This window comes from Mesorhizobium sp. CNPSo 4670, from assembly GCF_057784235.1.
On the sequence record NZ_JBWJFQ010000014.1, the window covers coordinates 1 to 55517 of the forward strand.

The following is a 55517-nucleotide window of genomic DNA, read 5'->3' on the forward strand; positions in this document are numbered from 1 at the left end:
GGGGGAGATTGGCCATCATCCATGATTTCGCCAACCTTCAAAACGAGGGCGCCTGATGGGTCACGACCTCGTCCCGCCACGCCAGCGCAAGAATGCAAAATCCATGCGTCGTGTGATGACCGATGCCGAGCTGAAGCTCTGGAACGAGCTACGCGCGCACAGGCTGATGGGATTGAGCTTTCGACGGCAGGTGCCGATCGGACCCTACATCGTTGATTTTGCCTGCTCGGACAAAAAGCTGATTGTTGAGGTTGATGGCAGCCAGCATGCGGATGCTGGGCATGTCGAGCGCGATGCAGAACGCAGCACCTTTTTGAAGGGCAGCGGCTGGACCATCCTGCGCTTCTGGAACGACGACGTCATTCGCGATATCGACAATGTCTGCCAGCACATCGTGATCGAAGCCGGCCTTGCCGGTGCTGAAATGCAGGCGAGCGAACCAGCAAGGGAGTCCGTTCCATGATCGACCATCTCGGTATCACCGTTGCCGATTTCGATGCTTCGAAGGCTTTCTACGACAGGGCGATGGCGCCGCTGGGTGCCTCGCTGCTGTATATGGTGCCGCTGGAATACACCGGCGGCGCCAAGGTCGGCGGCTATGGCCGCGACCGGCCGGTGTTCTGGCTGAGTTCCGGCAAGGACAAGCCGAAAGACCACCAGCACGTCGCATTCACCGCGCGCAGCCGCGCCGAGGTCGATGCCTTCCATGCCGCGGCACTTGCCGCCGGCGGCAAGGATAATGGCGGGCCGGGCCTGCGCCCGCACTATCACCCGAACTACTATGGCGCCTTCGTCTTCGATCCCGACGGCAACAATGTCGAGGCCGTCTGCCATGCCCCGGAGTGAACCGCGATGAGCCTCGACAACCGGCCGATCTATACCGGCGGCTGCCAGTGCGGCGCGGTGCGCTTTCGCGTCGAGGGCAAGCTTGGCGACGCTTCCATCTGCCATTGCCGCATGTGCCAGAAGGCGTTCGGCTCGTTCTATGCGCCATTGGTTTCGGTGCGAGGCGCAAAGCTTGACTGGACGCGTGGCGAGCCCAAATATTTCCGCTCGTCCAGCCATGTCGATCGTGGTTTTTGCGCCAATTGCGGCACGCCGCTGACCTTCACCGCGCCGGACGGCGTTGGCCTCGCCATCGGTGCGTTCGACAATCCGGCGGAGATCGTGCCGCTGATCCAGTGGGGCACAGAGGCAAAGCTGCCCTATGTCGATGCGATCCCGCAATTGCCGGGCGAGGAGACGATGGCGGACATGTCGTCGGCCCCCTATCTGGCCGATCTCGTCTCCTACCAGCACCCGGACCATGACACCGAACAATGGCCGCCGAAGGAAAGATCATGACCGAGACATCAAGAACCGGCGGCTGCCAGTGCGGCGCGGTGCGCTTCCGCATCAAGGGGGCGCTCGGCCGGCCGTCGATTTGCCATTGCCGCATGTGCCAGAAGCAGTTCGGCTCGTTCTTCGGGGCGCTGGTAACGGTGCCCAGGGATGGCGTCGAATGGACCCATGAGGAGCCAAGCTATTTCCAGTCGTCGGTCAACATCGATCGTGGCTTCTGCGCCCGCTGCGGCACGCCGCTGACCTATCGGCAACCCGGCGGACTGGAGATCGCCATCGGTGCCTTCGACGACCGCTCCGATCTCGCCCCGCAAATCCAGGTGAACTACGCCGCGCGGCTGCCCTGGGTGGAGACGATCTTCGACCAGCCCGTCCACCAGGACCCCGATTTCTACGCCCGGCAGGAGCAGATCATCTCCTTCCAGCATCCCGACCACGAAACGGCGGACTGGCCGACCAAAGGTTTGCAGCTATGAGCAGTCGATTGCGCACCCTTTATCCCGAGATCGAGGCGTTCGAGTCCGGCATGCTCGATGTTGGCGACGGCCATCAGGTCTATTGGGAACGCTCCGGCACCAGGGGCGCCAAGCCGGCGGTGTTCCTGCATGGCGGGCCAGGCGGCACCATCTCGCCAAGACACCGGCGGCTGTTCGACCCAAAGCTTTACGACGTCATCCTGTTCGACCAGCGCGGCTGCGGAAAATCGACGCCCAACGCCTCCCTCGAAGCCAACACGACCTGGCATCTGGTCGCCGATATCGAACGCCTGCGTGAGATGGCCGGCTTCGACAAATGGCTGGTGTTCGGCGGTTCCTGGGGCTCGACCCTGGCGCTTGCCTATGCCGAGACCCATCCTGATCGCGTCAGCGAACTGGTGGTGCGCGGCATCTACACGCTGACGCGTGCGGAGCTCGAATGGTATTACCAGTTCGGCGTCTCGGAAATGTTCCCGGACAAATGGGAGCGGTTCCTGGCGCCGATCCCGGAGGCCGAGCGCGGCGACATGATGGCGGCTTACCGCAAGCGGCTGGTGGGCAGCGACCGCAAGGCGCAGATCGAGGCAGCCCGCGCCTGGAGCCTGTGGGAAGGCGAGACGATCACGCTTTTGCCCGACCCCGAAACCAGCGGGCCTTTTGGACAGGACGACTATGCCGTCGCCTTTGCCCGTATCGAAAACCATTATTTCGTCCATGCCGGCTGGCTGGAAGAGGGGCAGTTGCTGCGCGATGCCTGGAAACTGAGGGATATTCCCGGCACCATCGTCCATGGCCGCTACGACATGCCGTGCCCGGCGCGCTATGCCTGGGCGCTGCACAAGGCCTGGCCGAAGGCGGATTTTCACCTGATCGAGGGCGCCGGCCATGCCTATTCGGAGCCGGGCATCCTGGGTCAGCTGATCCGGGCGACGGACAGGTTTGCGGGCAAATGACTATGACCCGCGAGCGCCTCTATCTCTTCGACACCACCTTGCGCGACGGCCAGCAGACGCCGGGCATCGACTTTTCCGTCGAGGACAAGATCGCCATCGCAAAATTGCTCGACGCTTTCGGCCTCGACTATGTCGAGGGCGGCTATCCCGGCGCCAATCCGACAGACACCGCCTTCTTCCAGGAGAAGCGCACGACGCGCGCCAAATTCGTCGCCTTCGGCATGACCAAGCGGGCAGGGGTGTCGGCGTCGAACGATCCCGGCCTCGCAGCCCTTGTGCAATCGAAGTCGGACGCCATCTGCTTCGTCGCCAAGAGCTGGGACTACCACGTCCGCGTCGCGCTCGGCTGCACCAACGAGGAGAACCTCGACGCCATCAAGGCATCCGTCGAGGCGGCGATCGCCGCCGGCAAGGAGGCGATGGTAGATTGCGAGCATTTCTTCGATGGCTTCAAGGCCAATCCCGACTACGCCTTGGCTTGCGCCAGGACGGCCTTTGATGCTGGCGCGCAGTGGGTGGTGCTGTGCGACACCAATGGCGGCACGCAGCCGTCGGAAGTCCGCGCCATTGTCGGGCAGGTCATCGGCTCAGGCATCCCCGGCGGCAATCTCGGCATCCATGCCCATGACGACACCGGCCAGGCGGTCGCCAATTCGCTGGCCGCGGTCGAGGCTGGCGTGCGCCAGATCCAGGGCACGCTCAACGGCATCGGCGAGCGCTGCGGCAACGCCAACCTGATCTCGATAGTGCCGACCTTGGCACTGAAGCCGGCCTTCTCCACCCGCTTCGAGACAGGTATTTCGGCGGAAGCGCTCGCCGGCGTGTCCAGGCTGTCTCGCGCGTTCGACGAGCTCTTGAACCGTGCACCGGAAGCGCAGGCGCCCTATGTCGGCGCCTCGGCCTTCGCCACCAAGGCCGGCATCCATGCCTCCGCACTGGCCAAGGAGCCGGCGACCTATGAGCACGTGCCGCCGGAAGCGGTCGGCAACCGCCGCCGCGTCATGGTCTCCGACCAGGGCGGCAAGGCCAATTTTCTCGCCGAACTGAAGCGGCGCGGCATCGATGTGCCGAAGGACGACCACCGGCTCGATGCGCTGATTGCCGTGGTCAAGGAACGCGAGGCTGAAGGCTATGCCTATGAAGGGGCCGACGCCAGCTTCGAACTTCTGGCGCGCAAGATGCTGCACGGGTTGCCGGAGTTCTTCAACGTCACCTCGTTCCGCTGCATGGTAGAGCGCCGCTTCGACGCCAACGGCCAGCTGAAGACGGTGTCCGAGGCGATCGTGAAGGTGCTGGTCGACGGCGAGGAGAAGATGTCGGTGGCCGAGGGGCATGGCCCGGTCAACGCGCTCGACATCGCCCTGCGCAAGGATCTCGGCAAATTCCAGAACGAGATCGCCGACATGGAGCTTGCCGACTTCAAGGTGCGTATCCTCAATGGCGGCACGGAGGCGATCACCCGCGTGCTGATCGAATCGCATGACGGCACCGGCGCGCGCTGGTGGACGGTCGGCGTTTCCGAAAACATCATCGACGCCTCGTTCCAGGCGCTGATGGACTCCATCGTCTACAAGCTGATGAAGAACCGCGAGATGGCCGGGCTGGTGGCGGCGGAGTAGGGTTGAACCATCAGCGAAAGTCCGTTGATCCATCAGAACTTTGTGATGGTCTTGGCAAGGTGGCTGGGCCATAGCGTTGGCCCATGGCCACTGAAGCAACTGCCCTGGACACCGATTCAAAGGCCCGCCGAGGCTTTCTTTTGGCGCTGGGCGCCTATCTGCTGTGGGGAATGCTGCCCTTCTATATGAAGGCAGTTGCGCATTTGCCGCTCGCCGAAGTCATCGCCCACCGTATCGTCTGGTCGGTGCCGATCGCCGCGGCCGTTCTGGTCTGGGCCGGCCGCACGGCGGATTTCAAGGCCGCGCTTCGCTCACCCCGCACCATCGCCATGGCCGCGCTGACGGCGGCGCTGATTTCGGTCAACTGGGGTATCTATGTCTGGGCGATCGCCGTCGACCGCACCGTCGAGACCGCGCTCGGCTATTACATCAACCCACTGGTCAACGTCGTCGTCGGTGCGCTGCTGCTGGGCGAGCGTCTCGACCGGTTGCAGATCGCGGCGGTGGTGCTGGCGGCAGTCGCCGTCACGGTGCTGACCATCGAGGGCGGCAAGCTGCCCTGGGTGTCGCTGGCGCTGGCGTTTTCCTTCGCCGCCTACGGCTTCTTCCGCAAGACGCTGCCGATCGGCCCGAGCCAGGGTTTCCTGCTCGAAGTGCTCTTGCTGTCGGTGCCGGCCCTCGGTTACATCGCCTACCTGATCGCGACCGGGCAGGACCACATCGTGTCCGGCAGCGGTGCTGATACGGCATTGCTGATCGGCTGCGGTCCGGTCACATCGGTGCCGCTGCTGCTGTTCGCCTTCGGCGCCAAGCTGCTGCGCCTCTCGACCATCGGCATCATGCAATACATCGCGCCGACCATGGTGTTCCTGATCGCGGTCCTGATCTTCAACGAGCCTTTCGGCACCACCCAGGCCGTCGCCTTTGCTCTCATCTGGGCGGCATTGGCGATCTATTCCTGGTCGATGCTGACGAACGCGCGCAAGGCTTCTGTTCGGTAAGGAGTTTCGATGTACCTGCTGCATATCGCCAACAAGAACTATTCCTCATGGTCGCTGCGGCCATGGGTGCTCATGCGCGAGCTGGATATTCCGTTCGAGGAGCGGCTCACGCCATTTCCGACCGGATCGAGCTGGGATCTCTACCGGCCGTTCTCACCCAGCGGCCGGGTGCCCTGCTTGATAGACAACAGCCTGGTCGACGATGGCTGGGCGGTCTGGGATTCGCTTGCCATCGTCGAGTATCTGGCCGAGCGTCACCATGGCGTCTGGCCCGTCGAGGCCAAGGCGCGCGCCTGGGCGCGCTCGGCCGCCGCCGAAATGCATTCGAGTTTCACCGCATTGCGCGGCGCATGCCCGATGAGTTGCGGCGTGCGCGTCAAACCGTTCCCGATGTCCGATGCGCTGAAGCAGGATCTCTTCCGCCTCGGCGATCTCTGGAACGATGGTCTTGCCCGTTTCGGCGGGCCGTTTCTCGCCGGCGCGCATTTTACCGCCGTCGATGCCTTCTTTGCCGCTGTGGCGTTTCGGGCGCAGTCCTATGGGCTCACTTTCGAGGGGGCGGCTGCGGCCTATCCGGGACAGCTGCTCAATCTGCCGGCGATGCGGGAATGGTATGCGGCCGGCCTTGCCGAGACCTGGCGCGACCCGGACCACGAGGCGGAAATCCGTGCCGCCGGCACGATTGTCGAGGATCTTCGCGCTTCGGCATAAACAGTCACCCGGCTGCTGTTACAACCCGCGGCCAAGCCGCCTGACGAACAGATAGGTGGCGGCCGCGATAAACACCGAGACCGCGGTCACCACCCAGAAACCCATGGGCGTGTCGACCAACGGCAGCCCGCCGACATTCATGCCGAACAGGCCCGAGATGATGGTCATCGGCAGCAGCACCGCGGTCATGACAGAGAGTACATAGAGCAGCTGGTTCGACTGCATGGTCAGCTTGGCCATCAACTCGTCCTGCAACAGCCTTGTGCGCGCCTGCAACTGCTCGCCGTCATGATAGAGCGTATGCGCCCGCTGCGAGAGCCTGGCCGCCATGTCGTTGATCGGGTCAGGCAGCTCGTTGCGATGCGAATGGTCGAGATGCCGGAACAGATTGGTGATCGTCGCCATCTGCCGATGGATCACCACCAGCTGCCGGCGCGCCTCGACCAGCGCCTGTCGCTCATTGTGCCATGCATCGCGCACGACGCGGTCCTCGATGCCGTCGAGCGTGTCGCCCAGCTTGCCGAGCTCGACCGACATGCCGTCGAGCGACTGGCCCGTGACCGCCTCGATCAGCTCCGCCGGCGACCGGAATTTCCGCGATCCATTCTCAACCGCCTTGCGGACGGCATCGACCGATTCCAGCGGCTGCTTGCGAGCGCCAACCAGCATCGTCTCGTTGAAGGCAAAGCGGAAATGGACAAGCCCGCGCGCTTCCGAAAAGTCGTGTTTGAGATCCGGCAGATCGCCATAGAGCCAGCCATCCTCGAAGTCGATGTGACAGCCATGGCTTGGGGCAAGGAAGGCGTCGCGCACCGGCCCCGGCAAAGCTTTTTCAGCGCCGATCTCCTGGCGTGCATGCAGGTCGGTGATCTGATAGCTGCGCCAGGTCCAGCACGCCTGTGCCGGGTCCTTGGTGCGCAGGCCATCGGCGGTGAAATGATAGATGAAGAACAGCCCGTGCTCGTCGGGCAGGTAAGGCGACAGGTCGGTGCCTTTCGGGGCGAGAGCGACATCCATGGGCAGTACCAGATGCAGTTTTCGGACATGGCGCCGCGTGGCGGCAGCCTGACCGCGATTTCTAGCACGGACGAGTCCGCTTGCGTGTGACGGTTTCTTGACGGTCGATCACAGTCTGCCGATCACCGGCGTCGCTTTCGATCTTGCCCGTCATCTTCGGCGTACGAACGGGCCTCGCGCCCAACGCAATGGTGCGGTCAGCCGCCAACTGCGTGACGCAAGGATCGCGTCGCGTTCTGCGCGGAGAGCGTCTCGGTCGCGGACGAGCATGTCGCGTTGGAGGCTGAGGTCGTGGTTGGTGCGAACAAGTGCGTCATGGTCGAGTGTGAGGTCACGCGTCGTGACCGTCGGCTGCGGGTGTTCCTGCAGCGGCAGCCGGGCCAGGAGCCATTCGGAAATTGCTGCCGGAAGGGCCAGCGTTCCGTCCAATATCGGATTTGCCTCTGCCGATCCGGCGCTGAACAGGTGATGATAGTGGATGTGGACCAATCGCGCCCCGTCGGGTGCCGGCAGCCCAGCCAGGTTGTTGAGGGGAAAATTGTGCGTATCCGGCAAGATTCGCACGGAGTGGTTTCCCGCGACTGCCGCCAGCGAGAAGGCGGCCTGGCTTGTACCCCAGTAGGCGGTGGCCTCTCCGTGCAGAACCCCGGTCCCGGTGTTGTAGGTTGGCCCGTCAGCCCACGACTTCATATCCGCGGCCACCAATTGTCTGAAAATGTCTTCGGTGCGCTGGAAAAGCCCGCACGCCCTTTTTGCTACAAAAAGCCCGCCATTGTAGCTCGCCCGCACCGCCTGGCCACCGACCGTTGTGTGCACGATGGGCAGATGTTCATAGTCGACGCCAACAAGGGCGCACAACTTTCTCCAGTAGCTGTCGAAGGGGTCGCCAGGACCCGTCGTGCACATTCCCTTGACGTCTACAGGGCGCGCGGCGGCCGAACTTGCGCCCAATGAAAAATCGGGCTCGGCGACAAATATCGTATCGCTGTCGAGCTGCACAATGATTGCCGGCCCCGGCCGACGTTCGACGTGAGCAAGCGCGTGAATGCGATACGACGTGCCATATTGCGGGTAGTAACTCTCGATCTCGATCGGCAGATATTCGACATCCATCTGCTCGAGTTTGCGCAGCGTCGACACGGATGGGCGACGGCTGCTCCTTGGCGACACGACCGCTATCGGGCACCGCGAATAGGCACCGGCGAAACATCGTATGCTCTCGCACAGCAACAGGGCTTGCGCTTCGAGAATGCCCGCCTCGGCAATCAGGACAAATTCGACACTCTTTTCGGCGATGTCGCGCGCCTGGCCAGTCTCCCGCGGCAGGGCCGGCACACCCGGCGAGGGCGCCGGTGAAGACTCTATTTTCGCGGCTTCGCCGAGCCATTTCCCGGTCGCGCGCAACCGGGCCTTCAGGCCAGCCGCCAGCCGCTTCATCGCCGCTCTGGTCGCGGCACGCCGGTCGAGCGGCCAACACAGGGAACAGACCCTCAGCATCTCGTGTATCCGCAACGGCGGACTGGCCAGCATGCGGGCAACGAGGTCATGCGCCAGCTGCCTGGCGGCATCCGCATCCTCAGCCCGCTCGAACGGCCGGGCGGCGGCGAGGAAGACGCGAAGCACGGCAAGCAGCTTGCAGTAGGCGGCGGCGCGCCGCTCGACGGCGATCTCATGCCCACGGATGAATTCGGTCATATCGCGCGCGAAGGCGTCGTCATAAAGATCGTAGGTCAGGCCGAGCTTGGCCCAAAGCGCCTCGCGGATCGGATGCGTCCGGTTGCGCGCGTTCTTCGAGTGCCTCGTGCTCAGCCCTTGCGTGTTCAGCCGGTAGCGCGTCAGCGGCTCGGCAAGGTTTCGCGCCCGGCACAGAGGCAGCAGGGCAAAACACAGATAGTGATCATGCGATATCCACTGATCGGCCTTGTAACCCCCGACGGCCTCGAAGCCGCTACGGCGATATGCCATGGATGAATGATAGAATGGATTGTGGAACAGGATGGTCCACCGGATCGCAAGATCCGTTTCGGGCATCAACTGCCCGCCGACGACGCGGTCGGCTTCGTCGATCAACGTTACGGCGTTTCCGACGAGGCCAAGCTCGGGGTCCTCGTCCAGCGCGGCGACCAGCCGCCCGACATGCGTCGGCTCGGCAATGTCATCGCAATCCAGACGCAGAATGATGTCGCCGCGGGCCGCCTCGATGCCGCGGTTGGCGGCGGCGGCCGGGCCAAGATTGGTGGGATTGGTCACGATTTGTATGCGCGGATCGCGGCGTGCCAGTGCCTCGAAGACCGCGTCGTCGCCCGTCGCGTCATCGACGATCACAAGCTCAAGATCGCGGAACTCCTGGGCTAGGATGCTGTCGACCGCCGCGTCGAGGAAACGCTGGTCGGTGTAGACGGTCATGACGACGGAGGCGCGTGGAGCGAGATCTGTTCGCGTCTCGGATCTGTTCTCCAAAGTTTGTCCCCCTGCCGATGTTCCCCGATAGCCAACTCGCCCGCGAGCCGCAAACGGAAATCGCTACAGGCCGAGCTTGCTCACCGGATCCGGCGAACGTCTTGGAGGGAGAGCGGGCGGCAAGCTTGGCCGACCGCCGTGGCTCCTGCGTCCGTCAGCGCTTAGGGCCGAAGCCTGGATAAGGGTTGAGCGTGACGATGGCGGCAATGTCCATCATGCCGGCCTTGACCAGCGGCAAGGTGGCGAGGTGGTGGCGCACATCTGCGTCGCTGCCGGCCTCGAACATCATGCCGCTGCCCGGGATGTCGCCTCGGTTCCACACCTGTCGCACCGCGCCTTCGGCATAGAGCGTGCGCCGCTGCTCGGCCTCGCCGGGCAGCAGCGGCGCGAAATCGGCATCGCTGAACTTTTCGGTGTTGCGGGTGAGAAGGGCAAAGAACTGCATGGCGGTCTCCTTTGGTTGGGAACGACCCAACTATCACCGCGGCTAGCCAGACTGTCCAAGACTGAATAGGATAAAGTTGAGACCTTGAAGGACTTACTGCCTCGGAGAAAATGTTCGACCTGCGCCAGCTCCGCTATTTCGTCACCGTCGCCGAAACCGGCAATGTCGGCCGCGCCGCCGAGATGCTGCATATTTCGCAATCGCCGCTCAGCCGGCAGATCATGCAGCTCGAGGAGCAGCTTGGCGTTCCCCTGTTTGAAAGAGCCAAGCAACGGGTCCATCTCAACGCCGAGGGCCGCGCCTTCCTCACCGAGGCGCGCTCGCTGCTGTCCAACGCGCGACGATTGGAGGAGTTTGGCCGCAACCTGGCCAGCGGCGCCGTCGGCCGTCTCGCCATCGGCTATGTCGAAGGCGCCGTGCATGCCGGGCTTGTCGCCGGGATGCTGCGTCAGTTCCGCCGCGAACGGCCGGATTTTCACCTTCAGCTACGAAGCCTGCGGTCGGCGGCGCAACTGGAGGGGCTTAGGCAGCGCTCGCTCGACCTTGGTTTCGTCTATTCGCCACCGGCTGACAATGACCCTGACATCGCCGCCATCTCGCTGCGCTGTGAGCCGCTGGTGCTGGCGATTCCCGAAGATGATTCGCTTGTGGGGTTGTCGGACATCAGGCCGCACCACCTCGACGGCCGCACCTGGATCACCGTCGTGCGCCAACCTGACGACACCAACCGTGGCCAGTTCCTGGCTGCTTGCGCCAAGGCCGGCTTTCTGCCCGACATCGCTTATGAGACGGCAGATCCGTTGACCTCGCTCGGCCTGGTCAGCGCCGGTCTTGGCCTGGCCACGGTGCAGGCCAGCCTGCGTGCCGCCGCACCATCGCGGATCGTGTTTCGCGACCTGCCATGGTTCGAGCGAACGGTTTCCATCCATCTTGCCTGGCGGCGTCACGACCGCCGCGCGGTGATAGCCGGCTTGCGGGAGGCAGCCGGGGAAGAGGGTAGGGCAGTAGGGCAGTAGGGCAGTAGGGCATCGCTCTAGGCTTTCACATACTGCCTTACTGCCCTACTCCCTTATTCCCCTACATCTTGTCGATCACCGACTGCATGCCCTCTGTCGGGGCGTCGACCGAGGAGCCTGCCACCATGATGGCGGCGACGATTGCCTCGGGGTCGTTGACGACCAGCGGCTTGACCCGTTGCGCGGTGTGGATGAAGCCCTCGGCGGCCATGTGGTCGAGCAGCGCCAGCATCGGATCCCAGAATCCGCCGATATTGGCGAACACGATCGGCTTGCGGTGATGGCCGAGCTGGCCCCAGGTCATGACCTCGACGATCTCCTCGACCGTGCCGATGCCGCCCGGCAGCGCCACAAAGGCGTCGGATTTTTCGAACATCCTGTGTTTGCGCTCGTGCATGTTGTCGGTGATTACGAGTTCGTCGAGCCGGTCAAGCGCGGTTTCGGTCGCCTCCTTGTTGATCAGGAAGCGCGGAATGATGCCCGTCACCTTGCCGCCGGCACGCAAGGCGCCCTCGGCGACGGCGCCCATGATGCCTTTGGTGCCGCCGCCGTAAATCAGCCTGAGGCCGGAGCGCGCAATCGAGCGCCCAAGCAGGTGACCGGCCTTGGCATAGGTTTCATCGCGGCCCGGAGACGAGCCGCAATAGACGCAGACGGATCGAATCGTGTTCATACCGATGATTGGTGATTGGGTCTGAAAGCGGGGTCAAGCCCGGGGCGGGCTTTTTCTTGTCGGCTTTGGCAAAACAGGCTAGACCGGCATTAGGTGGCTAAGGGGTAGGGAAATATGGCAATTAATCCACTGAAGGCGTTCTTGTTCGCAGCGGGTGGGACCGTTGCGGCCGCAGGAACCGCCTATGTATCGGGCGCACTCGACCCATATCTCAATCGCACGCCGCCGGCGGAAGTGGCAGCACTGACCCCACCCGCGGCGCCGAAACCAGCCGATCCCGGCACGGAATCGCGGCTGCCGCCAGCGGCGGTGCCGGCCGCTCCCGGCGCGGCGCCTCAGGCAACGGCCCCGGCCGCACCGGCAACGGATGCGGCGGCTCCAGCCGCGCCCGCAACGGATGCGGCGGCGCCCGCTGCGGCCGGTCCGATCGTGCCGACCTTCGATGTGGTGCGCGTCGAGAGCAATGGCTCGATCGTCATTGCCGGCAATGCGGCGCCCAATTCCAAGGTTGAGATCCTCAACGGCGCCACCGTGCTCGGCTCGACTGCCGCCGGCCCCGATGGCGCCTTTGTCATCGTGCTCGACGATCCGCTGAAACCCGGCGACTACACAATCGCATTGCGCGCCACCACCGGCGATGTCGTGACCGCCTCGGCGCAAACCGCCGTCGTCTCGGTTCCCAAGGATGCGGCGGGCCAGGTGCTAGCCATGGTCGAAGAGCCCGGCAAGCCGGCCGAACTGCTGACCGTTCCGGCGCCCGAGACAAAGCCGGCCGCACCGGCTGCCGGCGACCAGGCTGCCGCCCCGGCGGCTCCTGCGCCAGCCGTGGTTGCGGCAGCACCCGCTCCGGCGGCACCGGCTACGCCGCCCGCCGGATCAGTGGCCGAACCGAAGATCGTCGTCGAAGCGGTCGAAATCGACGGCAAAAAGATCTTTGTCGCCGGTCTCGCCGATGCCGGCCGCAAGGTGCGCGCCTATGCCAATGACATCCTGCTTGGCGACGCGCAGACGTCGCCGGACGGTCATTTCCTGGTCGAGGCGAAGCGCGACATTCCGGTCGGCAGCTACACTATCCATGTCGACGGTCTCGATGCCGACGGGGTGACAGTTGTGGCCCGCGCCGCCGTACCGTTCGAGCGCGAGCCGGGTGATTCGGTCGCCGCCGTGGCGCCCGCCGAAGCAAAGCCGGCCGCGCCTGCCGTCGCAGGCGCCGCTCCGGCGGAATCCGCATCGGCTCCTGCTGCACCGGCCACGACGCCCGCTCCCGCCACCGACGCTGGGGGAGTTGTGGCTGCGGCAACGCCGCCAGGCGATGTGCCCGAGACGGTGGCGCCCAAGCTCGAGCATGCCAGCAGTGCCGTCATCATTCGCCGCAACGATACGCTTTGGCGGATTTCGCGGCGCGTCTACGGCCATGGCGTGCGCTACTCGACCATCTACCTCGCCAACCAGGATCAGATCAGCGATCCCGACCGCATCTGGCCCGGGCAGGTGTTCAAGGTTCCGGAAAAGTCGAAGGAAGGCGAAGCCGCCGACCTCAAGGCGATGGGCGAGCAGGCGACGACGGCTCCGCCCAAGACCAAGTGATTGCATTGAGCGCGCTCGCCTCCACCGCGAGGCGAGCTGAGTCCCTGCACAAGAAAGGACTTCTGGTTCGGTGTTGAACCGCCGGCGGTGTCGCGCGGGCTGGCGACCCAATCCTGTTTCGTCATCAATCCCGGGCGCTTCGGCCGTGATCGGTTCGGCGTCCAACAAATAGCCGAGGACGAACATGCCGATTGGGCGCTATAAACGGCGCGTTGTCAGAAACAGGACTTATAAATGAGAAAAGGCGACTTCAGCGAGTTGGCCATGTTTATCGCGGTCGCCGAAGAGGGAAGCTTTACACGTGCCGCTGCGAAGCTTGGCCTGTCCCAGTCGGCACTCAGCTATGCCGTCCGCATGCTCGAGGAGCGGCTCAAAGTCAGATTGATCTCGCGAACGACACGCAGCCTGTCGTTGACCGACGCAGGAGAAAGGCTGCTTCACAGCCTGCGTCCGGCATTCGACCATATCGACAATGAAATCGCTCAGCTCACCGCCCTTCGTGACAAGCCTGCGGGCACGATCCGCATCACGACCTTCCGCCATGCGGCAAGAACGGTGCTATGGCCCGTCCTGCTGAAGCTCCTGCCGGAATATCCAGACATCGCTGTCGAGATCAATGTCGATGAAGGGCTGACCGACATCGTTGCCGGTCGATTTGACGCGGGCATCCGCGTCGGCGAGCAGGTCGAGAAGGATATGGTTGCGGTCCGGGTGAGCGCCGACATCCGCATGGCGGTGGTCGGTTCCCCACCGTATTTTGCCACTCGCGAGATTCCCCAAACGCCGCGCGATTTGAGCAACCACAATTGCGTCAGCTACCGGCAGGGCGCAGGGGGTGGGCTCTATGCCTGGGAGTTCGAGCGCGACGGCGTCGAGCTTGAGGTCCGGGTCAGCGGGTCGCTCGTCATCAACGACAACGAGATGCTGGCAAACGCAGCCCTCGGCGGACTGGGGCTGGTCTATACTTTCGAAACGCAAATCGCCCAGCATGTTGCAGATGGACGCCTGGTCCGTGTGCTGGAGGATTGGTGCCCGCCATTCTCCGGCTACCACCTCTATTATCCAAGCAGACGACAACAAACCCCGGCCTTCGCCGTCCTGGTCGAAGCGCTCCGCTACAAAGGGTAGTGGTTTTCGACTAGCGTCATCGCGATGACGCATTTATCGATCCCATTTCTAAGTTCATGCAGATAATAGCGTCTAATCAGGATAAGCTGCGCGGTCTATCTCCCGTCTATCGAAGACAAGGAGTTGGATATGAGCAAGGTCTGGTTCATCACGGGTGCCGGCAGCGGCATCGGCGCCGCCACCGCCAGGGCGGCACTGAAGGCAGGCGATCGGGTGATCGCGACTGCCCGCAATCTCGATAAGGTCCGCAATGCGCTGAGCGATGTCGCAGGCGACAGGCTCGTGTGCGTCCAGTTGGACGTCGCCAACGAGGCGCAGGCGAGGGCTGCGGTCGATGAGGCGATGAAGGTCTTTGGACGCATCGACGTCCTGGTCAACAATGCCGGCTACAGCCTGCTCGGCAATTTCGAGGAGTTGAGCACCGCCCAGATCGAGGGACTGATCTCGACCAATCTGTACGGCGTCATCCACGTCATGCGCGCGGTTCTTCCGATCATGCGCAAACAACGCTCGGGCCGGATCATCAACATCAGTTCGCTTGCCGGCATAATGGGCTTCAAGCATTGCGGCGCCTACAGCGCTGCCAAATTCGCGGTCGAAGGCCTTTCCCTCTCGGTGGCGCAGGAGGTCGAACAGTTCGGCATCAAGATCGTGGTGGTCGCGCCGGGCTTCTTCCGTACGGACCTCCTCGATGCGCAGAACGCCAAATACAGCGCCAGCACGATCGAGGACTACGCGGCTGAAGGGACTGCCCAAGACATGTGGTCTGGCTATGACGGCAAACAGCAAGGTGATCCCGCCAAGCTCGGCGCCGTCTTCGTCAAACTTGCCGGGATGGAGAATCCGCCGAGGCAGTTCCTGGCCGGCAGCGACGCCTTTGCGGCGTTCAAGCCGGTCCTCGAAGGGCGTCTTGAGGAACTGAGTGTTTACGAGGATCTGTCCAGGTCGACAGACGGCTCATTCTAGCCCCCAAAGCCAAAGGAATTATACAATGAAGAAACTCGCCATCGGCGCGGCTGCGGCCACGGCCGTCACCATCGCTCTCGCGGCAACAGGCTACGCGCAGAACACACAGCCGCCCGGCTACATGATCGCCAACTACACGGTCAAGGATCAGGCGGGCTACCGGAGATACATGGAAGAGGCGGGCCCGCTTGCTCCGAAATACGGCGGCAAGATCATCGTCTTCAACCTCAACGCGACCGCTGTGGAGGGCCAGCCGAAAAAGGTCATGGCCATAGCCGAGTTTCCAAGCCTGGCCGACGCCCAGCGCTTCTACAATTCTCCCGAATATACGGCCGCGAGGAAGTTCCGCGTCGCCGCGACCGAAGGCACGGTTGTCATCACGGAAGGGTTTGTCCCTCCGCAGCCATAACGAGCGAATAGAGCGGGCAATACCGAGCATGTCCTCGCCTCAAATCCCAGCGGACATCGACCTCTCAACAACCATCAAGGAGGCCCACATGGGCAACCAGCGCGACAATTCTGTTCAGCAGGAAGGCGGCGCTCTCTCGAATGACCGCCGACAGCTTCTGAAAGCCGGGGTGGCGCTTGCCGCTCTCCCTGTCATCGCAGCCTCGTCCGCAGTTGCGACGGCTGCGAACAATCAAACGCAAACGGGTGCAACCATGACCGATGCCAAATCCAAAGAGTTCATCAATGGCCTTGCCGATTTGATGGCACACTCAACCCGCACGCCGATCCTGAGGTGGCCGAATGAATACGGCATGGAATACGAGGAGATCTTCTTTCCGGCGATGGATGGCGTGACGATCGAGGGTTGGTTCATCCCTGCCCAGTCGGACAGGTTGCTCATCTTCAATCACCCCATGCCCTGCAATCGCTACGGCTATCCGGGGCAACTGGAGCCGTGGAAAAATTTCGGCGGCTTCGAAGTGAATTTCCTGCCGGAATACAAGCTCCTGCATGATGCGGGCTACAACATCATCACCTACGACATGCGCAACCACGGCCGCAGCGGAATGGGCAGCGGCGGCATCAATGGCCACGGCGTGCTGGAGTATCGCGACGTCATCGGATCGCTGCGTTACGCGAAATCCCGGCCCGATACCAAGGACATGAAGACGGCCCTTTACAGCCGTTGCCTTGGAGCCAATGCCACCATCGTGGGCATGAAGAAGCATCCGGAGGAATTCAGACACATCAAGGCGATGATCGCCTTGCAGCCTGTCACGCCTGCTGTATTCGTCGAAACTGCTGTCGAGAACCAGAAAATCGCCAATGGCCTTGATCTGTTCGACGTTGCTTTCCACAAGCGGACCGGCTTCCATCTCGCCGACGTCTGGCCGATGGACTATGCCAGGGCAGTGACTGTTCCGACGCTCGTCGCGCAGGTTCGCAATGATTTCCTGACCAAGACCTCCAATGTGCAGGAAATTTACGACACCATCTCCTCCGAGGACAAGAAACTCTTCTGGATCGAAGGGACAGACCAGCGTTTCGAAGGATATAACTACTTCGGAAAAAACCCCCAGCTGGTGCTCGATTGGTTCAGCTCTCACATTCCAACGGCCTAGCAGCCAAATCTGCCCAAAAGGGCAGCTTGCCGCAGAACCGGTCATCGTTTATCGCCGATGGACGATGACCGAATCCCCCTCCGAAACAGACGGATGCCGCTCCGCGCCGGCCAACTGCGCGCCGGACAGCCGCGCCGTTGCCGCGCGGCTTGCCGCGTTATCCCACCCGGCACGCATCGAAATCATAAAGCACCTGTCAGCCAGCAACTCCTGTTGCTGCCGTGAAGTCGTCGATCGTTTCGATCTGGCGCAGTCCACCGTGTCACAACACCTGAAGATACTGGTCGAGGCCGGGCTGGTCCGCTTCGAGCCCGATCGCCAGCGCTCGCGCTATGCGGTCGACCACGCCGCGCTTGCCGATGTTTCCGCGTCGGTCGCCGCGCTCGTCAATTCCTGCTGCTCCGGCCGCTGAAAGTAAGAAGAAGGCACCAGAAATGGCCGAAAAAACCGTCTCCGACTCCTCGACCTTCAAGACGCTGCTCAATCTGTGGCCTTACATGTGGCCGGCGGATCGCGCCGATCTCCGGGCACGGGTCACCTGGGCAACGCTTCTCTTGGTTGTCGCCAAGCTGACGCTGGTCGCCGGTCCCTATTTCTTCAAATGGGCGACCGACGCGCTGGCCGGCGACGCCAAGTCCGTGCCGCCGCTGCCGACTTTTCTGCTGGCGCCCGTCATGCTGGTCGTCGCCTACAACGTCGTGCGACTGGTGCAGCTTGGTTTCAACCAGCTGCGCGACGCACTGTTTGCCCGCGTCGGCCAGTACGCGGTGCGCCAGCTCGCCTTCCGCACCTTCGTCCATATGCATGAACTGTCGCTGCGCTTTCACTTGGAGCGGCGCACCGGCGGCCTGTCGCGCATCATCGAGCGCGGCACCAAGGGCATCGAGACGATTGTCCGTTTCATCATGCTCAACACGGCGCCGACCATCCTCGAATTCGCGCTGACCACCGGCATCTTCGCCTACACCTATGGCTGGAAATACGTCGTCGTCGTCGCGGTCACCGTCTGGGTCTATGTCTGGTTCACGGTGCGGGCGAGCGACTGGCGCATCGGCATCCGTCGCGACATGAACGACAGCGACACTGACGCCAACACCAAGGCGATCGACTCGCTGCTCAACTACGAGACGGTCAAATATTTCAACAATGAAGGCATGGAGGCGGAGCGCTTTGACCGCTCCATGGCGCGCTACGAGATCGCCGCGACGCGTATCTGGACTTCACTCGGCTGGCTGAACTTCGGCCAGGGCATCATCTTCGGTCTCGGTACCGTGATCGTCATGTGCATGTCGGCGCTCGAAGTGCAGGCGGGCACGCAGACGGTCGGCGATTTCGTCTTCATCAACGCGATGCTGATGCAGCTGTCGGTGCCGCTCAATTTCATCGGCTTCATCTACCGCGAAATCCGCCAGGGGCTGACCGATATCGAGCAGATGTTCGACCTTTTGGATGTACCGCAGGAGATCGTCGACAAGCCGGATGCCAGGCCACTCGCCGTCAGCGCAGGCAAGGTCGAGTTCCGCGACGTGCATTTCTCCTATGACCCGAACCGCAAGATCCTGAAGGGCATCAGCTTCGCGGTGCCGGCCGGCAAGACGGTCGCCATCGTCGGGCCATCGGGCGCCGGCAAGTCGACCATCTCCAGGCTGCTGTTCCGCTTCTACGACGTCCAGGGCGGCCAGGTGCTGATCGATGGTCAGGATATCAGGGACGTGACGCAGGAGAGCCTGCGCGGGGCGATCGGCATGGTGCCGCAGGACACGGTGCTGTTCAACGACACCATCGCCTACAACATCCGCTATGGCCGCATCGGCGCCAGCGAGGAGGACATGCGCAAGGCGGCCGAACTCGCCCAGATCGGCCCGTTCATCGAGCGGCTGCCCGATGGCTACAAGTCGATGGTTGGCGAGCGCGGGTTAAAACTCTCCGGCGGCGAGAAGCAGCGCGTGGCGATCGCCCGCACCATTTTGAAAGCACCACCGATCCTGATGCTGGATGAAGCGACATCGGCGCTCGACAGCCACACCGAGCAGGAGATCCAGGCTGCGCTCGACCTGGTCAGCCGTGGCCGCACCACCATCGTCATCGCCCACCGGCTGTCGACGGTGATTTCCGCCGACGAAATCATCGTGCTGCAGGATGGCCGGATCGCCGAGCGCGGCACCCATGCCGAGCTGATGCGCAAGCACGGCCTCTACGCCTCGATGTGGGACCGCCAGCGCGAAGCGACCGAAGCCGAGGAGCGGCTGCGCATCGCCCGCGAGGGCGACGAGCTTGGCGTTATCGTCCGCCGCCGCACGTCGGAGGTGTCATAGCGTTTTTCCTTCTCCCCCAGGGGAGAAGGAAGACGTGTCGAAAAAATCCGCTTGACCTCAACTTTGATTGAGATTGTAGGCCGTTCTTGGAGCCCGCAAACACCAACATCCAAGAACGGAATGATCGAAAATGAGCAAGATAAATCAGAGTGCTGATGGCGGCAGCGTGTTCAGGGTGGACAAGTTCGTCGTCCCGGCCGCCGCCCGCGAAGAGATACTCGCCAAGGTCAAGGCAACGCATGAGGTGCTGCGCCGGCAGGATGGCTTCGTGCAGGATTTCCTGCTCGAGCAATTCTCTGGCCCGGGCGAATTCAACCTGGTCACGATCGTCGAATGGGAGAGCCAGTCGGTCGTCGACCGCGTCGTGCCGATCGTCACGGCCGAGCATGCGCGTGCCGGTTTCAATCCGCAGGAGACGATCGCCCGGCTCGGCGTGCGAGCCGACATCGCCAACTATCAGCGGATCCCCGGGTTGTAAGGCCTCTACGGCCAGCCGACACCAGGTGCCGGCGCTTCAACGCTGAGCACCTGGCCGGTGCGGGCATCGCTGATCATGTGCTCGAAGCCGCGCCATTCGGCGGCGGCGATGAACAGCGTTTTCAGGTCCGCACCGCCCAGCATGCAGGCAAAGCAGCCGCGATCGACATTGACGGTCTGCAGCACCTCACCGCCTTCGAGCACCCGCACGCAGTGCTTGTTGGGAACGTCCGCGTACCAGGCCGCCCCTTCGGCATCGAGGCAGATGCCGTCGGGAAAACCATTGAGGTCGGCCCAGACGCGGCGGTTGGCGAGGCTGCCGTCCGCGGCGATGTCGAAGGCGGTCAGCCGGTTGGCGTGCGATTCGGCGACGATCAGCGTCTTGTTGTCCGGCGTCACCGCCATGCCGTTGGCGAAAGCAATATTTTCCGCCACTTGCCGGACCGCGCCGTCTGGCGTGACCAGCACGACGGTACCTGGGCCGAAATACTGGCCGGGAGCCGGCGCCGGGCCGCCGCCATTGACATAGATGTTGCCGCGCCCGTCGACGACGATCTCGTTCCACGGGCTTTTCGACAGGCCTCGCAAATCCGCGTGGGTAACCAGTGAACCGTCCGATTCCCTGCGCAAGAGCAACCCCTCGCGACCTGAGACGACGAGCAGGCGACCGTCCGGCAGCCAGTCTATGGAGTAGGGCAACACAGCCGGCACGGTGAGCACGATCTCGCGGCTGCCGTCGGCATCGACGGCGATGATCTCGCCGGTCCCCCAGTTGCAGAGCCACAGGCGTCCGTCATGCCAGCGCGGCGATTCCCCGAAGGCGAGGCCTTCCGTCACGACACGAGCTTTGTTGCCAGATGATGCCTGCATGATCGGGAGCCTCCGTTGCACGCGTCATCGGCCCTTGCGGGCGGAATGAAGCGCTGTCTCACCAAGGACGGGCGAGCGGACGGATCCCCGACAGCAGCCCTACTGTTTTTCGCTCAGGAAGAACGTTCCATCGGCATGGCCGTTGGCGCCGCATGTTGGCGGTTCCGAAATGCCGTCCTGCCGCTCTCCTCGACGACGAGCGCATCGCCATCGCGGCGGAAGGTGAAAACAAAGCCGGCCGGCCTGTCGTTATCGTCGGTATCGACCAACCGCAATTCCTTATGTGCCTTGACCGTGCCGCCGATTTCGCACGAACCACTGCCGGAGATAGGATTGGCGACCTCTTCCGACACGTCGAGCTTGCCAGCGCCAGCCGCCTTGATCTCGACCGTGCCGCGAACGCTGCTCCATGTGCCGATGAAACCGGTATCCTTGGGCTTGCGGATACCGGCGAGGAAGGCCACGCGGTCGCACAGGAATTCGCCGAGATCGAAATTCTGCCGATCCTTGGGTGTGTTCTCGTTGAAGCCGGCGATCTGGTCGCGATACGCAATGAAATCGCTTTGGTCGTCCCGCAAGGCCTTGCCGGCGTGAGGATCGAGCGTCTTCAGCACCGCCGCGTAGGTTTTCGCCACGTCTGCATCGGCCTGCGCCAGGGCAGGGTCGGCGCAGATGGCCTTTTCCGTCGCGCTGGCGGCCTTGGCGCAGTCGAAGGATGGCCTGGCTCGCGCCATGGCGCTCCCGCTCGACGCCAGCAGGGCGACCAGAACCACACCGATTTCAGCCCATCGCCTGGAATCAAGGCTGGCCCCGTTCAGGTGTTGGATCATGGGCAGTCGGTCTTTCTCTGGGCTGCGAAACGGCGATGGCCTGAATTCTGGTGGCAACGATGCCGACAGGCAAGCGCATGACGGCTCCTGCCAGTTGGGGCCAATGCGGCCTTGCCGATTGTTGCGTTGCGGTGAATTGGGCTTTCGGCTATTGAGGCCGGACTTGAAACGGAGCCTGCCCCAGCCCGATGAGCCTTGTCGATACGGTCAAGAACGCGTTCGTACCGATCCATCGCGAAGGCTATCCCTTCATCGCGGCCTTTGGCGCGGCGACGCTTTTCCTTGGCTATTTCTCATCGATCCTGTTTTGGGTCGGCCTTATCCTGACCGCCTGGTGCGTCTATTTCTTCCGTGATCCCGAGCGCGTCACGCCGGTCGACGACCGCCTGGTGGTTAGCCCCGCCGACGGTATCATCTCGGCGGTCGGACCAGCCGTGCCGCCGCGCGAACTTGGCCTCGGCAATGTCGAGATGACCCGCATCTCGGTGTTTATGAACGTCTTTTCCTGCCATGTGAACCGCGCCCCGGTGCGCGGCCGCATAGCCAAGATCGAGCACCGGCCGGGCAAATTCCTTAATGCGGAACTCGACAAGGCTAGCACCGAGAACGAGCGCAACGGCCTGGTCATCGACAGCCCCAACGGCACGGTCGCGGCCGTCCAGATCGCCGGCCTGGTGGCGCGCCGCATCGTCTGCTGGGCCGAGGCCGGCGGCTCGATCGCCATCGGCGAGCGTTTCGGCCTGATCCGCTTCGGCTCCCGCGTCGACGTGTTCCTGCCGCTCACCGCCACGCCGCGCGTTGCCGTCGGCCAGACGGCCGTCGGCGGCGAAACCGTGCTGGCCGAATTCGGCGGTGTCGCCGGCACTCCCCTCGTGCGGATTTCCTGACCGGTGGGCACGCAATACAAAAAGTTCGAAGCCCATGCCAGCGGTGGCCCGCGCATCCGCGAAATCCCGATGCGCATGGTGCTGCCCAACCTCGTCACCGTGCTGGCCATCTGTGCCGGCCTGTCCGGCATCCGTTTCGGTTTTGAGGGCCGTTTTGAGCCGGCAGTGGTGATGGTGCTGCTCGCGGCCTTCCTCGACGGCATTGACGGCCGGCTGGCGCGGATGCTGAAGGCGACCTCCAAGTTTGGCGCGCAGATGGATTCGCTGGCCGACATCGTAAACTTCGGTGTTGCGCCCGCCCTGGTGCTCTATGCCTTCCTGCTCGACCGCGCCGGATCGCCGGGCTGGATCGCAGCACTTCTGTTCGCCATCGCCTGCGGGCTCAGGCTTGCCCGCTTCAACGTGCTCGACGACGAGAAGGCCGAGCGCCCCGTGTGGCAGTCCGAATATTTCGTCGGCGTGCCGGCGCCGGCGGGCGCCGTGCTGGTGATGCTGCCGCTCTATCTCTATTTCCTGCGCACAGGGCTGGAGCCCAGTCGCCCGGCTGCCTTCGTCGCCACCGGTTTCACCATCTTGGTTGCCTTCCTGCTGGTCAGCCGGCTGCCGGTCTATTCCGGCAAGAGCTTGAGAGTGCCAGGCGACAAGGTGCTGCCGATCATCCTTGGCGTCGTGCTCTACGTGCTGCTGCTGATGACCTATCCCTGGTACACGCTGACCGCCTCGGTCGCCGGTTATCTGCTCTTCCTGCCGTTCAGCGTGCGCGCCTATTCGAAGCGCGCCAAGCAGGAGGGCGAGAAAGTGCCGCCTTCGGACATCGGGTAGGGTTGCTCGAAGCCCGCTCCGCATTCGTCATCCTGGGTCCCTGCGCTCCGCTTTGCATCTGCTTCAGGCCGCCACACCGAGCCCCAGCTTGTCGATCGCCAGCTTTCTCGTCGACACATAGTCGGTTTTGCCGGAACCCAGCACCGGGATTTCCTCGACCTTGATGATGTCGTTCGGCACCATCAATTCGGCGGCGCCTGCCTGCTTGCCGAATTTGCGCAACTCGTCGGGATTGGCATCGTCGGCGGTGGTGACCAGCACGATGCGCTCGCCGCGCCTCTTGTCCGGCACCGCCACCGCCGCATGGCGTTCTTCCGGCCACAGCGACTGCACCAGCATCTCGACAGCACCCAGCGACACCATCTCGCCGGCGATCTTGGCGAAGCGCTTGGCGCGGCCGCGAATGGTGATGAAGCCTTCGCGGTCGACGGCGACGATGTCGCCGGTGTCGTGCCAGCCGGTCAGCGGCTGCAGCTCACCGGGGCGATCGGCAGTCATGTAGCCCATCATCAGGTTCGGTCCGTCGAGCCACAACTGGCCGGCGTCGGAGATGCCTTCGACCGGCTCCAGCTTCATGCGCATCGCCGGCAGCAGCCGGCCGACCGTGCCGTCGCGGCCATGGATCGCGGTGTTAACGGCAACCACGGGTGCGGCTTCCGTCAGCCCAAAACCTTCGATGATCTCGGCTTGGAAGCGTTCGCGATAGACGCGGCGGGTTTCCGGCTTCACAGCCTCGGCGCCGGCGACGACGAAACGCAGGCTGGAAAAATCGCCGTCCTTGGCGGTGCGCGCATAGTTGGCGAGGAACGTGTCGGTGCCGAACATGATGGTCGGTTTCACCTTGCGCGCGACCTCGGGGATGATCTTGTAGTGCAGCGGCGAGGGGTAGAGGAACAGTTTTACCCCGGTGACCAGCGGCAGGATGGTGCCGCCCGTCAGGCCGAAGGAATGGAACACCGGCAGCACGTTGAGCAGGATGTCGGCGGGCGAGATGGTGATGCGCGCCTCGGCCTGCATGGCGTTGGCAAGCAGGTTCTTGTGCGACAGCACCACTGCCTTCGGTGTGCCTTCCGACCCCGAGGTAAACAGGATCACCGCAGGCTTGGCTGCATCCTGCCGCTGCAGCGGACAGCGCCACAGCAAGGCCGCGGCAAGCTTGTCGAGCGCGGTGACGTCTTCCCGCACATCCTCCAGCCAAAGCAGCTTGGCGCCGCCGTTCTCGACCGCCGCGACGATATCGGCGAGGTCGGCCTTCTCGACGAAGGCACGGGAGGAGACGACCGTGCGGATCACCGCCGTGCGCACAGCTGCGATGACGCTGGCCGGGCCGGCGGTGTAGTTGATCATTGCCGCCACCCGGCCGCCAGAGAGCAGGCCGACAAACGACAGCACCACGCCATTGGCGTTGGGCAGCAGCAGGCCGACCGCTTCGCCCGGTGCCGTCACCGCCTCGAACCGGCGGCCAAGGACGCGAGCGCCGATGAACATCTTGCGGTAGCTCAGCGTGCCGGAGATGACGTCCTCGATGATCGGGTGCGAGGCGCCGACACAGGCAGCGGCGTCGCGCATCGCCAGGAACACGCCACGATCGAGGTCGGCGCCGAAAAGCCGGGCCTCGGCGACACGGTCGAACAGCGCGTTGGTGTTCGAGGCCTGGTCCGGGTTGCGCGCGGCCAGTTCGGCGATCGTCATCGGTTCCAGCACGCTGATCGACAGCCGCGGAAACCAGTGCCGCGGCGCCTTGTCCGCCGGCGTCAGCGACACCGGCAGACTGCGCGCGCCGGCGACGAAGATCGGCACGATCTTGGCGTCGGCCTGCATGGCGATGCGGGTGACGGCGCGAAACAGCCGAAACGTCTTGATGTCGGGCTCGACAGCGTCCGGCAGATAGACGGCGAGCCGTCCCTTGCCTTTCAGAACGCGCACCAGCCGGCGGCTGACGAAGAGGTGTTCGGCGTTGAAGGCGATGGTGCGGCCAAGCTCGCGCCATGGTTCGAGCCATGGCGACCGCGCCGAGACCTCGTCGAGTATGTGCAGCGTGTCGTCCGGCAGCAGCGACAGCATCAACGCCGGTTCGAAACGCGATTGATGCGAGATGACGTAGATGACGGGGGCCTGCGCCTTGCGGGCGATCCTGATGCGATCGTCGCTGACACGGTAGGCGAGCTTGAACGGCACATAGAGCAGTGCCTGGGTGAAACGCAGGCCGAGGCGGAATTTCTCCACCACGCCGATCAGCAGCCAGGCAAGAACAAGACCCGCAACCAACGCCAGTGTCAGGATCATGCCGCGTCTCTCCCAACGATCTTAGCATCGCGGCTCTTTGCGACCGCTTCGGGGCAGAGCGTAGCGGAATGGAGGGCAAGGTCAATGTCGAGGCGCAGCGCACTCTTCCTTCCCCCTAGATGGGGAGATGCCCGGCAGGGCAGAGGGGGCGCTGTCCCTTCCCCTGTCGATATTCCTTACGCCGCCTTCAACCGCCCGCTGATGAAGCGGAACTCCTGCGTCTTGCCGCCATAGCCATAGGCGGCGGCCGGCACTTCATGCACGAACGCATAGCTTTCCTCGTGCACGCCGCCCAGCAGGCGGCCGAAGGCGTCGAAAATCGCCTTCAGATAGGCCTCCAGCTCGAGCTTGGTGTTGGTGCCGTCGACCACCTTGATATCGAGCCAGAACGTGTTGGTGCCATGCTTGGCCAGTGACTTGCCGCCGGCGAACCAGTGCTGCGGATCGATGTAGGAAACGGAAACCGCGGTGATCGTCGGATCCTTGCGCAGCTGCGTGGCGGTGATCTCGGTGATTTCGCCGGCGATCCTGGCGGACAGCGCGGCATCAGGCTTGCCGGTGACGCTGACGTTGATGATGGGCATTTTTCTTCTCCTGGTTTGAGCGGCGTCCGATCGCCGATGGAAGGACCATGCCACCATCATCGAATCAAAAAAATAGAATTGTTTTTAATGGAAGGTTCGATATTATCGAAGTATGGAAACGCTCGATCCCGATCTGCTCAGGACTTTTCTCGCTTTCGTCGACAGCGGCTCGCTGGCGCAGGCGGCATCGAGCGTCGGCCGTTCGCCCTCGGCGGTCACAGCGCAGATGCAGCGGCTCGAGGAAATCGTCGGCGAGGCGCTCCTGGCGCCGCAGGGCCGGGGCCGAGGCCTGACGCCGGCCGGCGAGGATCTCGTCGGCCATGCAAGGCGCATCCTTGCCGCTCACCGCGAGGCATGGTTGGCCTTGAAGGGCGCGCGTGCTGCCGGGCGCGTTGCTATCGGGACGACGCAGGATTTTGCCGACAGCGGTTTACCAGAGCTGCTGCGAGCCTTCGCCGTCAGCCATCCGCGCGTCAGGATCGAATTGCGTGTCGGCCGCTCCGCCGAACTGGTGCAAGCGATGCAATCCGGCGGGCTCGATCTGGCAATCGTCATGCGCCAGGTGGCAACGCCGGACGAAGTCGGCGTGCTGCGCGAGCCGATGATATGGCTGTGTTCGCAAAAAGGGCTGGCCTCGCGCCAGGAAGAATTGCCGCTGGCATTGCTCGATCCGTATTGCGGCTTTCGCGAAGCCGCACTTGCCGCACTCGATGCGGCCGGCCGCCGCTATCGCATCGCCGCAGGCAGCGCCAGCCTGGCCGGTCTACGCACGGCGGTGAATGCGGGTGTTGCGCTGACGCTGCGCACGGCGCGCTTTGCCCATTCCGGCATTGTCGAGGCGCCGCGCGAAATTGGTCTGCCGCAGGTTCCAATGGCGGAGTTTGCGATACGGCTGCGCGCCGGTACCGATGGTCCGGCAGCCGATCTGGCGGCACTGTTCAGTGGCAATTTGGCTCTACCCGGGCTCCTTGGCTGAATCGATAAGATCCGATCTCGCTGCGGAAACGCCCAAGAAAAAGCCGACCTTACGGTCGGCTTGGGAGTAGGACGGGCCGAGGGGTTTGGGGGGACTTGGGGGTGGCCCGTCACACCAACAATGCATGAGCCGGATGATGGTTCCGTGACTTTGTAACTTTTTTACGAAATATTTGACGCCAGGCGTTGCGAGCGGGCCATCAGCCAGTCCCGGCCCGCATGGGCGAACACCGCGCACAACACGATGGCGCCGCCGATCATGCTGGAGGCTGGTGCGATCTCGCCCAGGAACAGGAACGCAAACAGGATCGCGAACGGCACTTCGGCCGAGCCGAGCAGACCGGATTCGGCCGCCGGAATGAGCCGCGCACCTTCCGTCCACAGGATCGAGGACAGCGCAAAACATGAGCCGAAGGTGGCAAGCAGCACCGCGTCGCGTGGCGTGACCGCCAGCGGATCGGTGACGAACCAGCCAAGCACGAACAAGAGGAAGGCCGAAACCGCGCCGGCCCACACCACCGGCGTGTCTCGGAAGGCACGCACCATGATCATGTAGAGCGCGCTGCCGATGGTCATAAGCAGCGCCAACCCGTCCCCGAACAGATGACCGGTGCCGAACCCGGACCAGACCATGATCGCCACTCCGCACAGCGAGACGCCGGCGGCGACCATCGTCTGCAGGCGAAACGGCTCGCGCGTCAGAACCCAGGCCAGCAGCGCTGTGACGAAAGGCGCGGTCGCATAGATGATCGCGACATTGGCGACGAAGGTGAACTTGAAGGCCGAGATGAAGGCGATGCTGGCAAGTGCACCTTCCACCGCCAGCAGCCAGCCGCGCCAGCCGAGGCGCAACGTTTTGCGGTTGCCGGAGCGATGGCGGCGCCACAGCACATAGAGGCTGATCAGGATCGAGCCGACAAAGCCGCGCCAGCAGGTGATGGTCAGCGGATCGGCATGGATCGACTTGGTCAGCACCCCGGTCAGGCCGAACACCGCCGCCGATGACGACACCAGCAGGATACCCAGCGTGCGCTCAGTGGTGCTGTCCCTCGGGGCTGCAATGTCACTCATGCCGCCAGCCTACGCCGTTGCGTCCTGACATCGTAGCGTCAGCAGTGACGGCGAACCACATCATAGCCGCTTGCGGAAATGCTCGGTGCCGACAATCAGCAGCCCGGCGGCGATGATAAGGGCGGCGCCGAAGAACACTTCACGGCGCGGCACGTCGCCCCAGATCGCAAAGCCGAGCGCGAACGCCCACAACAGCGAGGTGTATTCGAGGGGTGCGAGAATCGAAGCCGGCGTTCGCTTCATGCCTTCGAACAGAAGATATTGCGCAAACCCACCGAGCGCGCCGACGCTGGCAAGGAGCAGCAACTGGGCCCAGTCCGGCGTTTGCCACCAGAGCAGCGCCGGTCCCGCCGAAAAGAGCAGGAAGTAGAAGTTGTTGAGGAGAAGCTGGATCATCGAACGCTCGGCAAGCGCGGTCTTGCGCAGGAGCACGATGGCTATGCCCCACAAAAAGGCCGCCGCCAGCACCAGCAGCACCGGCACGGACAGGCCGAGATGGGTCGGGTCGCAAGCGACGAAGACGCCTGCGTAAGCCGATCAGCACCGCAAACCAGCGCAGCATCGGCACCTTTTCGCCCAGCATCACCACCGAAAGCACGGTGACGATGATCGGTGCCGCGTAGTAGACGGTGGTCAGTTCTGCAAGCTGAAGGCTGCGCGCGGCATTGTAGTAACAAAGCCAGGCGGCGAGTGTGAAGGCGCTGCGCACCAGCATCGGCCGCACGATTGGCGAGCGCACCGTGTCCGCAAACAGCCGTTGGCCGCCGATCGCCGCGTAGGCGCCAAGAATAGTGATGCTGCGGAAGAACATGATCTGCCAGACCGTCATACCGGTGACCAGCAGCTTGATCGAGGCATCCTGCGTCGAAAACAGGAAATAGGCCGCACCTGTCAGCAGGATTCCGGCGAGAACCCTTTCGCGTGTTTCGAGAATGGCGACGTCGGCCATAAGGCGCGGGACCAGTGTTGCAGGGGGCGACAAAAATGCTGTGTGGAGCGACGCGAGGGGAAGTCTCCCGTAGCAAAAGCTATACGGGCGAAAGTCGGCGCAGCGCTACGCCAGCCCTAAGCTTGCGTTGGGGCAGGGGATGGCGACCTTGCTTCCAGAAGGCAATCGGCACTTATATCTGACAAAGCCACGCCGCTGGCCGGCCACGAGAGCGAAGGAACGGAAATGGATGCGACCGAACTGAAGGCGAAGCAGGCGCCACTGAAGCAGGCCTATCGCGACGACGCTGCGCAGGCGCTGATCACGCTTCGCGCCAAAGGGTCGATCGACGACCAGTCGGTTGCCTGCAAGGTGGAGACGGGCAGGGCGATCGCGATCGCCGGATTGCATCCGGCAACCGGTGGCTCGGGGCTCGAACTCTGCTCGGGTGACATGCTGCTGGAGGCGCTGGTGGCCTGTGCCGGGGTGACGCTGAAGGCGGTGGCGACGGCGCTGGAGTTCAAGCTGGGCGCTGCCACGGTGGAAGCCGAAGGCGACCTCGATTTTCGCGGCACGCTCGGTGTCGCCAAGGATGCGCCGGTCGGCTTTCGCGCCATCCGGCTCAATTTCGATCTCGATACCGATGAGCCAAAGGAGCGGATAGATTCGCTGCTGAAGCTGACCGAGCGCTATTGTGTGGTGTTCCAGACCATCAACCAAAAGCCGGAGCTTACGGTGAGCGCACGGCGCTGAAACGCCGTGCGCCGGATGCTTACTGCGCCGCCGGCTGCTCGGCGTCGCCCTCGTCGGTGAAAGGCGAGGCGCTCGGCACGCATTGCACTGACCAGCCGGTCGGTGTCGGCTGCTTCTGATATTCGGTGATGGCGGCGGTGCATTGTTCGCGCTTGTCGAAGGTGCTGGGCAGCACGACCATGCCGCCCTGCGGGCCGGCGATTACCAGATACCAGACCAACGCTACAGTCGAAGCCATGGGGAATTTCCTTGTTCTGCCCAATTGGGGCGCTTGTTGCGGGAGTCGCTGCGATCCTATCAACTCCGCCGAAATGACGAAAGCATGACCGCCGCGCAGCCTTACCCCATGACATCACAGCCGCGTGATGTCATGGCGGATTCAAGCCCCCAATTTTGAACCCAAGCGGGCTTAGTTGGTGGCAAAACAATAGAACAGGCCGTCACCGCCGGTGCCCTTCAGCGCCTCCTGGCTACAGCCGCCACGCGAGGCATGCGAGGAGTTCCAGGATTTGGCAGCCGCCGAATCGTCGAGGCCAGTGCGGTCGTGATGGCCCATCATCGCGGCACCTTCTGCCCCGCTCATCGTCCAGTCGCCGCAGGTCTGGTCGGCGATCTTCGTGCCATCGGGTTTGGAGCCGGTCAGCATGTCGTGGCGGTTTGGCTTGTCGCCACGACCGTTGACCACTTCGCCCTTCTCGTTCAGAGCCGTCTGCTTGGTGATGCCATTAGCGTCGCCGTGCAATGAGGCGACATCGTCGGCGATCTTCACACCCTTGGCGTTCACCCACGGCCCCTTGCCGATGCGGTCGCGCGCGTCGGTATCGCTGGTCGACAGATAGGCGGCCCAGCTCTTGCCGGTGACGCCGGCGGCTTCCGCCAGCGAGGCGCAATGCGCGTCTGCACCCTTGAGGCCGCCGAGGTCGGCACCCTTGCCGGAGCCAACGCTGGTGACGAAGAAGCTCATCTTTGCGTCTTGCGAATAGGCGGCGCCCGCGGCCGCGATCAGGGTGGCCGCGGTGGCGAGAAGCAGTCTGCGCATGGTGGTCCTCCGTTCAGGTTTCGAATGTTTGACATTCGAAGAACGTCGGCGGTGCCGAGAATCTTCCGACAAAAAGCAGCTATTCCGGCTGGCGATAGGCGACAAAGCGGTTGTACTTGGCCTGGAAGATCAGTCCGGTCTCCTTCAGGTCCGGGCTCGCCAGCGGCACGATAAGTTTGGCGACCTCCGAAGGGTGAGGCAGTGTTGCCGGATCCTCGCCGGGCACAGCCTGGGCGCGCATCGCAGTGCGGGTAGGGCCTGGGTCGGCCGCGTTGACCCTGAGCGGCAGGCTTTGCGTCTCGTGCGCCCAGGAGCGCATCATCGTCTCGACCGCCGCTTTGGACGCCGCGTAGGGCGCCCAGAAGGCGCGCGCCGAGTGGGCCGAATTCGCGGACAGCAAAATGGCGCGGCCGGCGTCGGAGAGTCGCAGCAGCGGATCGACCGAGCGGATCAGCCGCCATGTCGAGGTGACGTTGATGGTCATCACCTTCTCGAACGTTTTCGCCTCGACATGGCCGATCGGCGAGATGACGCCGAGCACGCCGGCATTGGCGACGAGAATGTCGAGCTTGCCCCAGCGTTCGTGGATGGCGCCGCCCAGCCGGTCGATGCCGGCCATGTCGGCGAGGTCGAGCGGCACCAGCGTCGCCTGTCCGCCGGCCGCCTTGATCTGGTCGTCGAGCTCTTCCAGCCCGCCGACGGTACGCGCTACCGCGATCACATGCGCGCCGGCTGCAGCCAGTTCCTTGGCGATGAAATAGCCGATGCCGCGCGAGGCGCCGGTGACGACCGCAACGCGGCCGGTAAGGTCGAGGGTCATGCTATGGATTCCGGGAATTTGACTAACGCGGATAACGGGTGCGGCAATCCTACGACCCGCTCGTCGCCAGCAGCGACAGCGTGCGCACATTGTCGTGGCCTTCGAAGTCGAGCAGGCGGGTCGGATACTGGCCGGTGAAACAGGCATCGCAGAACTGCGGCTGGTCGTTGTCGCGGCTGGCCTCGCCGACGGCGCGATAGAGGCCATCGATGGTGAGGAAGCCGAGCGAATCGACCCGGATGAACTCGGCCATTTCTTCCACCGACATCCGCGATGCCAGAAGCTTCGATTTTTCCGGCGTGTCGACACCGTAGAAGCAGGAAGCGCGCGTCGGCGGCGAGGCGATGCGCATATGCACTTCCCTGGCGCCGGCATCGCGCACCATCTGCACGATCTTCTGGCTGGTGGTGCCGCGCACGATGCTGTCGTCGACCAGCACGACGCGCTTGCCCTCGATCATGCGGCGGTTGGCGTTGTGCTTTAGCTTGACGCCCATGTGGCGGATCGAATCGCCGGGCTGGATGAAGGTCCGGCCGACATAGTGGTTGCGGATGATGCCGAGTTCGAAGGGAATACCGGCGGCTTGCGAAAAGCCGATCGCCGCCGGCGTGCCGGAATCGGGAACCGGCACGACGATGTCGGCCTCGACCGGGCTTTCCTGCGCCAGTTCGGCGCCGATGCGCTTGCGCACCTCATAGACGTTGCGGCCCTCGACCGAGGAATCCGGTCGGGCAAAGTAGACATATTCGAAGATGCAGAAGCGGGTCTTCTGCGGCTCGAACGGGAACAGGCTTTCAATGCCCTTCGACGTGACGACGACCATCTCGCCGGGCTTGAGATCGCGCACGAAACGCGCGCCGATGATGTCGAGCGCGCAGGTTTCCGACGCCAGGATCCAGGCGCCGTCGAGATCGCCGAGCACCAGCGGCCGAATGCCGAGCGGATCGCGGCAGCCGATCATCTTCTTGGATGTCATCGCAACCAGCGAGAAGGCGCCCTCGACCTGGCGCACCGCGTCGATGAAACGCGAGTTCAAATCGCGCTCCTTGCTCGTGGCGACGAGGTGCAACAGCGTCTCGGTATCGGAGGTGGAGGAGAAGATCGCGCCCTGCTTCTGCAGCGCCCGCTGCACGGTCATGGCATTGGTCAAATTGCCGTTATGGGCGACGGCAAAGCCGCCATCGGCCAGTTCCGCGAAGAAGGGTTGGATGTTGCGCATGCCGGCGCCGCCTGTCGTGGCGTAGCGCGTATGGCCGATGGCGCGGTTGCCTTGCAGGCTGTCGATGACGCGCTGCTTGGTGAAGGTATCGCCGATCAGGCCGACATGGCGTTCGACATGGAACTGGGTGCCGTCATAGGAAACGATCCCGGCCGCTTCCTGGCCGCGATGCTGCAGCGCATGTAGGCCAAGTGTGACGATGGCTGCCGCATCCTGCCGGCCGAAAATGCCGAACACGCCGCATTCGTCGTGGAAATGGTCGTCGGCCTCGGCGGAAAGCACGTCGTCTGCGTCTGCCATCTTAAGCTCCGCTAAAATCGCCATATAGTGCGGGTTCGCGTCGAAAGCAACGCGCACCGTGCAGCCGTTCACACCATCGTCAGTTTCCGGCGCCCGTTTCGGGCGTCAGTTTGCCGGTGCAGCCGGCGCTGGATTGGCCGGAGCGTTCTCCGCGGGCGGTGTTGCGGCGTCATCGTCGGGAGCGGGCGTGTTGGCATCCTCGCCACCTGCCGGGGCATCCGCCGCCGGTGCGTCCGGAGCAGCGGGCGTCTCAGCAGCCGGCTGATTCGGATTGAGCTTCTTGAGGATGGCGTTTTCCGGATCCTCGGGCAGCAGGCTTTCGAGCTTGGCGCCGATCTGCTCCAGCAAGGGCCGCGACTTGGCATCCGTGACCCAAGCCGGTGCCTTGGCGCCAGCCAGCCAGTTGAAGAACAGGAGCGCGACGGCAACGACCAGAATGCCGCGCGCCGCGCCGTAGAGAAAGCCGAGCGTGCGGTCGAGAGCGCCGATCCTGGAATCGATGATCCAGTCGGCGAGCTTCATTGTGATGACCGAGACGACGATCAGCGCGATGACGAAGACGATGCCGGCGGCGGCCGCCATGGCGATCTTTTCGTTGTCGATGTAAGGCTTGAGGTAAGGCAGCACCGGCTTGTAGAAGAAGAACGCCGCCGCTGCCGCCGCTGCCCAGGAGACGACGGACAGGATTTCGCGTGAGAAGCCGCGAACCATGGCGAGCATCGCCGAGACCAGGGTGAAGCCGACGAGAATTCCGTCAAGCAGCGTAATCGGCATGTCTTTCACCCCACTCCATGAGCCGCATTATAGCGCGGAGCATCGGATTTTCCCAAAACCGGTTCCCAGTTTTGGGTCCGATGCTCTAGTCTTGCTCGTCCACGCGGCTTCGGCGTGTGCCGGCTATGCGTGCCACGAGGTCGGCAAGCTCGGTCGGCTGGAAAGCGCCGGCCCCGATCCCCCCGGCAAGTTCCTCGCTGCCCAAGGGCAGAACCGCGCTTCCAAAACCCAGCTTTTCGGCTTCCTTGAGGCGCTGTTGCGCATGCGCAACCGGCCTCACGGCGCCCGAAAGGCTGATTTCGCCGAAATAGACGCAATCGGCGGGAAGGGCAAGACCGGTGAGCGAGGAAACCAGGGCCGCCGCCACCGCCAGATCGGCCGCGGGCTCCGAAATGCGATAGCCGCCGGCGACGTTGAGATAGACATCGTGGCTGCCGAAGCGCACGCCGCAATGGGCTTCCAGGACCGCAAGGATCATCGACAGCCGGGCGCCGTCCCAGCCGACGACCGCGCGGCGCGGTGTGCCGAGCGAGGAGGGGGCGACCAGCGCCTGGATCTCCACCAGCACAGGCCTTGTGCCCTCCATGCCGGCGAAAACCGCTGCACCCGGTGATTTCGCGTGGCGCTCGCCGAGAAAAAGTTCGGACGGGTTGGCGACCTCGCGCAGGCCCTTGTCCGACATTTCGAAGACGCCGATCTCGTCGGTCGGCCCAAAACGGTTCTTCACCGTACGCAGGATGCGGAAATGGTGACCGCCTTCGCCCTCGAAATAGAGCACGGCGTCGACCATATGCTCGACGACGCGCGGCCCGGCGATCTGGCCTTCCTTGGTGACATGGCCGACCAGGACGATCGCCGCACCGGTGGATTTCGCATAGCGGATCATCGCCTGGGCGGCAGCGCGCACCTGGGTGACGGTGCCAGGCGCTGAATCGGCAAGGTCTGTCCACAGCGTCTGGATCGAATCGAGGATCACCAGGTCCGGCCGCTTGCCGTCGGCGATGGTGGCGAGGATGTCCTCGACATTGGTCTCGGCGGCAAGCTCCACCGGGGCTGCGGCAACACCGAGCCGCTGCGCCCGCAACCTGATCTGCGCGACGGCCTCTTCGCCCGAGACATAGACGATGCGGTGGCCTTTAGACGCGAGTGCTGCGGCGGCCTGGGTGAGCAGCGTCGATTTGCCGATGCCGGGATCGCCGCCGACCAGCAGCGCCGAGCCGCGCACAAAACCGCCGCCGGTGGCGCGATCGAGTTCGCCGATGCCCGAGATGATGCGCGGCGCGTCCTCGATGTCGCCCGACAGCGTTGTCAGCACCACCGCGCGGCCCTTGCGAGCGTTGCGCGTATTGGCCGGTCCGGAGCCGATGCCGCCGGACGTGCCTTCCTCGACCAGCGTGTTCCACTCGCCGCAGGCATCGCATTTGCCGGCCCAGCGCTGGTGCACCGAACCGCAATTCTGGCAGATGAACTGAACGCGCGATTTGGCCATCAGATGGATGCTGCTTGGAAGTAGTCGGGAGTTGGCGATCCTGCCCACCCCCCTCTGTCCTGCCGGACATCTCCCCCGCAAGGGGGGAGATTGGATGTCATCACCGTCTTCGCCAATCGCCCAGGTTGAAGAGAGGGCGCCGCAAATGAAACTGCAGATCTCCCCCCTTGCGGGGGAGATGTCCGGCAGGACAGAGGGGGGTGTGACGGAATGCGAGGGTAGATCAAAAACTCACTCGAATCTTTCCGGCAAATGATGCTCTTCGGCGAGGTCGGAGAAGCGGGTGAATTCGCCCTGGAAGGCAAGGCTGACGGTGCCGGTCGGTCCATGGCGCTGCTTGGCGATGATCACTTCGGCCTTTCCCTGGACCTCGACCATCTTTGTTTCCCAGGCGAGGTGCTCGGGCGTGCCTTTCTCGGGCTCCTTGTTTTTGATGTAGTATTCCTCGCGGTACACAAACAGCACCACGTCGGCGTCCTGCTCGATCGAACCCGATTCGCGCAAGTCGGACAGCTGAGGATGCTTGTCGTCGCGGCTTTCGACCTGACGCGAGAGCTGTGAGAGCGCGATGATCGGCACGCCAAGCTCCTTGCCAAGCGCCTTCAGTCCGGTGGTGATCTCGGTGATTTCCTGGACGCGGTTCTGCGACGCCTTGGCGGACGAACCTTGCATGAGTTGGATATAGTCGATGACCATCAGATCCAGCCCGCGCTGGCGCTTGAGGCGGCGGGCGCGAGCCGCAAGCTGGGCAATCGAGATACCGCCCGTCTGGTCGATGTAGAGCGGGCGCTTGTGGTTCTCCTGCGTGTAGGCGACAAGCTTGCCGAAATCGGCTTCCGTGAGGTCGCCGCGCCTGATTTTCGACGATGGGATTTCGGTCTGCTCGGAAATGATGCGGGTGGCCAATTGCTCCGACGACATTTCGAGCGAGAAGAAGCCGACGACGCCGCCATTGGCCGCCTTGACGGAGCCGTCGGCCTGCTGGGCAGGCTCATAGGCGGCAGCGATGTTGTAGGCGATGTTGGTGGCCAGCGACGTCTTGCCCATGCCCGGGCGACCGGCGATGATGATCAAATCCGACGGCTGCAGGCCGCCCATGCGGTGGTCGAGATCGCGCAGGCCGGTGGCGATGCCGGACAGGTGACCGTCGCGCATATAGGCGGCACTGGCCATGTCGACGGCGTTCTTCAACGCATCGGAAAAACTCTCGAAGCCACCATCGTAGCGGCCGTTTTCGGCCAGTTCGAACAGCCGCCGCTCGGCATCCTCGATTTGTTCGGTGGGCGCCATGTCGACCGGCGCGTCATAGGCGATGTTGACCATGTCCTCGCCGACGGTGATCAGCGCGCGACGCGTCGCGAGGTCATAGATGGCGCGGCCATAGTCGGTGGCGTTGACGACGGTGACGGCTTCCACCGCCAGCCGCACGACATATTGCGCCATCGTCATGTCGCCGACCTTCTCGTCGGCCGGCAGGAAGGTTTTCAGCGTGATCGGCGTCGCCACCTTCCCCATGCGGATGAACTCTGACGCCACCTCATAGATCTTGCGGTGGAGCGGCTCGTAGAAATGGCCAGCCTTCAGGAAGTCCGAGACGCGGTAGAAGGCGTCGTTGTTGACCAGGATGGCGCCGAGCAGCGCCTGCTCGGCCTCGATGTTGTTTGGCGCTTCACGATAAAGCGGTGTTTCCGCGACGCCGAATTTTCGCGCTGCCTCTGCCATGATATCCCCGATTTCGATCCCGGCTCTTCGATACCAGAATGACAAAAGTCAGTGCTGACTTATCTGCAACAGTGCCGATGCCAACCAACATCAATGTTCGCTTGTTCACAGGAACAACAAATCGTCCACAGGACAGAATTCCCGTCCCCCGATTTCAGTTGACTCGGCAGAAGAACAATCTACAAGAAAAACAAGAACGAAGCAAGAACAATTGTGCCGGTCAAATCTCCAGAACGTCGCCCCAGTCCGACCGCCGCGCAACCTTGAACGTCTCGCCGTCGCGCTTGGTGAACAGCCTTTCGCCGGCACTGCCGTTGCTCTCGCAAAGTTTCAGCAACACCTTGCCGGATCCTGATTTTGGCGGCGCGATGACCCGTGCCTGAGGGGAAGGAGCAGGCTGTCGCGAAGCGGCGACATAGATGAACTTCTCGTCCTCCCACGGCACGTCGCCATCCTTGGCAAGCCGGTGCAGGCGCGAGCGGGCGACGCGGCGGGAAAAATGACACCAGTCGGGTGGGGCGAGCGGGCAGGGCGCCTGATGCGGGCAGGGCGCTAGCACATGTGCGCCCGCCTCGATCAGTTGCCGGCGCACAGCAAGGATGCGCTGCCATCCGGCCGGCGTGCCCGGCTCGACGACCAGCAGCGTATCGCTGGTGAGTTGCCACAGCCGACCGATGAGCTTTGGCCGAGACGCGGGGACAATTTCGTCGAGCACATAGGCGCAAGTGACCAGATCGGCCGGCTCGAGGTCGGCAAGGTCGATGGTGGCGTCGCCGGCCAGCCATCTGGTTCGGGCGGCAATCGCCCCGGCGGCAAGCGTTTCGCCGACCTTGCGCGCCGCGGCGCTGGCTTCGAACAGCACCGCCTGTTCGAGATCGGGCCACAAGTCGCTCGTGGCCCAAAGCACCGTACCAGGGCCGGCGCCGACATCGAGCAGGCTCTTGGGTTGAAGGCCGGGCCTGGCGTCGCCGAGCGCATCGAGGCTGGCGCGGACGGCGGCGTAGGTCGCCGGCAGCCGCGTCGCCAGGTAGGCTTGCACGGCCAGGTTTTCAGCCATATGCAGCCGACCATCGCGCAGTTCGGCGCGGTACCGGTCGGACAGCGTTTTTGCCGCCTGCTTGAGTGTCGCCAGCGGAACGTTCTCGAGCAGACGCTCGACACCCTGGCGAAGTGGGGCCGGTAACTCCATGCTCAGGCTCCGCGTGGCGCGACGAGGATCACCGAGGCGCCGACAATGCAGAGCGCTGCGCCTGCGAGGTCCCAGCGGTCGGGGCGCACGCCCTCCGCTAGCCACAGCCAGCCAAGCGACGCCGCGATGTAGATGCCGCCATAGGCGGCGTAGGCGCGGCCGGCGGCATTGGCATCGACCAGCGCCAGCAGGAAGCCGAACAGAGCGAGCGAGGCGAGACCGGGGAGCAGCCACAGTGGCGACTTCTCCAGCCGCCACCACGCCCAGAACGAAAAGCAGCCGGCGATCTCGGCCAAGGCGGCAGCGACATAGAGAACATAGGTCATGAAAAAGGTCCGGTGGCGATCACTGGACCTTTTTCAGTGCAGGCGCCGGCAATGGCAAGCCGCAATACTATTTCCAAGGCATGTCGCTCAAAAGCGGGTCCGGCTTTGGGAGGACGACTTGCAAAAACAAAGACCTAAAGCGCCTCGCATGCGTCCGTTCAAACGCGAAGCGCTTTAGTCAGCAACCTTGCGGCGGCGAGCTGGCTTGGCAGCCGGGCTCTTCTTGATGGGATCCGTTTCACGGTGACCCATATCGCGCATCTCAAGCGCCTTCTCGCATTTGGTCATGTAGTCGCGCGTCGTCGGCAAGGTGTCGTTCTTCTTGGCGATCTGGATCTGGAAGATCACCAGATCCTGCCAGCGGAAAGCGGCTTCCGAAGCGGCCAGGTAGAACTCCCACATGCGGCAGAAGCGCTCGTCGTAGATCGCCTTGGCCTTGTCGCGGTTGGCGGCGAAGCGCTCGCCCCAGTGCTTCAGCGTGTCGGCATAGTGCAGCCGCAGGATTTCGATGTCGGTGACGACCAGCCCCGACTTCTCGATCGCCGGCATGACTTCGGAGAGCGAAGGGACATAGCCGCCCGGGAAGATGTATTTGCGGACGAAGGCGGTGGTCGCCCACGGAACGCCGGAGCGGCCGATCGTGTGCAACAGCATTACGCCATCCGGCTTGAGCAACGTCGCGCTCTTGTCGAAGAAGGTGCGGTAGTGGTTGACGCCGACATGCTCGAACATGCCGACCGAAACGATGCGGTCGAAACGCTCGTTGAGCTCGCGGTAGTCCTTGAGCTCGAAATGCACGCGGCTTTCCAACCCTTGCGCGTGCGCGCGGTCGGTGGCGACGCCATGCTGTTCGGTCGACAGCGTCACGCCTTGCACGTCGACGTCGAACGCCTTGGCGAGATAGAGGCCGAGCCCACCCCAGCCGGACCCGATGTCGAGCACCGTCTGGCCGGCCTTCAGCCTGAGCTTGGCGGCGATGTGGCGTTTCTTGGCGGCCTGCGCTTCGTCGAGCGTCATGTCCGGCTGCTCGAAATAGGCGCAGGAATACTGCATGTCCTCGTCGAGGAAGAGCCGGTAGAGATCGCCCGACAGGTCGTAGTGGCGCTGCACGTTGCGGCGCGAGCGCGAGGCGGTGTTGATCTGCTGCAGGCGGCGGAAAGCATGGCGCAGGCCTTCTATGGCTTTCGACCATGTGGCGTCGATGCCGCCGCTGCCCATGTTCTGGAAGGCGATGCGCATCACACCCAGCACGCCGCCTTCGAGAATGTCGAGTTCGCCGTCCATATAGGCTTCCGGCACCGCCAGCATCGGATCGAAGGTGATGGCGCGCTCGGCGTGCGCGGTCTTGATGTGCATGTGCACCGGCTCGCCGCTGCCGTCGCCGAAAACCACCGCGGCGCCCTTGGGGCCGGTTACCTTGAGATTGCCGGTGCGCACCAGGCGATCGAGAACGCGCTTGAGCAGAATATTCATGACCAAATGTCCCCTCAGACAGGCTGTCTCGGCGCATGACCCCGAAAATCGAAATCGATCTCGGGAAAGGGATCGTGCGCCAAACCAAAGTTTCACAGCGTCCTTTGCGCGGCCAAAGGACGCGCGACGCTGTAGTCTGCATCAATATATAGGGGTTCGAAAAGTTCCATTTGGCACAAAAATGCCCGGGCGAGAAACCCGGGCATTGGTCCAGTATGGCTGAGGCCAACTGGGATCGAAGCTGAGTGCGGCACGCCCGGCAGGGCGCACCGGCAATTCAGACCGTCAGGCGTTGTCTTCGCCGCCTTCGAACTCGGTGTTCGGATCGAAGAAGTTTTCCGGCCGGGCATTGTCGTTGATGTCGTCGCCATAGATGGCTTCGGCGGTGGTCAGCGTCTCGCCCTTGGCCTGGCGTTCGGCTTCGTCGGCCGTGCGGGCGATGTTGAGCGTGATCGTGACCTCGACTTCCGGATGCAGCGCGATCGCCACATTGGTGAGGCCGATGGTCTTGATCGGCTGGTTGAGCAGGATCTGGTTGCGGTTGACCGTGAAACCTTCCGCCGTCAACAGATCCGCGATGTCGCGGGTCGACACCGAGCCGTAGAGCTGGCCGGTTTCGCCAGCCGAACGCACGGCGATGAAGCTCTTGCCGTCGAGCTTTTCGGCGACCTGGCTGGCTTCCGACTTGCGCTCGAGGTTGCGGGCTTCGAGCTGGGCGCGCTGGCCTTCGAACTTCTTCTTGTTGGCTTCGTTGGCGCGCAGCGCCTTGCCCTGCGGCAGCAGGAAGTTACGGGCAAAGCCGTCCTTGACCTTGACGGTATCGCCCATCTGGCCGAGGCGGGAAACGCGTTCGAGAAGAATGACTTCCATGGTTTTGTTCCTTCGGTTGGGCGCCAATCGTTGGGATCGACGCCGAATGTCTTGGGAACAGGTCAGGAAGCTTGGGGCGCGCCTTGGCGCCGGTGTCGCTGTCCTGCCTGTTCAGGCAGTTAGAGGTTTGACCTCAACTCGGGATTTGAATGCGATCCCCGCGGCGCCCGTCGCCGAGGTGAAAAGAGCGGGCGGCAAGCCGCCCGCTCGAAAGTCTTAGCGAACCACGTAGGGCAGCAGGCCGAGGAAGCGGGCGCGCTTGATCGCCTTGGCGAGTTCGCGCTGCTTCTTCTGGCTGACGGCAGTGATGCGCGACGGGACGATCTTGCCGCGCTCGGAAATGTAGCGCTGCAGCAGACGTACGTCCTTGTAGTCGATCTTGGGCGCGTTGGCGCCGGAGAACGGGCAGGTCTTGCGGCGGCGATGGAACGGGCGCCGGGTCGGGATCTGGTTGATGTCGACCATTATTCTGCACCCCCTTCAAAGCCTTCGCGCGGACGGCGCGGACCACGATCGGCACCGGCATCGCCGAACGAGCGCGGCGGACGATCGCCACGGTCGCCGCGATCACGGTCGCCGAACGAGCGCGGACCACGATCGCCACGGTCACGGTCGCCGAAGCCGCCGCGTTCCGAGCGCTCTTCGCGCTTCTGCATCATGGCCGACGGGCCTTCCTCATGCGCCTCGACCTTGATGGTCAGGAAACGCAGCACGTCTTCGGACAGGCCCATCTGGCGCTCCATCTCGTTGAGCGCGGCCGGCGGGCAGTTCAGGTCCATCAGCGTGTAGTAAGCCTTCCGGTTCTTGTTAACCCGGTAGGTGAGGGACTTCAGTCCCCAGTTCTCGACCCGGCCGACGGACCCGCCATTTGCGGAGATGACGCCCTTGTACTGTTCGACAAGCGCATCGACCTGCTGCTGCGAGAGGTCCTGCCGGGCAAGAAACACATGTTCGTAAAGAGCCATAGTGTATCAGTGCCTTTCTTCGTTTCTCTCCCGGTTCCCGGCGGCAAAAGCCTCTGCAACTTCTCTGACCCGCCGTTCCCGGTAAAAGGGGGCGGGGAAGAAAGGAGCATGACGAGACGGTCGAGAGCGGAGACACGGGAGGCGGAAGCACTTCTGTCTTCACACGAAAGTTTTCGAAAAAACCTCCGGCCCTCCGTTCAGCCCCCAGCTGGGACCGGCAGATTGGGGGCGTCTATACAGCAATCCGCCCACAACGCAAGCGCAAGCGGGCATTCCCTTGTGTCGCAGGGGCGGAAAAATCAAGCAGCAACAATGGCAAGGCTTCGTGGTTTCCGGCAACCGGGCCTTAGCCACAATGTCAGGTTGTGTGGAGTTGAAATCCTGCCGTCAACGGTCGATTCATCAAGGGAGGCGCAGAAGCGTGACGCAACGGCGCAGGGCCTGATCCCGCGGGATCGTTTGGCTCAACTCGTATGGGCGACGACCTTGTCGACCGTTTCGGGGAAGAAATCCGGCGCCGCGAGGCGTTTGCCGAACATCATGTCGTACTGCAGCAGGCGGAAATCGCGGATCGTCGGGTCGATCTCCTTCTGCCGTGCCCAATCGGGCGTGGCTTCGCCCGTCGGCGTCAGCAACAAATTGCGGTCGACGACGCGGTAGCGTTCGCGCATCTCACCCAGGAAGCCGGTGTAGTATGGGTGGGTGATGCCGGCGGTGGTGAGGATATGATAGGGCAGGAACGCCGGGCTCACCGCGCCCAGGTTCTCGACCGGACCGGAGTGGTTCGACCAGATGATCAGCGGCGTCTGGTGATGTTCAAGTGCGGCTTGCGGCGTCGGTTCCTTGCGCGGCGCGACATTGTCTTTCAGGAAGCCGGTTTCGACATAGACCGGCCCCAGCGGCGGCAGATGGTCGCCGAAGAAGGCGATCACGGTGGGACGGGAGCGTTTCTTCGCCCATTCGACAAGGCGTTCAAGGCCACGATCGGCGTCGGCTGACCCCTCGGCGTAGCTGAGCAGCGATTCACGTGCCCATTGGCTGATAGGTGCCTGCACCGTGTGTGTAGGATTGTAATAGCGGTTCGGCTCGTAGGGACCGTGGTTTTGCAGACTGACAGCAAAAAAGAACACCGGCTCATCGCTGGCGTCGGCCTCGCTGATGATCTCGTCGGTCATCGCCGCATCGGACGCCAGCGGCCCGCGCTTCTGCAAGGGCGGCAGCGTCTCTTCTGATTTGAAATCGTTGAAGCCGAAATCTGCGTAGACCGCGCCACGGTTCCAGAACCAGTTGGTGCCGGGATGGATGGCGCGCGCCCGGTAACCCTGGCTCTTGAGGAACGTCGCGAGCGAAGGCGTCGGCGTGCGCACATATTGCTGATAGGGGATGCTGCCAGCCGGCAGGAAGGCGTTGGAAAAGCCGGTCAGCGCCTCAAACTCGATGTTGGCGGTCATGCCGCCGAATTCGGGCGAGAACATCGAGCCCGAACGCAGCGCCCGCACGTTGGGGATCGGGTCGGGCGTGATGGTGACGCCGGGCAGCTTGGTCGGATCCCAGAAGGATTCGCTCATGACGATGATGATGTCGGGTTTTTCGGCCGGCATCGAGGCGGTCACATCGGTCCTGTCGATCGCCGCGATTGCCTTGTCGGAATAGCCCGGCGGCGCCGAGACATGCGCCATCGGCACGTTGAGAGCGAAGGCCAGGGCAAAGCCGTTGGAGGCATAGTTTTCCTTCTGGTCCCACATGATCGGGATGATCTGCAGCCGGTCCCTGGTCCAGGAGAAGGTGGCATAGTCCATGATCGAAACGAAGAAGGCGAGCAGCGGCACCGCCAGCGTCAGCCGGGCAAGGCGGCCCTTGCGGCTGAGCGCCGGAACCCTGCGGCGCCATAGCCGCCAGCCATAGACGAGCAGCGACAGGCCGGCGACGATGCCCGCGACCATGGCCAGCGCGGTCATCGGCCGGTCGCGCACCAGGAGCGGCAGCAGCGCGAAGATCTGGCGGGCGTAGAGGAAATCGGTGGGATAGAGCGGATCGCCGAGATAATGCGACTTCTGGTGGCCGACGAAGGCAAGGGACAGGGTCAGCGGCGCGACGATCATCAGGCTCTGGTGGCTGCGGCCAAGCACGGCATCGAGGCCGATCAGGATCAGCGCGAACACGACGATGGTGGTCCAGCCCGGCTTGAGCGGCTGCAGGAAGAAGGCGACCGTGCCGGCAAAGTCGCCGCGCACGATCAATTCGATGGCAAACACCATGACGGCCGCGATCGCCAGGCTGACCAGCCCATAGCGCACGACCGGCCATGTCCTGCCCGGCAGATAGCCGGTAGACGGGTCGTCTTCCAGGAACTGTGGCGCGGCTTTGCCGACGCGTTTAGAACTCTTTGCCACTTTAACTTCCCCACCCAGCGACAAACTCGTCACTCGATTGTCATATAATTGTCACGCAAAGCTAGCGCCTGTGGCGGAAATAAGAAGAGCCAGCAAACGATTCGTGAGCGGTTTTCATCAGGAGTGATCGCCAAAAAGCCTTTCGGAACAGGCACTCGGCCGGCGATGGTGCCGCCGGCCAGGGTCGAACTGGGCTTGACTTGGCGGCCTGCCTTGCGTCACAGGCAAGAAAAACCCGACTATCAGGCAAGCAAAACCAGCCCTTGGGAGCCCTCGCATGGCCGTTGCATTCACCTTTCCTGGACAAGGCAGCCAGGCTGTCGGCATGGGCAAGGATCTCGCCGATGCCTTTCCCGAGGCGCGCAGGATCTTCCAGGAGGTCGACGACGCACTTGGCGAAAACCTGTCGAAGCTGATCTGGGAAGGGCCAGAGGAGACGTTGACGCTCACCGCCAATGCGCAGCCGGCGCTGATGGCGGTGTCGCTGGCCGCGATCAGGGCGCTGGAATCGCGCGGCTTCTCGCTGAAGGACAAGGTCGCCTATGTCGCCGGCCATTCGCTGGGCGAATATTCGGCGCTCGCGGCCGCCGGCTTCGTTTCGGTTGCCGATGCCGCCAGGCTGCTGCGCATCCGGGGCAATGCCATGCAGGCAGCGGTGCCGGCCGGCGAGGGCGCCATGGCGGCAATCATCGGGCTGGAACAGGCGGATGTAGAAGCTGCCTGCGCCGAGGCTGCCCAAGGGGCAGGCTCTGTCTGCCAGGTGGCGAACGACAATGGCGGCGGCCAACTGGTCATTTCAGGCACAAAGGGCGCAGTGGAGCTGGCGGCGAAACTTTGCACGGAAAAGGGCGCCAAGCGGGCGCTGATGCTGCAGGTTTCGGCGCCTTTCCACTCCGCGCTGATGACGCCGGCGGCCGAGATCATGCGCGAGGCTCTGGCCAGCGTGGCGAAGGCCGCCCCGGTGGTTCCCATCGTCTCCAACGTCACCGTCACCCCGACCAACGATCCGGACGAGATCGCGCGGCGTCTGGTCGAGCAGGTGATTGCCCGCGTGCGCTGGCGCGAGACTGTGGAATGGTTCGGCGCAAACGGCATCGCCACGCTTTACGAGATCGGCGCCGGAAAGGTGCTTTCAGGCCTGGCGCGGCGTATCAACCGCGACATCGCCACCGCGTCGGTCGGCTCTGCGGCTGATGTCGAGGCGGTGCTGGCGACGCTTGCTTAATCTAGTGCCATTTGACCCTGCCCGTGCAAAGGGTGTTCTCTTCTCAATCAGGAGACAAAAATGTTCGAATTGACTGGCCGCAAGGCACTCGTCACCGGCGCATCGGGAGGCATTGGCGAGGCGATCGCCAGGGTCCTGCATGCGCAAGGCGCGATCGTTGGCCTGCATGGCACGCGGGTCGAGAAACTGGAGACGCTGGCCGCCGAGCTTGGCGATCGGGTCAAGCTGTTCCCGGCCAACCTGTCGAACCGTGATGAGGTCAAGGCGCTCGGCCAGAAGGCGGAGGCCGACCTCGAAGGTGTCGACATCCTGGTCAACAATGCCGGCATCACCAAGGACGGGCTGTTCGTGCGCATGTCGGACGCCGACTGGGACACCGTGCTCGAGGTCAACCTGACCGCTGTCTTCAGGCTGACCCGCGAACTCACCCATCCAATGATGCGCCGCCGTCACGGCCGTATCATCAACATCACCTCGGTTGTCGGCGTCACCGGCAATCCCGGCCAGGCCAACTATTGCGCCTCCAAGGCCGGCATGATCGGCTTTTCCAAATCGCTGGCGCAGGAGATCGCCACCCGCAACATCACAGTCAACTGCGTCGCCCCGGGCTTCATCGAATCGGCGATGACCGACAAGCTCAACGACAAGCAGAAGGAGGCGATCATGGCGGCGATCCCGACGCGCCGCATGGGCACCGGCGCCGAAGTCGCATCCGCCGTTGCCTATCTCGCCTCCAACGAAGCCGCCTACGTCACCGGCCAGACCATCCATGTGAATGGCGGCATGGCGATGATCTGAACGAGGTCCGGCGGAGTTGTTGCCGGCTTGTGAAAAGAGACCATTTCGGCTTGGACCTCAGCTATTTTTCGTGTAATGCGGCCCGCAACCCGGCGGTTCGGGCAAAAACCGGTCCGTGGCCGTTGCGTTTCCGGCAGGACCATCTTTCAGCTTGATTAGCGGCATTCTGCCCGCTAACGAAGACAGACAAACAAAAGACGAGGATGCCCCAAATGAGTGACACCGCAGAGCGCGTCAAAAAGATCGTCATCGAGCACCTTGGTGTCGATGCCGACAAAGTGACGGAGCAGGCGAGCTTCATCGATGATCTGGGCGCCGACAGCCTCGACACGGTCGAACTCGTCATGGCGTTCGAAGAAGAATTCGGCGTCGAGATTCCCGACGATGCGGCCGAGACCATCCTGACCGTCGGCGACGCGGTGAAGTATATCGACAAGGCATCCGCCTGACGCTTTCCGCAGTCATCACCGGGGAGGACCTGCGATGAGGCGTGTCGTCGTCACGGGCCTTGGGTTGTTGTCGCCATTCGGCATGGGCTTCGAGCACAGCTGGAAGGAACTTCTGACCGGCCGCAGCGCAGCCAAACGCATCACCGAGTTTGAGGTGGAGGATCTTGCCTGCAAGATCGCCCACGTCATTCCGCGTGGCGATGGCAGCAATGCCACCTTCAATCCCGAAGCCGTGCTCGAGCCGAAGGAATTGCGCAAGATCGGCGACTTCATCCTGTACGGGATTGCCGCCGCCGACGAGGCGCTGAAGGATTCCGGCTGGGAGCCAAAAACCCATGCCGAGCAGTGTGCCACCGGCGTGCTGATCGGCTCCGGCATAGGCGGCATCGAAGGCATCGCCGAGAACGCGATGATCCTCAAGGAACGCGGTCCGCGCCGCATCAGCCCGTTCTTCATCCCGGGCCAGATCATCAATCTCGTTTCCGGGCAGGTCTCGATCAGGCACGGGCTGAAAGGCCCGAACCACGCCGTCGTCACCGCCTGTTCGACCGGTGCGCACGCCATTGGCGACGCTGCCCGGCTGATCATGTGGGGCGATGCCGACGTGATGGTCGCCGGTGGCGCCGAAGCGCCGGTGACGCGGCTGTCGATCGCCGGCTTCGCCGCGTGCCGGGCGCTGTCGACCGATCGCAACGATGCGCCGCAAACGGCGTCGCGCCCCTATGACCGCGACCGCGACGGCTTCGTCATGGGCGAGGGCGCCGGCGTCGTCGTGCTTGAAGAGCTCGAACATGCCAAGGCGCGCGGCGCCAAGATTTACGCCGAGGTGACCGGCTACGGCCTCACCGGTGATGCCCATCACATCACCGCGCCTGCCGAAGACGGCGACGGCGCCTTCCGCTGCATGACGGCGGCGTTGAACCGGGCCAAGCTGACGCCTGCCGATGTCGACTACATCAACGCGCACGGCACCTCGACCATGGCCGATACGATCGAACTCGGCGCCGTCGAGCGGCTTGTCGGCAATGCCGCGTCTAAGATTTCGATGTCGTCCACCAAGTCGTCGATCGGCCATCTGCTGGGGGCGGCGGGTGCTGCCGAAGCGATCTTTTCGATCCTCGCCATTCGCGACAATGTCGCGCCGGCGACCATCAACCTCGACAACCCGGAGCGCGAGACCGCGATCGACCTAGTGCCCAACAAGCCGCGCGCCCGCCAGATCGACGTTGCGCTGTCCAATTCCTTCGGCTTTGGCGGCACCAACGCTTCGCTCGTCTTCCAGCGCTATAATGGCTGACCGTTCAACTGCCCGGCGATGCTTCGGCATGCCGTCAATTTTGCCATATTCGCCCCTACTCTGCCGCAGGGGATTCGTTGAGCGATCAAACGGTAGGGCAAAATGAACACAAATCCGGCGGGCAACGGAGAATTCGGACAGCGTCCGGCATCTGGTCCGATCGTGCCGAAGACGGCGAGCGAGGCCTTGCGGCCGGAGGCCGGCACACCGCCGCCGAAGCGCTCGCGCGCTTCGCGCAGCCAGGTCGTCGTGTTCATGAACTTCGTCATCTCCGCGGTGATGCTGATGGTTCTGGCGGCCGGCGCCGCGGTCTATTTCGGCAAGCAGGAATTCACTGAAGCTGGCCCCTCGGCCAATGGCGACACGTTCCTGGTCAAGCCGAACACCGGCGTCCAGGATATTGCCGACCAGCTCGAACGCCGCGGACTGATCAGCGACGCCCGGATCTTCCGCCTTGGCGTGCGCGCCTACGGCAATGATTCGGCGCTGAAGGCCGGCGAGTACGAGATCAAGCCCAAGGCTTCCATGCGCGAGATCATGGAGCTTTTGAAGAGCGGTAAGTCCGTGATGTATTCGCTGACCGTTCCAGAAGGGTTGACTGTCGATCAGGCGCTGCAGCGCATCGCCGATGAGCCTGCCTTGAGCGGCGATATGCCGGCGACCACTCCTCCCGAAGGCAGCCTCGCCACCGATACGCTGCGCTTCACGCGCGGCGCGACGCGCCAGCAGATGATCGACAAGCTGCTGGCGGATCAGAAGAAGCTGGTCGACGATGTCTGGCAGCGGCGCGCGCCGGACTTGCCGCTGGCCAATGTCGAAGAGTTCGTCACGCTGGCCTCGATCGTCGAGAAGGAAACGGGCAAGGGTGACGAGCGTTCACGAGTTGCCGCCGTCTTCCTGAACCGACTGGCCAAGGGCATGCGCCTGCAATCCGACCCAACCATCATCTACGGTCTGTTCGGCGGCAAGGGCAAGCCGGCGGACCGGCCAATCTACCAGTCGGACATCGAGAAGCAGACGCCTTACAACACCTATGTGATCAACGGCCTGCCACCGACGCCGATCGCCAATCCGGGTCGGGCGGCGCTGGAGGCGGTGGCCAATCCGTCGAAGACCGACGATCTTTACTTCGTCGCCGATGGTACCGGCGGGCATGTCTTTGCCGCGACACTCGAAGAGCACAATGAGAACGTCGCCCGCTATCGCGCCTTGCAGAAGAAGCAGGCCGACGACGCCGCCAAAGGCGCCACCACCACCGGCGCCGGCGACAGCAATGCCGACAAGCCGGCTGACAGCAATGCTGACAAGCCGGTTGACGGAGGCGACGACAGCGGCGGCGGCGATGCGGGCGCTGCCCAGTAGGACGAAGAAGGGCGTTGCCACAAGGCGGCATCCCTGACATTTGGAGCAGCGCCGCGCGTCCGATTTCGACGTGCCTGCGGCCAGTCATTCTTAAGCCGCACGTGCTCCCCTCCGGAAAACCGGTTTCGGAGCGATGTGCCAGGGACTTGTGGGCGATATGAATTTGCAGAGCATGACCGGTTTTGCACGTGCCGTCGCCGAGCATGAAGGCACCGCGATCGCCTGGGAGGTCAAGTCCGTCAACGGCAAGAGCGTCGAGGTGCGGCTGCGATTGCCGCAAGGCTTCGAGCGGCTGGAACCGGCTGTCAGGCAGACGCTTCAGAAGCGCTTTGCGCGGGGTAATTTCCAGGCAACGCTGACCATTGGCCGTGCCGCCGGCGCGCAGGCGCAGCCCGTCGTCAACGAAGTCTTCCTGAAGGACCTTGCGGGGCTCGCCAAGCGGTTGCAGGAGCAGTTCGGTGTCGCCCCCGCGACATCGGACGGATTGCTTTCGCTGCGCGGCGTGCTCGATATTCCCGAGACTGTCGAAACCGAAGAGGTGCGCGCCGCGCTCGACATCGCGATCACGGCTGCGCTCGAGGTGGCCCTCAAAGGGCTGGAACAGGCGCGACAGGGTGAAGGTGCCGCACTGGCACTGCTGCTGGCGGGCCACATCGACGCAATCGAGGCGCTGACGTTGCGGGCAGAGGCGGATCCGTCGCGCGAGACGGCGGCGATCCGCGAACGCCTCGCCGAGCAGGTCAGGCTGCTGATGGACGCGTCCGCCAATCTGGACGCCAGCCGGTTGCACATGGAGGCGGCTTTCCTGGCCACCAAAGCCGATATTCGCGAAGAGATCGACCGCCTGAAAACGCATGTCGCATCTGGTCGGGCACTGCTCGAGGGTGGCGGCGCGGTCGGCCGCAAGCTCGATTTTCTGGCACAGGAATTTAACCGCGAATCGAATACGCTGTGCTCGAAGTCGAACGCCGCTACGGTCACCGCGATCGGGCTGGAACTGAAGGCCGTGGTCGACCAGTTTCGTGAACAGATCCAGAATCTGGAGTAGCCGATGGTTGCCAAGGATTTAGGGTCCCGCATTCGCCGCCGGGGCCTGATGCTCGTCCTGTCGTCGCCATCCGGCGCCGGCAAGTCGACGATCGCGCGCAACCTTCTGGAAAGCGATTCCAGCCTCGAACTGTCGGTCTCGGTCACCACCAGACCGCGCCGCGGCAGCGAGATCGAAGGTGTTCACTACCATTTCCGGACAATGCGCGATTTCGAGCGGCTGCGCGATTCCGACGCCCTGCTGGAATGGGCCGAAGTCCACGGCAATTGCTATGCGACACCGCGCGAGCCGGCCGAACTGGCGCTGGCTGAAGGGCGCGACATGCTGTTCGACATCGACTGGCAAGGCGCACAGCAGCTCAAGGAGAAGATGCGCGCCGACATCGTCTCGATCTTCATCCTGCCGCCGTCGATGAAGGAATTGAAAGCGCGGCTGAAGCGTCGCGCCGAAGACCAGGAGGCGGTGATCGAGACGCGGCTGAAAAACGCCCGCAACGAGATCGAGCACTGGAAGGAATATGATTTCGTCATCGTCAATGACGACCTCGACCGCGCCTTCGCCGAAGTGCGCGGCATCGTCGTCGCCGAGCGGCTAAGGCGCGATCGCCGGCCCGGCCTATTCGATTTCGTCTCGGGACTGTTGGACGAGAAGACGGGCTGATGCTTCTTCCTTCCCTGTGAACGGGGAGAAGAAAGCTACACCGTGTTGGTCAGACGTACGAATTCCTCGACGCTGAGTGTTTCGGCGCGGCGTGTCGGATCGATGCCGGCGCGTTCGAGCAAGGCTTCACCGCCGAGGCTTTTCACGCTCTGCCGCAGCATCTTGCGGCGTTGGCCGAAGGCGGCTTCGGTGACGCGGCCGAGTTTTTTCACATCGGCGGGCAGGGGCGTCGCGCGCGGCTCCAGATGCACCACAGAAGAGGTGACCTTGGGCGGCGGCGTGAATGCCTGGGGCGGCACGTCGAAGGCGATCCTGGCCTGCGTGCGCCAGCCGGCCAGCACGCCAAGCCTGCCATAGGCATCGCTGCCGGGTGTGGCGACGATGCGCTGGGCCACCTCGCGCTGGAACATCAGGGTCATAGATGCATAGAAGGGCGGCCATTCGCCGACCGTCAACCAGCGCACCAGCAGCTCCGTGCCGATATTGTACGGCAGGTTGGCGATGATCTTGACTGGGCCGCCGGCTCCCCTATCGGCAAGGGCTGCGAAGTCCGTCTTCAGCGCATCGCCGGATACAATCTCCAGCCGGCCGGGATAATGATCCGATATTTCGGCGAGCGCCGCCAGGCAACGTTCGTCGCGCTCGATGGCAATGACGTGACGCGCCCCGTTGGCGAGCAATGCGCGGGTCAGCCCGCCGGGGCCGGGACCGACCTCGATCACGGTTGCATTGGACAAGTCGCCGGCGGTGCGGGCGATCTTGCCGGTGAGGTTGAGGTCGAACAGGAAATTCTGGCCGAGCGCCTTCTTTGCCTGCAGCCCATGACGCTCGATCACCTCGCGCAGCGGCGGGAGCCCATCGATGCTCATGCGCGTAGGCTCAGGCAGGAAGCGCTCATGCTGCGGCGGCCCTCGTGCCGCTGTCGGCCAATCGCCTGGCGAGCTTCAGCGCCGCCATCAGGCTATCAGGCCGTGCCACGCCCTTGCCGGCGATGTCGAAGGCGGTACCGTGGTCGGGCGAGGTGCGAATAAAGGGCAGGCCGAGCGTGACATTGACCGCCTCGTCGAAGGCCAGTGCCTTGGCCGGAATCAGCGCCTGGTCGTGATACATGCACAGGGCCGCGTCGTAGCCGGCCCGGGCCCGGGCGTGGAACAATGTGTCGGCGGGCAGGGGGCCGAAAGCGTCGATGCCTTCGGCTCGCAGGATGTCGACCGCCGGGCGCACGATGCGCTCGTCCTCGAGGCCCATGGCACCGCCTTCGCCCGCATGCGGATTGAGCCCGGCAACGGCCAGCCGCGGCCTGGCGATGCCGAAGCGGCCGATGAGGTCGGCAGCGGTGATGCGCGCGGTCGCGACGATCAATTCGGTGGTCAGCGCCTTGGGCACCTCCGCCAGCGCGATGTGGATGGTGACGGGGACGGTGCGCAGCTCGGGGCCGACGAGCATCATCACCGGCATCGCCTCGACGCCGGTGTGTCGGGCCGACAGATGCGCCAGATATTCGGTGTGGCCGGGAAAGCCAAAGCCGGCATCGTAGAGCGGCTTCTTGGCGATCGGGCAGGTGACGACGGCGGCGGCGTCGCCGGCAAGGCAATCGGCGACGGCGCGGTCGATGGCTTCGATGGTGGCGGCCGCATTGGCTGGGTCCGGCCGGCCGGGGCTGTCGATGCAGCCAGCAGCCAGCGGCACGATCGGCAGGGCGCGGCCAAACACTTGCGCCGCTTGCGCGGGTGTCGTTTCAACGACCGGCAACGAAATGCCGAGGAGGCGGGCCCGGGAGGCGATCAGCGCCGGATCGGCGAGCAGATAGAAGGGAGGCAAGGCGGCAGCCTCGCGCGCCATGAACGCGGCAATCGCGATCTCCGGCCCGATGCCGGACGGATCGCCGGCGCTCAAGGCGAGCGCAATCACTGTGCTGCCCACGTCAGCGCTTGACGATGCGGGCTTTCGCCTTCAACTCGTCGATATATTTCTTGCTGAGCTCATCGGCGTTCTTGTCACCGCCTGAGCCTTCGCTCTGGAACACCATCTGGGCAACCTTGTCGTCCGAGACTTCGCGCGACGAGCAGATGCCGATGAATTCGACGCCGCGTTCGGTCTCGCGCGTGACGGTTGCGCCACCGACCTTGGTTGCCTTGATCTGCTCGGCCCAGTCCGACGGCAGTTGCGGCGCCAGCACCCGGCCCAAGTCACGAACGGTGACGTCGATCAGGCCCTTGGCGAACTCATGCGTCGTGCCGCAGCCGTTGAAGCGGGCGCGCATGGCGTCGGCCTCACGCTTGCGCTTGGCCAGCGTCGCGCTGCGCTCGGCGGCTGGTACCACGAAGATGACCTGCTGCAGCATGTACTCGGTAGCGCTCGGCTTGGAGCCGCCTTTTTCGAGCATCTTCCTGACAAGGTCTTGCTCGCTGACGGCGCCGGTGCCATCGCCGGAACGATAACGCGCGCTCAAGGCCTGGTTCCAGGCCATCTGGGCGCGGATGAATTCCTTGAAGTGGCCCTTGGTGACGCCTGATTTCTCCATGACGCCGTCGAGTTGGCTTAGCTGCATCTTGTTGTTCGAGGCAAAGCGCTGGTAGGCAGCCTCGACCTGCGCATCGCTGATGCGGATACCAAGCCGCTTGGCCTCGGCCAGTCGCAGCGTCTGGTCGATCATTTCCTGGGCGGCATCGCCCTTCTTGCGCTGCAGCTTCAAGAAGGCGGCGCGATGCGCGATGTCACCGGAGGTGACTGGAACGTCGTTGACGACGTATTTGATCTCGCTGGCGAAAGCCGGCGGCGTCATCACGGTGACCGACACGGACGTCGCCGCCAAAAGCAGCGCGAACCCCGCTGAAAACAGATATTTCCTCATCGTTGGCATCCCAATTCTATCCCGGCTCCGCCCAATTCGTGCGTTCCGGGTGCACGAAATCCGTGCCAGCCCTATGCGGCGAAACGATGTCGCCGACTGTTACTGGATCGAGTCGATGGCGCTGCTCGACGAGCCGAAATCGCCGAGGGTACGGAACGACAGGTTGAAGCCGATGGTCTGCGACACCTCCCTGGTGTTCAGGTCGCGCGACTGCGAGTACGTCATCAGATAGGTGAAGCAGGAGTCGTTGTAGGCGAAGCCGACGCCGTCCCTGACCAGCAGGCTTTCCTGCAAATCGTAGGTTCCGGTCCCGAAGACGCGCCAGTTCTCGGCGAGATGCGTCGATGCACCGAGCGTGACTTCGTGGCGGTCGGTCGTGAAACCGTAAAGCGGCTGTGCCTGGATGAAGGCGTATTTGGCGGTCAGCGATACCGGCAGGCCGGTATAGGCGGCCTTTAGCTCGCCGCGGCGCATTTCAAAAGTCTGTTCGTCGAACCGGCCGCTAACCGAGGCAGCAAAGCCATTGGGGCTGTTGACGCCAAACAGGCCGACATAGTCCGACTTGGTGTTGTCGAGGCCCGAAAAGGCGCCGACATTGACCAGATCCGGCGCGGCGAAGGAATTCTCGCCGCCTATCTGATAGGACTGGCCGAAAATGGCATTGGTGCCCCAGCCATTGTTGTAGGAGCCGGAATAGCGCAGGCCGACATTGGCGCGCGAACCACCTTCGACACGGTCGTAGCCGGAAAACTTGTCGCGTTCGAACAACGTGGTCGCGTCGAAGACCATGCTTTGGGCGTCTTCATTGGGAACCGCGAGCCCGCCGACATATTGCTCGTTCGGGCGCATGAAGACCTGTGCCATCGGCTCGACCACATGGCTCGAACTGGCAGCCGAAAACAGCACCGGCCAACGCATTTCGAGCCCGGCGGTTGCCATGAAACGAGCAAACGAAGAGCGCATGTCGTCCTGCTGGCCCAAATTCGTTGCCATCTGGTTGACGGCGGCAAGCGAAGCCGATGACGCGTTGACGTAGTCGACATCGCCCTGCAGCGCGAGCAATGGCGTCAGCACCAGCCCATTATCGGTGACGAAGGACCGCTTCCACTCGGCCTCGGTGGTGAGACGTCCGGATTCGCCTTCGATGCCGCGGACACGCTGGACACCCGACGCCGGTGTGTAGGGGGTGAAGTAGGTCTGATCGAGATCGTCGCGGCGGATGACGCGCGCGTTGGCATTGAGTGACAACTGACCGCCGGCCACCGACATGTCGGGAATATAGGCGTAGTCGAGCGTCGGCAGCACCCAGGGCTGCTGATTGCTGCGTGCGGAGATATTGCTATTGGGCGTATCTTCCTGCACCTCGAAGTGCATGGCGCGCAGGTCGAAATAGTTGCGGCCGTTGAGACCCGTCAGGTAGACCGACGACTGATGGACGCTGCTGCCGTACTTGTCGATGCCGTAGGTGTTCGAGAAGTTCTTG

General features: G+C 63.5%; 55 protein-coding genes and 1 pseudogene (1 of these 56 running past the window's edge). 28 read left to right on the top strand and 28 right to left on the bottom strand.

The window, feature by feature from the left end:
- Window positions 1-55 precede the first annotated feature (55 nt).
- From AC0ZT5_RS21855 to AC0ZT5_RS21890, 8 genes are all read left to right on the top strand, one after another.
- Window positions 56-463 carry an endonuclease domain-containing protein gene (locus tag AC0ZT5_RS21855; RefSeq protein WP_488498128.1) on the top strand — a complete coding sequence of 136 codons (408 nt, stop codon included), beginning with the start codon at window positions 56-58 and terminating at the stop codon, window positions 461-463.
- Window positions 460-846: a VOC family protein gene (locus tag AC0ZT5_RS21860; RefSeq protein ID WP_488498129.1), complete on the top strand. Its 387-nt coding sequence runs from the start codon at window positions 460-462 to the stop codon at window positions 844-846. Before AC0ZT5_RS21855 ends, AC0ZT5_RS21860 begins: the two co-directional genes overlap by 4 nt.
- Before the next feature lie 6 nt (window positions 847-852).
- Window positions 853-1344, top strand: a complete 492-nt coding sequence (locus AC0ZT5_RS21865; RefSeq protein ID WP_488498130.1) for a GFA family protein — start codon at window positions 853-855, stop codon at window positions 1342-1344.
- Window positions 1341-1817, top strand: a complete 477-nt coding sequence (locus AC0ZT5_RS21870; RefSeq protein WP_488498131.1) for a GFA family protein — start codon at window positions 1341-1343, stop codon at window positions 1815-1817. Before AC0ZT5_RS21865 ends, AC0ZT5_RS21870 begins: the two co-directional genes overlap by 4 nt.
- Entirely contained in the window at window positions 1814-2770 is a 957-nt protein-coding gene (gene pip, locus AC0ZT5_RS21875) for a prolyl aminopeptidase (RefSeq protein WP_477287342.1), read from the top strand. Before AC0ZT5_RS21870 ends, pip begins: the two co-directional genes overlap by 4 nt.
- Entirely contained in the window at window positions 2767-4389 is a 1623-nt protein-coding gene (gene cimA / locus AC0ZT5_RS21880; protein ID WP_488498132.1) for a citramalate synthase, read from the top strand. The genes pip and cimA overlap by 4 nt, the downstream gene beginning before the upstream one ends.
- Window positions 4390-4472: 83 nt before the next feature.
- Complete coding sequence (gene rarD, locus AC0ZT5_RS21885; RefSeq protein WP_488498133.1) at window positions 4473-5390, top strand: EamA family transporter RarD; 918 nt, start codon at window positions 4473-4475, stop codon at window positions 5388-5390.
- Between the two features lie 9 nt (window positions 5391-5399).
- Window positions 5400-6101 carry a glutathione S-transferase gene (locus tag AC0ZT5_RS21890; protein WP_488498134.1) on the top strand — a complete coding sequence of 234 codons (702 nt, stop codon included), beginning with the start codon at window positions 5400-5402 and terminating at the stop codon, window positions 6099-6101.
- A gap of 18 nt (window positions 6102-6119) precedes the next feature.
- Here the strand turns inward: AC0ZT5_RS21890 and AC0ZT5_RS21895 are convergent, their stop codons facing one another.
- The 3 genes from AC0ZT5_RS21895 to AC0ZT5_RS21905 form a co-directional block, all read right to left on the bottom strand.
- On the bottom strand, window positions 6120-7118 hold the full coding sequence (locus AC0ZT5_RS21895) for a transporter (RefSeq protein ID WP_488498135.1): 999 nt from the start codon (window positions 7116-7118) through the stop codon (window positions 6120-6122).
- A 150-nt stretch (window positions 7119-7268) separates the two neighbouring features.
- On the bottom strand, window positions 7269-9578 hold the full coding sequence (locus tag AC0ZT5_RS21900; protein ID WP_488498136.1) for a glycosyltransferase family 2 protein: 2310 nt from the start codon (window positions 9576-9578) through the stop codon (window positions 7269-7271).
- Window positions 9579-9732: 154 nt separating this feature from the next.
- The gene (locus AC0ZT5_RS21905; RefSeq protein WP_488498137.1) at window positions 9733-10023 is read right to left on the bottom strand and encodes a hypothetical protein; all 291 of its coding nucleotides are present in this window, start codon (window positions 10021-10023) and stop codon (window positions 9733-9735) included.
- 110 nt (window positions 10024-10133) lie between these two features.
- Between AC0ZT5_RS21905 and AC0ZT5_RS21910 the strand changes: the two genes are divergently transcribed.
- Window positions 10134-11039: a LysR substrate-binding domain-containing protein gene (locus AC0ZT5_RS21910; RefSeq protein ID WP_488498138.1), complete on the top strand. Its 906-nt coding sequence runs from the start codon at window positions 10134-10136 to the stop codon at window positions 11037-11039.
- A gap of 61 nt (window positions 11040-11100) precedes the next feature.
- On the opposite strand, the gene AC0ZT5_RS21915 is transcribed toward AC0ZT5_RS21910, so the two are convergent.
- Complete coding sequence (locus tag AC0ZT5_RS21915) at window positions 11101-11712, bottom strand: LOG family protein (RefSeq protein WP_488498139.1); 612 nt, start codon at window positions 11710-11712, stop codon at window positions 11101-11103.
- Between the two features lie 114 nt (window positions 11713-11826).
- Here AC0ZT5_RS21915 and AC0ZT5_RS21920 point away from each other — a divergent pair, with 114 nt between their 5' ends.
- From AC0ZT5_RS21920 to AC0ZT5_RS21955, 8 genes are all read left to right on the top strand, one after another.
- Window positions 11827-13299, top strand: coding sequence for a LysM peptidoglycan-binding domain-containing protein (locus AC0ZT5_RS21920; protein ID WP_488498140.1), 1473 nt, complete (start codon window positions 11827-11829; stop codon window positions 13297-13299).
- Window positions 13300-13533: 234 nt separating this feature from the next.
- Window positions 13534-14427, top strand: coding sequence for a LysR family transcriptional regulator (locus AC0ZT5_RS21925; protein WP_488498141.1), 894 nt, complete (start codon window positions 13534-13536; stop codon window positions 14425-14427).
- Between the two features lie 129 nt (window positions 14428-14556).
- A complete protein-coding gene (locus AC0ZT5_RS21930; protein WP_488498142.1) occupies window positions 14557-15393 on the top strand; it encodes an SDR family oxidoreductase in 837 nt (278 codons plus the stop codon).
- A 25-nt stretch (window positions 15394-15418) separates the two neighbouring features.
- On the top strand, window positions 15419-15802 hold the full coding sequence (locus AC0ZT5_RS21935) for a DUF1330 domain-containing protein (RefSeq protein WP_488498143.1): 384 nt from the start codon (window positions 15419-15421) through the stop codon (window positions 15800-15802).
- A gap of 88 nt (window positions 15803-15890) precedes the next feature.
- Window positions 15891-16964, top strand: a complete 1074-nt coding sequence (locus AC0ZT5_RS21940; RefSeq protein ID WP_488498144.1) for an alpha/beta hydrolase family protein — start codon at window positions 15891-15893, stop codon at window positions 16962-16964.
- Between the two features lie 64 nt (window positions 16965-17028).
- A complete protein-coding gene (locus tag AC0ZT5_RS21945) occupies window positions 17029-17376 on the top strand; it encodes an ArsR/SmtB family transcription factor (protein WP_488498145.1) in 348 nt (115 codons plus the stop codon).
- Between the two features lie 22 nt (window positions 17377-17398).
- Window positions 17399-19279 (top strand): ABCB family ABC transporter ATP-binding protein/permease, encoded by a 1881-nt coding sequence (locus AC0ZT5_RS21950; RefSeq protein WP_488498146.1) that lies wholly within the window; start codon window positions 17399-17401, stop codon window positions 19277-19279.
- 130 nt (window positions 19280-19409) lie between these two features.
- Entirely contained in the window at window positions 19410-19757 is a 348-nt protein-coding gene (locus AC0ZT5_RS21955) for an antibiotic biosynthesis monooxygenase family protein (RefSeq protein ID WP_477287310.1), read from the top strand.
- A gap of 5 nt (window positions 19758-19762) precedes the next feature.
- Here AC0ZT5_RS21955 and AC0ZT5_RS21960 read toward each other — a convergent pair whose 3' ends face one another.
- Window positions 19763-20626: an SMP-30/gluconolactonase/LRE family protein gene (locus AC0ZT5_RS21960; RefSeq protein ID WP_488498147.1), complete on the bottom strand. Its 864-nt coding sequence runs from the start codon at window positions 20624-20626 to the stop codon at window positions 19763-19765.
- Window positions 20627-20739: 113 nt separating this feature from the next.
- A complete protein-coding gene (locus AC0ZT5_RS21965; RefSeq protein WP_488498148.1) occupies window positions 20740-21456 on the bottom strand; it encodes a lysozyme inhibitor LprI family protein in 717 nt (238 codons plus the stop codon).
- 188 nt (window positions 21457-21644) lie between these two features.
- Between AC0ZT5_RS21965 and AC0ZT5_RS21970 the strand changes: the two genes are divergently transcribed.
- Window positions 21645-22343 (top strand): phosphatidylserine decarboxylase, encoded by a 699-nt coding sequence (locus AC0ZT5_RS21970; protein WP_457151123.1) that lies wholly within the window; start codon window positions 21645-21647, stop codon window positions 22341-22343.
- Window positions 22344-22346: 3 nt separating this feature from the next.
- On the top strand, window positions 22347-23165 hold the full coding sequence (locus tag AC0ZT5_RS21975) for a CDP-alcohol phosphatidyltransferase family protein (protein WP_095086458.1): 819 nt from the start codon (window positions 22347-22349) through the stop codon (window positions 23163-23165).
- Between the two features lie 63 nt (window positions 23166-23228).
- Here AC0ZT5_RS21975 and AC0ZT5_RS21980 read toward each other — a convergent pair whose 3' ends face one another.
- On the bottom strand, window positions 23229-25451 hold the full coding sequence (locus tag AC0ZT5_RS21980) for an AMP-binding protein (RefSeq protein WP_488498149.1): 2223 nt from the start codon (window positions 25449-25451) through the stop codon (window positions 23229-23231).
- A gap of 176 nt (window positions 25452-25627) precedes the next feature.
- The gene (locus AC0ZT5_RS21985; RefSeq protein WP_488498150.1) at window positions 25628-26035 is read right to left on the bottom strand and encodes a tautomerase family protein; all 408 of its coding nucleotides are present in this window, start codon (window positions 26033-26035) and stop codon (window positions 25628-25630) included.
- A gap of 112 nt (window positions 26036-26147) precedes the next feature.
- Between AC0ZT5_RS21985 and AC0ZT5_RS21990 the strand changes: the two genes are divergently transcribed.
- Window positions 26148-27011 (top strand): LysR substrate-binding domain-containing protein, encoded by an 864-nt coding sequence (locus AC0ZT5_RS21990; protein WP_488498151.1) that lies wholly within the window; start codon window positions 26148-26150, stop codon window positions 27009-27011.
- Window positions 27012-27172: 161 nt separating this feature from the next.
- On the opposite strand, the gene AC0ZT5_RS21995 is transcribed toward AC0ZT5_RS21990, so the two are convergent.
- Together AC0ZT5_RS21995 and AC0ZT5_RS22000 are read right to left on the bottom strand one after the other, a co-directional pair.
- Complete coding sequence (locus tag AC0ZT5_RS21995; protein ID WP_488498152.1) at window positions 27173-28081, bottom strand: DMT family transporter; 909 nt, start codon at window positions 28079-28081, stop codon at window positions 27173-27175.
- A gap of 60 nt (window positions 28082-28141) precedes the next feature.
- Window positions 28142-29030: pseudogene (locus tag AC0ZT5_RS22000) on the bottom strand (DMT family transporter).
- Between the two features lie 225 nt (window positions 29031-29255).
- On the opposite strand from AC0ZT5_RS22000, the gene AC0ZT5_RS22005 reads away from it, so the two are divergent.
- Complete coding sequence (locus AC0ZT5_RS22005) at window positions 29256-29762, top strand: OsmC family protein (RefSeq protein ID WP_488498153.1); 507 nt, start codon at window positions 29256-29258, stop codon at window positions 29760-29762.
- A 19-nt stretch (window positions 29763-29781) separates the two neighbouring features.
- Here AC0ZT5_RS22005 and AC0ZT5_RS22010 read toward each other — a convergent pair whose 3' ends face one another.
- The 14 genes from AC0ZT5_RS22010 to AC0ZT5_RS22075 form a co-directional block, all read right to left on the bottom strand.
- Window positions 29782-30000 carry a hypothetical protein gene (locus AC0ZT5_RS22010; protein WP_184871167.1) on the bottom strand — a complete coding sequence of 73 codons (219 nt, stop codon included), beginning with the start codon at window positions 29998-30000 and terminating at the stop codon, window positions 29782-29784.
- 171 nt (window positions 30001-30171) lie between these two features.
- Complete coding sequence (locus tag AC0ZT5_RS22015; protein ID WP_488498154.1) at window positions 30172-30801, bottom strand: hypothetical protein; 630 nt, start codon at window positions 30799-30801, stop codon at window positions 30172-30174.
- Between the two features lie 79 nt (window positions 30802-30880).
- Window positions 30881-31621 (bottom strand): SDR family NAD(P)-dependent oxidoreductase, encoded by a 741-nt coding sequence (locus tag AC0ZT5_RS22020; protein ID WP_488498155.1) that lies wholly within the window; start codon window positions 31619-31621, stop codon window positions 30881-30883.
- Between the two features lie 49 nt (window positions 31622-31670).
- Window positions 31671-33140 (bottom strand): amidophosphoribosyltransferase, encoded by a 1470-nt coding sequence (purF, locus tag AC0ZT5_RS22025; protein ID WP_095086431.1) that lies wholly within the window; start codon window positions 33138-33140, stop codon window positions 31671-31673.
- Window positions 33141-33245: 105 nt separating this feature from the next.
- The gene (locus tag AC0ZT5_RS22030; RefSeq protein WP_184871164.1) at window positions 33246-33914 is read right to left on the bottom strand and encodes a CvpA family protein; all 669 of its coding nucleotides are present in this window, start codon (window positions 33912-33914) and stop codon (window positions 33246-33248) included.
- 85 nt (window positions 33915-33999) lie between these two features.
- On the bottom strand, window positions 34000-35403 hold the full coding sequence (gene radA, locus AC0ZT5_RS22035; protein WP_488498156.1) for a DNA repair protein RadA: 1404 nt from the start codon (window positions 35401-35403) through the stop codon (window positions 34000-34002).
- Between the two features lie 231 nt (window positions 35404-35634).
- Window positions 35635-37125 carry a replicative DNA helicase gene (locus AC0ZT5_RS22040; protein ID WP_095086422.1) on the bottom strand — a complete coding sequence of 497 codons (1491 nt, stop codon included), beginning with the start codon at window positions 37123-37125 and terminating at the stop codon, window positions 35635-35637.
- Window positions 37126-37345: 220 nt separating this feature from the next.
- Complete coding sequence (locus AC0ZT5_RS22045) at window positions 37346-38314, bottom strand: small ribosomal subunit Rsm22 family protein (RefSeq protein WP_488498157.1); 969 nt, start codon at window positions 38312-38314, stop codon at window positions 37346-37348.
- A 2-nt stretch (window positions 38315-38316) separates the two neighbouring features.
- Window positions 38317-38640, bottom strand: a complete 324-nt coding sequence (locus AC0ZT5_RS22050) for a YnfA family protein (RefSeq protein ID WP_457151110.1) — start codon at window positions 38638-38640, stop codon at window positions 38317-38319.
- A 174-nt stretch (window positions 38641-38814) separates the two neighbouring features.
- Window positions 38815-40113, bottom strand: coding sequence for a cyclopropane fatty acid synthase (locus tag AC0ZT5_RS22055; RefSeq protein ID WP_488498158.1), 1299 nt, complete (start codon window positions 40111-40113; stop codon window positions 38815-38817).
- A gap of 285 nt (window positions 40114-40398) precedes the next feature.
- Window positions 40399-40983 carry a 50S ribosomal protein L9 gene (gene rplI / locus AC0ZT5_RS22060; protein ID WP_095086410.1) on the bottom strand — a complete coding sequence of 195 codons (585 nt, stop codon included), beginning with the start codon at window positions 40981-40983 and terminating at the stop codon, window positions 40399-40401.
- A gap of 216 nt (window positions 40984-41199) precedes the next feature.
- Window positions 41200-41448, bottom strand: coding sequence for a 30S ribosomal protein S18 (gene rpsR, locus AC0ZT5_RS22065; RefSeq protein ID WP_006203718.1), 249 nt, complete (start codon window positions 41446-41448; stop codon window positions 41200-41202).
- The gene (rpsF, locus tag AC0ZT5_RS22070; RefSeq protein WP_023761609.1) at window positions 41448-41948 is read right to left on the bottom strand and encodes a 30S ribosomal protein S6; all 501 of its coding nucleotides are present in this window, start codon (window positions 41946-41948) and stop codon (window positions 41448-41450) included. Before rpsF ends, rpsR begins: the two co-directional genes overlap by 1 nt.
- A 464-nt stretch (window positions 41949-42412) precedes the next feature.
- Complete coding sequence (locus tag AC0ZT5_RS22075) at window positions 42413-44365, bottom strand: LTA synthase family protein (protein ID WP_488498289.1); 1953 nt, start codon at window positions 44363-44365, stop codon at window positions 42413-42415.
- A 253-nt stretch (window positions 44366-44618) separates the two neighbouring features.
- Here AC0ZT5_RS22075 and fabD point away from each other — a divergent pair, with 253 nt between their 5' ends.
- From fabD to gmk, 7 genes are all read left to right on the top strand, one after another.
- On the top strand, window positions 44619-45566 hold the full coding sequence (gene fabD / locus AC0ZT5_RS22080) for an ACP S-malonyltransferase (protein WP_488498159.1): 948 nt from the start codon (window positions 44619-44621) through the stop codon (window positions 45564-45566).
- Window positions 45567-45626: 60 nt separating this feature from the next.
- A complete protein-coding gene (fabG, locus tag AC0ZT5_RS22085) occupies window positions 45627-46364 on the top strand; it encodes a 3-oxoacyl-[acyl-carrier-protein] reductase (protein ID WP_095086399.1) in 738 nt (245 codons plus the stop codon).
- Between the two features lie 212 nt (window positions 46365-46576).
- Window positions 46577-46813 carry an acyl carrier protein gene (locus AC0ZT5_RS22090; RefSeq protein WP_006203723.1) on the top strand — a complete coding sequence of 79 codons (237 nt, stop codon included), beginning with the start codon at window positions 46577-46579 and terminating at the stop codon, window positions 46811-46813.
- A 34-nt stretch (window positions 46814-46847) separates the two neighbouring features.
- Entirely contained in the window at window positions 46848-48110 is a 1263-nt protein-coding gene (gene fabF, locus AC0ZT5_RS22095; RefSeq protein ID WP_095086397.1) for a beta-ketoacyl-ACP synthase II, read from the top strand.
- 102 nt (window positions 48111-48212) lie between these two features.
- The gene (gene mltG, locus AC0ZT5_RS22100; protein ID WP_488498160.1) at window positions 48213-49472 is read left to right on the top strand and encodes an endolytic transglycosylase MltG; all 1260 of its coding nucleotides are present in this window, start codon (window positions 48213-48215) and stop codon (window positions 49470-49472) included.
- 157 nt (window positions 49473-49629) lie between these two features.
- Window positions 49630-50520 carry a YicC/YloC family endoribonuclease gene (locus AC0ZT5_RS22105; RefSeq protein WP_457151711.1) on the top strand — a complete coding sequence of 297 codons (891 nt, stop codon included), beginning with the start codon at window positions 49630-49632 and terminating at the stop codon, window positions 50518-50520.
- 3 nt (window positions 50521-50523) lie between these two features.
- On the top strand, window positions 50524-51180 hold the full coding sequence (gmk, locus tag AC0ZT5_RS22110; protein ID WP_095086392.1) for a guanylate kinase: 657 nt from the start codon (window positions 50524-50526) through the stop codon (window positions 51178-51180).
- 35 nt (window positions 51181-51215) lie between these two features.
- On the opposite strand, the gene rsmA is transcribed toward gmk, so the two are convergent.
- The 4 genes from rsmA to AC0ZT5_RS22130 form a co-directional block, all read right to left on the bottom strand.
- Window positions 51216-52049 carry a 16S rRNA (adenine(1518)-N(6)/adenine(1519)-N(6))-dimethyltransferase RsmA gene (rsmA, locus tag AC0ZT5_RS22115; RefSeq protein WP_488498161.1) on the bottom strand — a complete coding sequence of 278 codons (834 nt, stop codon included), beginning with the start codon at window positions 52047-52049 and terminating at the stop codon, window positions 51216-51218.
- A 25-nt stretch (window positions 52050-52074) separates the two neighbouring features.
- On the bottom strand, window positions 52075-53103 hold the full coding sequence (gene pdxA / locus AC0ZT5_RS22120; RefSeq protein WP_488498162.1) for a 4-hydroxythreonine-4-phosphate dehydrogenase PdxA: 1029 nt from the start codon (window positions 53101-53103) through the stop codon (window positions 52075-52077).
- Window position 53104: 1 nt separating this feature from the next.
- Window positions 53105-54043 (bottom strand): SurA N-terminal domain-containing protein, encoded by a 939-nt coding sequence (locus AC0ZT5_RS22125; RefSeq protein ID WP_488498163.1) that lies wholly within the window; start codon window positions 54041-54043, stop codon window positions 53105-53107.
- 90 nt (window positions 54044-54133) lie between these two features.
- Window positions 54134-55517, bottom strand: the 3' portion of a protein-coding gene (locus tag AC0ZT5_RS22130; RefSeq protein WP_488498164.1) for an LPS-assembly protein LptD. 1052 nt of this gene lie beyond the right edge of the window; 1384 of the gene's 2436 nt are visible here — the last part of the coding sequence; its start codon lies off the right edge, out of view; it ends in the stop codon at window positions 54134-54136.

What these genes read in the sequence shown, in the direction of transcription:
- AC0ZT5_RS21855 (WP_488498128.1), top strand. Translation starts at nt 56, where the DNA reads ATGGGTCACGACCTCGTCCCGCCACGCCAGCGCAAGAATGCAAAATCC.
- AC0ZT5_RS21860 (WP_488498129.1), top strand. Translation starts at nt 460, where the DNA reads ATGATCGACCATCTCGGTATCACCGTTGCCGATTTCGATGCTTCGAAG.
- AC0ZT5_RS21865 (WP_488498130.1), top strand. Translation starts at nt 853, where the DNA reads ATGAGCCTCGACAACCGGCCGATCTATACCGGCGGCTGCCAGTGCGGC.
- AC0ZT5_RS21870 (WP_488498131.1), top strand. Translation starts at nt 1,341, where the DNA reads ATGACCGAGACATCAAGAACCGGCGGCTGCCAGTGCGGCGCGGTGCGC.
- pip (WP_477287342.1), top strand. Translation starts at nt 1,814, where the DNA reads ATGAGCAGTCGATTGCGCACCCTTTATCCCGAGATCGAGGCGTTCGAG.
- cimA (WP_488498132.1), top strand. Translation starts at nt 2,767, where the DNA reads ATGACTATGACCCGCGAGCGCCTCTATCTCTTCGACACCACCTTGCGC.
- rarD (WP_488498133.1), top strand. Translation starts at nt 4,473, where the DNA reads ATGGCCACTGAAGCAACTGCCCTGGACACCGATTCAAAGGCCCGCCGA.
- AC0ZT5_RS21890 (WP_488498134.1), top strand. Translation starts at nt 5,400, where the DNA reads ATGTACCTGCTGCATATCGCCAACAAGAACTATTCCTCATGGTCGCTG.
- AC0ZT5_RS21895 (WP_488498135.1), bottom strand. Translation starts at nt 7,118, where the DNA reads ATGGATGTCGCTCTCGCCCCGAAAGGCACCGACCTGTCGCCTTACCTG.
- AC0ZT5_RS21905 (WP_488498137.1), bottom strand. Translation starts at nt 10,023, where the DNA reads ATGCAGTTCTTTGCCCTTCTCACCCGCAACACCGAAAAGTTCAGCGAT.
- AC0ZT5_RS21910 (WP_488498138.1), top strand. Translation starts at nt 10,134, where the DNA reads ATGTTCGACCTGCGCCAGCTCCGCTATTTCGTCACCGTCGCCGAAACC.
- AC0ZT5_RS21915 (WP_488498139.1), bottom strand. Translation starts at nt 11,712, where the DNA reads ATGAACACGATTCGATCCGTCTGCGTCTATTGCGGCTCGTCTCCGGGC.
- AC0ZT5_RS21920 (WP_488498140.1), top strand. Translation starts at nt 11,827, where the DNA reads ATGGCAATTAATCCACTGAAGGCGTTCTTGTTCGCAGCGGGTGGGACC.
- AC0ZT5_RS21925 (WP_488498141.1), top strand. Translation starts at nt 13,534, where the DNA reads ATGAGAAAAGGCGACTTCAGCGAGTTGGCCATGTTTATCGCGGTCGCC.
- AC0ZT5_RS21930 (WP_488498142.1), top strand. Translation starts at nt 14,557, where the DNA reads ATGAGCAAGGTCTGGTTCATCACGGGTGCCGGCAGCGGCATCGGCGCC.
- AC0ZT5_RS21935 (WP_488498143.1), top strand. Translation starts at nt 15,419, where the DNA reads ATGAAGAAACTCGCCATCGGCGCGGCTGCGGCCACGGCCGTCACCATC.
- AC0ZT5_RS21940 (WP_488498144.1), top strand. Translation starts at nt 15,891, where the DNA reads ATGGGCAACCAGCGCGACAATTCTGTTCAGCAGGAAGGCGGCGCTCTC.
- AC0ZT5_RS21945 (WP_488498145.1), top strand. Translation starts at nt 17,029, where the DNA reads ATGACCGAATCCCCCTCCGAAACAGACGGATGCCGCTCCGCGCCGGCC.
- AC0ZT5_RS21950 (WP_488498146.1), top strand. Translation starts at nt 17,399, where the DNA reads ATGGCCGAAAAAACCGTCTCCGACTCCTCGACCTTCAAGACGCTGCTC.
- AC0ZT5_RS21955 (WP_477287310.1), top strand. Translation starts at nt 19,410, where the DNA reads ATGAGCAAGATAAATCAGAGTGCTGATGGCGGCAGCGTGTTCAGGGTG.
- AC0ZT5_RS21960 (WP_488498147.1), bottom strand. Translation starts at nt 20,626, where the DNA reads ATGCAGGCATCATCTGGCAACAAAGCTCGTGTCGTGACGGAAGGCCTC.
- AC0ZT5_RS21965 (WP_488498148.1), bottom strand. Translation starts at nt 21,456, where the DNA reads ATGATCCAACACCTGAACGGGGCCAGCCTTGATTCCAGGCGATGGGCT.
- AC0ZT5_RS21970 (WP_457151123.1), top strand. Translation starts at nt 21,645, where the DNA reads ATGAGCCTTGTCGATACGGTCAAGAACGCGTTCGTACCGATCCATCGC.
- AC0ZT5_RS21980 (WP_488498149.1), bottom strand. Translation starts at nt 25,451, where the DNA reads ATGATCCTGACACTGGCGTTGGTTGCGGGTCTTGTTCTTGCCTGGCTG.
- AC0ZT5_RS21985 (WP_488498150.1), bottom strand. Translation starts at nt 26,035, where the DNA reads ATGCCCATCATCAACGTCAGCGTCACCGGCAAGCCTGATGCCGCGCTG.
- AC0ZT5_RS21990 (WP_488498151.1), top strand. Translation starts at nt 26,148, where the DNA reads ATGGAAACGCTCGATCCCGATCTGCTCAGGACTTTTCTCGCTTTCGTC.
- AC0ZT5_RS21995 (WP_488498152.1), bottom strand. Translation starts at nt 28,081, where the DNA reads ATGAGTGACATTGCAGCCCCGAGGGACAGCACCACTGAGCGCACGCTG.
- AC0ZT5_RS22005 (WP_488498153.1), top strand. Translation starts at nt 29,256, where the DNA reads ATGGATGCGACCGAACTGAAGGCGAAGCAGGCGCCACTGAAGCAGGCC.
- AC0ZT5_RS22010 (WP_184871167.1), bottom strand. Translation starts at nt 30,000, where the DNA reads ATGGCTTCGACTGTAGCGTTGGTCTGGTATCTGGTAATCGCCGGCCCG.
- AC0ZT5_RS22015 (WP_488498154.1), bottom strand. Translation starts at nt 30,801, where the DNA reads ATGCGCAGACTGCTTCTCGCCACCGCGGCCACCCTGATCGCGGCCGCG.
- AC0ZT5_RS22020 (WP_488498155.1), bottom strand. Translation starts at nt 31,621, where the DNA reads ATGACCCTCGACCTTACCGGCCGCGTTGCGGTCGTCACCGGCGCCTCG.
- purF (WP_095086431.1), bottom strand. Translation starts at nt 33,140, where the DNA reads ATGGCAGACGCAGACGACGTGCTTTCCGCCGAGGCCGACGACCATTTC.
- AC0ZT5_RS22030 (WP_184871164.1), bottom strand. Translation starts at nt 33,914, where the DNA reads ATGCCGATTACGCTGCTTGACGGAATTCTCGTCGGCTTCACCCTGGTC.
- radA (WP_488498156.1), bottom strand. Translation starts at nt 35,403, where the DNA reads ATGGCCAAATCGCGCGTTCAGTTCATCTGCCAGAATTGCGGTTCGGTG.
- AC0ZT5_RS22040 (WP_095086422.1), bottom strand. Translation starts at nt 37,125, where the DNA reads ATGGCAGAGGCAGCGCGAAAATTCGGCGTCGCGGAAACACCGCTTTAT.
- AC0ZT5_RS22045 (WP_488498157.1), bottom strand. Translation starts at nt 38,314, where the DNA reads ATGGAGTTACCGGCCCCACTTCGCCAGGGTGTCGAGCGTCTGCTCGAG.
- AC0ZT5_RS22050 (WP_457151110.1), bottom strand. Translation starts at nt 38,640, where the DNA reads ATGACCTATGTTCTCTATGTCGCTGCCGCCTTGGCCGAGATCGCCGGC.
- AC0ZT5_RS22055 (WP_488498158.1), bottom strand. Translation starts at nt 40,113, where the DNA reads ATGAATATTCTGCTCAAGCGCGTTCTCGATCGCCTGGTGCGCACCGGC.
- rplI (WP_095086410.1), bottom strand. Translation starts at nt 40,983, where the DNA reads ATGGAAGTCATTCTTCTCGAACGCGTTTCCCGCCTCGGCCAGATGGGC.
- rpsR (WP_006203718.1), bottom strand. Translation starts at nt 41,448, where the DNA reads ATGGTCGACATCAACCAGATCCCGACCCGGCGCCCGTTCCATCGCCGC.
- rpsF (WP_023761609.1), bottom strand. Translation starts at nt 41,948, where the DNA reads ATGGCTCTTTACGAACATGTGTTTCTTGCCCGGCAGGACCTCTCGCAG.
- fabD (WP_488498159.1), top strand. Translation starts at nt 44,619, where the DNA reads ATGGCCGTTGCATTCACCTTTCCTGGACAAGGCAGCCAGGCTGTCGGC.
- fabG (WP_095086399.1), top strand. Translation starts at nt 45,627, where the DNA reads ATGTTCGAATTGACTGGCCGCAAGGCACTCGTCACCGGCGCATCGGGA.
- AC0ZT5_RS22090 (WP_006203723.1), top strand. Translation starts at nt 46,577, where the DNA reads ATGAGTGACACCGCAGAGCGCGTCAAAAAGATCGTCATCGAGCACCTT.
- fabF (WP_095086397.1), top strand. Translation starts at nt 46,848, where the DNA reads ATGAGGCGTGTCGTCGTCACGGGCCTTGGGTTGTTGTCGCCATTCGGC.
- mltG (WP_488498160.1), top strand. Translation starts at nt 48,213, where the DNA reads ATGAACACAAATCCGGCGGGCAACGGAGAATTCGGACAGCGTCCGGCA.
- AC0ZT5_RS22105 (WP_457151711.1), top strand. Translation starts at nt 49,630, where the DNA reads ATGAATTTGCAGAGCATGACCGGTTTTGCACGTGCCGTCGCCGAGCAT.
- gmk (WP_095086392.1), top strand. Translation starts at nt 50,524, where the DNA reads ATGGTTGCCAAGGATTTAGGGTCCCGCATTCGCCGCCGGGGCCTGATG.
- rsmA (WP_488498161.1), bottom strand. Translation starts at nt 52,049, where the DNA reads ATGAGCATCGATGGGCTCCCGCCGCTGCGCGAGGTGATCGAGCGTCAT.
- AC0ZT5_RS22125 (WP_488498163.1), bottom strand. Translation starts at nt 54,043, where the DNA reads ATGCCAACGATGAGGAAATATCTGTTTTCAGCGGGGTTCGCGCTGCTT.